The organism is Flavobacterium jejuense (genome assembly GCF_006491595.2).
GTDB classification, from domain to species: Bacteria; Bacteroidota; Bacteroidia; order Flavobacteriales; family Flavobacteriaceae; genus Flavobacterium; species Flavobacterium jejuense.
The window spans coordinates 288356-346026 of sequence record NZ_VEVQ02000001.1 but is presented as its reverse complement, the minus strand read 5'-3'; the positions used below and the strand labels follow the sequence as shown (position 1 = coordinate 346026).

The 57671-nt window shown below is 30.0% G+C and carries 61 protein-coding genes and 1 tRNA gene (2 of these 62 running past the window's edge); 43 read left to right on the top strand and 19 right to left on the bottom strand.

Going from position 1 to position 57671, the window contains the following annotated elements; translation table 11 throughout:
• Positions 1-623 carry the 3' portion of a hypothetical protein gene (locus FIA58_RS01605; RefSeq protein WP_140959336.1) on the top strand. Its footprint begins 70 nt before the window's first position, so the window shows 623 of its 693 coding nt (coding positions 71-693); its start codon lies off the left edge, out of view; it ends in the stop codon at positions 621-623.
• Between the two features lie 77 nt (positions 624-700).
• On the opposite strand, the gene FIA58_RS01600 is transcribed toward FIA58_RS01605, so the two are convergent.
• From FIA58_RS01600 to FIA58_RS01585, 4 genes are all read right to left on the bottom strand, one after another.
• Complete coding sequence (locus FIA58_RS01600; RefSeq protein WP_140959334.1) at positions 701-2167, bottom strand: lipopolysaccharide biosynthesis protein; 1467 nt, start codon at positions 2165-2167, stop codon at positions 701-703.
• Positions 2168-2183: 16 nt separating this feature from the next.
• Positions 2184-3476 (bottom strand): glycosyltransferase family 4 protein, encoded by a 1293-nt coding sequence (locus tag FIA58_RS01595; protein WP_140959332.1) that lies wholly within the window; start codon positions 3474-3476, stop codon positions 2184-2186.
• Positions 3472-5901, bottom strand: coding sequence for a YfhO family protein (locus tag FIA58_RS01590; protein WP_140959330.1), 2430 nt, complete (start codon positions 5899-5901; stop codon positions 3472-3474). Before FIA58_RS01590 ends, FIA58_RS01595 begins: the two co-directional genes overlap by 5 nt.
• Before the next feature lie 95 nt (positions 5902-5996).
• Positions 5997-6275, bottom strand: a complete 279-nt coding sequence (locus FIA58_RS01585; protein WP_140959328.1) for a DUF4834 family protein — start codon at positions 6273-6275, stop codon at positions 5997-5999.
• 107 nt (positions 6276-6382) lie between these two features.
• Here FIA58_RS01585 and FIA58_RS01580 point away from each other — a divergent pair, with 107 nt between their 5' ends.
• Positions 6383-7351, top strand: coding sequence for a transporter (locus FIA58_RS01580; protein WP_140959326.1), 969 nt, complete (start codon positions 6383-6385; stop codon positions 7349-7351).
• A 3-nt stretch (positions 7352-7354) separates the two neighbouring features.
• Complete coding sequence (locus tag FIA58_RS01575; RefSeq protein ID WP_140959324.1) at positions 7355-8473, top strand: GTP cyclohydrolase; 1119 nt, start codon at positions 7355-7357, stop codon at positions 8471-8473.
• A 56-nt stretch (positions 8474-8529) separates the two neighbouring features.
• Here FIA58_RS01575 and FIA58_RS01570 read toward each other — a convergent pair whose 3' ends face one another.
• From FIA58_RS01570 to FIA58_RS01560, 3 genes are read right to left on the bottom strand one after another with little or no spacing between them, the layout of a single operon-like run.
• On the bottom strand, positions 8530-8835 hold the full coding sequence (locus FIA58_RS01570) for a rhodanese-like domain-containing protein (protein ID WP_140959322.1): 306 nt from the start codon (positions 8833-8835) through the stop codon (positions 8530-8532).
• Between the two features lie 24 nt (positions 8836-8859).
• Positions 8860-9474, bottom strand: a complete 615-nt coding sequence (locus FIA58_RS01565; protein ID WP_140959320.1) for a thioredoxin family protein — start codon at positions 9472-9474, stop codon at positions 8860-8862.
• Between the two features lie 9 nt (positions 9475-9483).
• Positions 9484-10002 carry a TlpA disulfide reductase family protein gene (locus tag FIA58_RS01560; protein ID WP_140959318.1) on the bottom strand — a complete coding sequence of 173 codons (519 nt, stop codon included), beginning with the start codon at positions 10000-10002 and terminating at the stop codon, positions 9484-9486.
• A gap of 122 nt (positions 10003-10124) precedes the next feature.
• Here FIA58_RS01560 and FIA58_RS01555 point away from each other — a divergent pair, with 122 nt between their 5' ends.
• The 5 genes from FIA58_RS01555 to FIA58_RS01535 all read left to right on the top strand — a co-directional run bounded on the left by FIA58_RS01555 (position 10125) and on the right by FIA58_RS01535 (position 13394).
• On the top strand, positions 10125-10580 hold the full coding sequence (locus tag FIA58_RS01555; RefSeq protein ID WP_140959316.1) for a MarR family winged helix-turn-helix transcriptional regulator: 456 nt from the start codon (positions 10125-10127) through the stop codon (positions 10578-10580).
• Between the two features lies 1 nt (position 10581).
• Complete coding sequence (locus FIA58_RS01550; protein WP_140959314.1) at positions 10582-11214, top strand: NAD(P)H-dependent oxidoreductase; 633 nt, start codon at positions 10582-10584, stop codon at positions 11212-11214.
• A 23-nt stretch (positions 11215-11237) separates the two neighbouring features.
• A complete protein-coding gene (locus FIA58_RS01545; protein ID WP_140959312.1) occupies positions 11238-11804 on the top strand; it encodes a YceI family protein in 567 nt (188 codons plus the stop codon).
• Positions 11805-11907: 103 nt separating this feature from the next.
• Entirely contained in the window at positions 11908-12771 is an 864-nt protein-coding gene (locus FIA58_RS01540) for a helix-turn-helix domain-containing protein (protein ID WP_165928828.1), read from the top strand.
• Positions 12772-12854: 83 nt separating this feature from the next.
• Entirely contained in the window at positions 12855-13394 is a 540-nt protein-coding gene (locus FIA58_RS01535) for a YbhB/YbcL family Raf kinase inhibitor-like protein (RefSeq protein ID WP_140959308.1), read from the top strand.
• A gap of 3 nt (positions 13395-13397) precedes the next feature.
• Here FIA58_RS01535 and FIA58_RS21860 read toward each other — a convergent pair whose 3' ends face one another.
• Positions 13398-13583, bottom strand: a complete 186-nt coding sequence (locus FIA58_RS21860; RefSeq protein ID WP_208022735.1) for a hypothetical protein — start codon at positions 13581-13583, stop codon at positions 13398-13400.
• Between the two features lie 362 nt (positions 13584-13945).
• Here FIA58_RS21860 and FIA58_RS01525 point away from each other — a divergent pair, with 362 nt between their 5' ends.
• The 14 genes from FIA58_RS01525 to FIA58_RS01460 all read left to right on the top strand — a co-directional run bounded on the left by FIA58_RS01525 (position 13946) and on the right by FIA58_RS01460 (position 27465).
• Complete coding sequence (locus FIA58_RS01525; protein WP_140959306.1) at positions 13946-15346, top strand: anthranilate synthase component I family protein; 1401 nt, start codon at positions 13946-13948, stop codon at positions 15344-15346.
• A gap of 37 nt (positions 15347-15383) precedes the next feature.
• Positions 15384-15947, top strand: a complete 564-nt coding sequence (locus FIA58_RS01520; protein ID WP_140959304.1) for an anthranilate synthase component II — start codon at positions 15384-15386, stop codon at positions 15945-15947.
• Between the two features lie 49 nt (positions 15948-15996).
• Positions 15997-16989 (top strand): anthranilate phosphoribosyltransferase, encoded by a 993-nt coding sequence (gene trpD / locus FIA58_RS01515; RefSeq protein ID WP_140959302.1) that lies wholly within the window; start codon positions 15997-15999, stop codon positions 16987-16989.
• Between the two features lie 24 nt (positions 16990-17013).
• Entirely contained in the window at positions 17014-17802 is a 789-nt protein-coding gene (trpC, locus tag FIA58_RS01510; RefSeq protein WP_140959300.1) for an indole-3-glycerol phosphate synthase TrpC, read from the top strand.
• Complete coding sequence (locus FIA58_RS01505) at positions 17799-18434, top strand: phosphoribosylanthranilate isomerase (RefSeq protein ID WP_165928827.1); 636 nt, start codon at positions 17799-17801, stop codon at positions 18432-18434. The genes trpC and FIA58_RS01505 overlap by 4 nt, the downstream gene beginning before the upstream one ends.
• On the top strand, positions 18424-19617 hold the full coding sequence (gene trpB, locus FIA58_RS01500) for a tryptophan synthase subunit beta (protein WP_140959298.1): 1194 nt from the start codon (positions 18424-18426) through the stop codon (positions 19615-19617). The genes FIA58_RS01505 and trpB overlap by 11 nt, the downstream gene beginning before the upstream one ends.
• A gap of 34 nt (positions 19618-19651) precedes the next feature.
• Positions 19652-20416, top strand: coding sequence for a tryptophan synthase subunit alpha (trpA, locus tag FIA58_RS01495; RefSeq protein ID WP_140959296.1), 765 nt, complete (start codon positions 19652-19654; stop codon positions 20414-20416).
• 109 nt (positions 20417-20525) lie between these two features.
• On the top strand, positions 20526-21473 hold the full coding sequence (locus FIA58_RS01490; protein ID WP_140959294.1) for a tRNA dihydrouridine synthase: 948 nt from the start codon (positions 20526-20528) through the stop codon (positions 21471-21473).
• 219 nt (positions 21474-21692) lie between these two features.
• Positions 21693-22310: a TetR/AcrR family transcriptional regulator gene (locus tag FIA58_RS01485; RefSeq protein ID WP_140959292.1), complete on the top strand. Its 618-nt coding sequence runs from the start codon at positions 21693-21695 to the stop codon at positions 22308-22310.
• Between the two features lie 4 nt (positions 22311-22314).
• Entirely contained in the window at positions 22315-23598 is a 1284-nt protein-coding gene (locus FIA58_RS01480; RefSeq protein WP_140959290.1) for a TolC family protein, read from the top strand.
• Positions 23599-23612: 14 nt separating this feature from the next.
• Positions 23613-24692: an HlyD family secretion protein gene (locus FIA58_RS01475; protein WP_140959288.1), complete on the top strand. Its 1080-nt coding sequence runs from the start codon at positions 23613-23615 to the stop codon at positions 24690-24692.
• 2 nt (positions 24693-24694) lie between these two features.
• A complete protein-coding gene (locus FIA58_RS01470) occupies positions 24695-26290 on the top strand; it encodes an MDR family MFS transporter (protein ID WP_140959286.1) in 1596 nt (531 codons plus the stop codon).
• Between the two features lie 104 nt (positions 26291-26394).
• Positions 26395-26763 carry a ribosomal maturation YjgA family protein gene (locus FIA58_RS01465; RefSeq protein WP_140959284.1) on the top strand — a complete coding sequence of 123 codons (369 nt, stop codon included), beginning with the start codon at positions 26395-26397 and terminating at the stop codon, positions 26761-26763.
• Between the two features lie 120 nt (positions 26764-26883).
• Complete coding sequence (locus FIA58_RS01460; protein WP_140959282.1) at positions 26884-27465, top strand: WG repeat-containing protein; 582 nt, start codon at positions 26884-26886, stop codon at positions 27463-27465.
• A 36-nt stretch (positions 27466-27501) separates the two neighbouring features.
• Here FIA58_RS01460 and yaaA read toward each other — a convergent pair whose 3' ends face one another.
• Positions 27502-28260 carry a peroxide stress protein YaaA gene (yaaA, locus tag FIA58_RS01455; RefSeq protein WP_140959280.1) on the bottom strand — a complete coding sequence of 253 codons (759 nt, stop codon included), beginning with the start codon at positions 28258-28260 and terminating at the stop codon, positions 27502-27504.
• Positions 28261-28413: 153 nt separating this feature from the next.
• Between yaaA and FIA58_RS01450 the strand changes: the two genes are divergently transcribed.
• The 3 genes from FIA58_RS01450 to FIA58_RS01440 all read left to right on the top strand — a co-directional run bounded on the left by FIA58_RS01450 (position 28414) and on the right by FIA58_RS01440 (position 29888).
• Positions 28414-28986, top strand: coding sequence for a hypothetical protein (locus FIA58_RS01450; protein ID WP_140959277.1), 573 nt, complete (start codon positions 28414-28416; stop codon positions 28984-28986).
• Between the two features lie 133 nt (positions 28987-29119).
• The gene (locus tag FIA58_RS01445) at positions 29120-29494 is read left to right on the top strand and encodes a hypothetical protein (RefSeq protein WP_140959275.1); all 375 of its coding nucleotides are present in this window, start codon (positions 29120-29122) and stop codon (positions 29492-29494) included.
• 22 nt (positions 29495-29516) lie between these two features.
• Positions 29517-29888: a VOC family protein gene (locus FIA58_RS01440; RefSeq protein WP_140959273.1), complete on the top strand. Its 372-nt coding sequence runs from the start codon at positions 29517-29519 to the stop codon at positions 29886-29888.
• A 13-nt stretch (positions 29889-29901) separates the two neighbouring features.
• On the opposite strand, the gene FIA58_RS01435 is transcribed toward FIA58_RS01440, so the two are convergent.
• Together FIA58_RS01435 and FIA58_RS01430 are read right to left on the bottom strand one after the other, a co-directional pair.
• A complete protein-coding gene (locus FIA58_RS01435) occupies positions 29902-30945 on the bottom strand; it encodes an RluA family pseudouridine synthase (RefSeq protein WP_140959271.1) in 1044 nt (347 codons plus the stop codon).
• A gap of 8 nt (positions 30946-30953) precedes the next feature.
• Positions 30954-31568, bottom strand: a complete 615-nt coding sequence (locus FIA58_RS01430) for a PASTA domain-containing protein (RefSeq protein ID WP_140959269.1) — start codon at positions 31566-31568, stop codon at positions 30954-30956.
• 90 nt (positions 31569-31658) lie between these two features.
• Here FIA58_RS01430 and FIA58_RS01425 point away from each other — a divergent pair, with 90 nt between their 5' ends.
• From FIA58_RS01425 to FIA58_RS01395, 7 genes are all read left to right on the top strand, one after another.
• Entirely contained in the window at positions 31659-32630 is a 972-nt protein-coding gene (locus FIA58_RS01425) for a D-alanine--D-alanine ligase (protein WP_140959267.1), read from the top strand.
• 24 nt (positions 32631-32654) lie between these two features.
• The gene (locus FIA58_RS01420; RefSeq protein ID WP_140959265.1) at positions 32655-33272 is read left to right on the top strand and encodes a zinc ribbon domain-containing protein; all 618 of its coding nucleotides are present in this window, start codon (positions 32655-32657) and stop codon (positions 33270-33272) included.
• Positions 33272-33742, top strand: coding sequence for a hypothetical protein (locus FIA58_RS01415; protein ID WP_140959263.1), 471 nt, complete (start codon positions 33272-33274; stop codon positions 33740-33742). Before FIA58_RS01420 ends, FIA58_RS01415 begins: the two co-directional genes overlap by 1 nt.
• Positions 33743-33830: 88 nt before the next feature.
• On the top strand, positions 33831-34289 hold the full coding sequence (gene coaD / locus FIA58_RS01410; RefSeq protein WP_140959261.1) for a pantetheine-phosphate adenylyltransferase: 459 nt from the start codon (positions 33831-33833) through the stop codon (positions 34287-34289).
• Between the two features lie 203 nt (positions 34290-34492).
• A complete protein-coding gene (locus tag FIA58_RS01405; RefSeq protein WP_140959259.1) occupies positions 34493-36028 on the top strand; it encodes a SulP family inorganic anion transporter in 1536 nt (511 codons plus the stop codon).
• Between the two features lie 161 nt (positions 36029-36189).
• Positions 36190-36795, top strand: coding sequence for a transglycosylase domain-containing protein (locus tag FIA58_RS01400; RefSeq protein ID WP_140959257.1), 606 nt, complete (start codon positions 36190-36192; stop codon positions 36793-36795).
• Positions 36796-37563: 768 nt separating this feature from the next.
• A complete protein-coding gene (locus FIA58_RS01395; RefSeq protein ID WP_140959255.1) occupies positions 37564-38478 on the top strand; it encodes a hypothetical protein in 915 nt (304 codons plus the stop codon).
• A 134-nt stretch (positions 38479-38612) separates the two neighbouring features.
• On the opposite strand, the gene FIA58_RS01390 is transcribed toward FIA58_RS01395, so the two are convergent.
• Together FIA58_RS01390 and FIA58_RS01385 are read right to left on the bottom strand one after the other, a co-directional pair.
• A complete protein-coding gene (locus FIA58_RS01390) occupies positions 38613-39248 on the bottom strand; it encodes a class I SAM-dependent methyltransferase (RefSeq protein WP_140959253.1) in 636 nt (211 codons plus the stop codon).
• Between the two features lie 157 nt (positions 39249-39405).
• Positions 39406-40803 (bottom strand): DEAD/DEAH box helicase, encoded by a 1398-nt coding sequence (locus FIA58_RS01385; RefSeq protein ID WP_140959251.1) that lies wholly within the window; start codon positions 40801-40803, stop codon positions 39406-39408.
• 98 nt (positions 40804-40901) lie between these two features.
• Between FIA58_RS01385 and FIA58_RS01380 the strand changes: the two genes are divergently transcribed.
• The 4 genes from FIA58_RS01380 to FIA58_RS01365 all read left to right on the top strand — a co-directional run bounded on the left by FIA58_RS01380 (position 40902) and on the right by FIA58_RS01365 (position 44421).
• Positions 40902-41339, top strand: coding sequence for a GldL-related protein (locus FIA58_RS01380; protein ID WP_140959249.1), 438 nt, complete (start codon positions 40902-40904; stop codon positions 41337-41339).
• A gap of 64 nt (positions 41340-41403) precedes the next feature.
• Positions 41404-42159 (top strand): hypothetical protein, encoded by a 756-nt coding sequence (locus FIA58_RS01375; protein ID WP_140959247.1) that lies wholly within the window; start codon positions 41404-41406, stop codon positions 42157-42159.
• A gap of 6 nt (positions 42160-42165) precedes the next feature.
• Positions 42166-43872 (top strand): M14 family zinc carboxypeptidase, encoded by a 1707-nt coding sequence (locus FIA58_RS01370; protein WP_140959245.1) that lies wholly within the window; start codon positions 42166-42168, stop codon positions 43870-43872.
• Between the two features lie 6 nt (positions 43873-43878).
• The gene (locus tag FIA58_RS01365; protein WP_140959243.1) at positions 43879-44421 is read left to right on the top strand and encodes an HD domain-containing protein; all 543 of its coding nucleotides are present in this window, start codon (positions 43879-43881) and stop codon (positions 44419-44421) included.
• 56 nt (positions 44422-44477) lie between these two features.
• On the opposite strand, the gene FIA58_RS01360 is transcribed toward FIA58_RS01365, so the two are convergent.
• Together FIA58_RS01360 and FIA58_RS01355 are read right to left on the bottom strand one after the other, a co-directional pair.
• The gene (locus tag FIA58_RS01360) at positions 44478-44924 is read right to left on the bottom strand and encodes a ferritin-like domain-containing protein (protein WP_140959241.1); all 447 of its coding nucleotides are present in this window, start codon (positions 44922-44924) and stop codon (positions 44478-44480) included.
• 93 nt (positions 44925-45017) lie between these two features.
• Positions 45018-45602 carry an NUDIX hydrolase gene (locus FIA58_RS01355; protein WP_140959239.1) on the bottom strand — a complete coding sequence of 195 codons (585 nt, stop codon included), beginning with the start codon at positions 45600-45602 and terminating at the stop codon, positions 45018-45020.
• 7 nt (positions 45603-45609) lie between these two features.
• Between FIA58_RS01355 and pyrE the strand changes: the two genes are divergently transcribed.
• Together pyrE and FIA58_RS01345 are read left to right on the top strand one after the other, a co-directional pair.
• Positions 45610-46257 carry an orotate phosphoribosyltransferase gene (gene pyrE, locus FIA58_RS01350; RefSeq protein ID WP_140959237.1) on the top strand — a complete coding sequence of 216 codons (648 nt, stop codon included), beginning with the start codon at positions 45610-45612 and terminating at the stop codon, positions 46255-46257.
• A gap of 18 nt (positions 46258-46275) precedes the next feature.
• Positions 46276-46668 carry an SRPBCC family protein gene (locus FIA58_RS01345; RefSeq protein WP_140959235.1) on the top strand — a complete coding sequence of 131 codons (393 nt, stop codon included), beginning with the start codon at positions 46276-46278 and terminating at the stop codon, positions 46666-46668.
• A gap of 114 nt (positions 46669-46782) precedes the next feature.
• Here FIA58_RS01345 and FIA58_RS01340 read toward each other — a convergent pair.
• From FIA58_RS01340 to FIA58_RS01325, 4 genes are all read right to left on the bottom strand, one after another.
• A tRNA-His gene (locus FIA58_RS01340) sits at positions 46783-46858 on the bottom strand.
• A 76-nt stretch (positions 46859-46934) separates the two neighbouring features.
• Complete coding sequence (gene bshB1, locus FIA58_RS01335; protein WP_140959233.1) at positions 46935-47651, bottom strand: bacillithiol biosynthesis deacetylase BshB1; 717 nt, start codon at positions 47649-47651, stop codon at positions 46935-46937.
• Positions 47648-48679, bottom strand: coding sequence for an isochorismate synthase (locus FIA58_RS01330; protein WP_140959231.1), 1032 nt, complete (start codon positions 48677-48679; stop codon positions 47648-47650). Before FIA58_RS01330 ends, bshB1 begins: the two co-directional genes overlap by 4 nt.
• Positions 48679-49104 carry a PaaI family thioesterase gene (locus tag FIA58_RS01325; protein ID WP_140959229.1) on the bottom strand — a complete coding sequence of 142 codons (426 nt, stop codon included), beginning with the start codon at positions 49102-49104 and terminating at the stop codon, positions 48679-48681. The genes FIA58_RS01330 and FIA58_RS01325 overlap by 1 nt, the downstream gene beginning before the upstream one ends.
• 127 nt (positions 49105-49231) lie before the next feature.
• Here FIA58_RS01325 and FIA58_RS01320 point away from each other — a divergent pair, with 127 nt between their 5' ends.
• The 5 genes from FIA58_RS01320 to FIA58_RS01300 all read left to right on the top strand — a co-directional run.
• Entirely contained in the window at positions 49232-50791 is a 1560-nt protein-coding gene (locus FIA58_RS01320; RefSeq protein ID WP_140959227.1) for a hypothetical protein, read from the top strand.
• A 23-nt stretch (positions 50792-50814) separates the two neighbouring features.
• Positions 50815-51456 carry a DUF1579 domain-containing protein gene (locus FIA58_RS01315; RefSeq protein WP_140959225.1) on the top strand — a complete coding sequence of 214 codons (642 nt, stop codon included), beginning with the start codon at positions 50815-50817 and terminating at the stop codon, positions 51454-51456.
• Between the two features lie 127 nt (positions 51457-51583).
• Entirely contained in the window at positions 51584-53164 is a 1581-nt protein-coding gene (locus FIA58_RS01310) for an endonuclease (RefSeq protein ID WP_140959223.1), read from the top strand.
• 138 nt (positions 53165-53302) lie between these two features.
• Complete coding sequence (gene purL / locus FIA58_RS01305) at positions 53303-56959, top strand: phosphoribosylformylglycinamidine synthase (RefSeq protein ID WP_140959221.1); 3657 nt, start codon at positions 53303-53305, stop codon at positions 56957-56959.
• A gap of 152 nt (positions 56960-57111) precedes the next feature.
• Positions 57112-57671, top strand: the 5' portion of a protein-coding gene (locus FIA58_RS01300) for a hypothetical protein (protein WP_140959219.1). Its footprint extends 484 nt past the window's final position; 560 of the gene's 1044 nt are visible here — the first part of the coding sequence; it begins with the start codon at positions 57112-57114; its stop codon lies beyond the right edge, outside the window.

The following is a 57671-nucleotide window of genomic DNA, read 5'->3' as shown; positions in this document are numbered from 1 at the left end:
ACAAAAAGGTTTTTGATGATGTTAGTAATCGAAATTATCCACCTGTAGATTATAGATATGCAGATCCGATAGTTTTTATGGAAAGAGGAATCGAGTTTTATGTTTTCCCAAATGGTGAATTTGATTTTAATACTGTTACAACAACTGCTCCAAACAGAAGAAATAGCAATGTAAATAGAACATATGGTGCACCTAGTGGAAGAGGAAATTCTAGATCATATTATGGACCAAGTAATGGTGGTACAAAAATTGAACATGATTATATGGGTAGAGTTAGAAGAGTTGGAAATGTTTTCATTAACTATGATGCTACAGGAAGAGTAAAAAGAGTAGGTTCTGTTTATATGAATTACAACAGTTTTGCACTAACTCAAGTTGGTGGTTTAAGAATAATTTATGATAGAAGAGGTAGAATAGTAAACATCATAGGAACTGTTAATAGTTATAATGGAAATTATACTTACACTACAAACAACAATCATTATCAAGCTGATAACCAATACAATTATAACTCTGGTTACGATAACAATGATAGTGATGAAGATTACTACTACTATCGCCAGGATGGAACAAAAGCAAAAATGTTAAATGAAGACATTAAAGAATTAGATAAAAAAAATTAAAAATTTCATAAATAGTTTTGGTTGGTTTAGTTTGTTTGTTAAAAATCCTGTGAAACAGAAATGTGAAGCAGGATTCTTTATTTCAAGCCAATTCTTTTAAATACTTTATTTAAAATCAAATTAATATCTTCCGAAAGTGAAAAATAATAAGATAAGCCTGTATAAAAAAATGTAATCAAAATAGATTTTAATGCTATATTCAGTATGGGATGAAACCCAAAATCCCAAAAATAAAAAACTAAAAAAGTAGTTATTAAAACTCCAAAAGATTTTATTGTATTTATTGAAAATGGAAACAGCTTCATTTTAAAAACTACAAATACTAATTTTGATAAACTATATAAGGTAATTGATAATAATGTAGCAAAAGCAGTCCCCTTTAATCCATATAAAGGAATAAAAATCATATTTAATCCAACAGTCACTAAAATCAATAAAATACCTAGAAAAAGTACAATTCTATAATATTGTGAATTAAAAATAATAGCATTATTATTACCTAATGTCAAATCAAAATATTTAGATAAACCAATTGTAAACACTACAAAAATACCACCAGAATATTCTTTTGGTAACAACACATATAATTCATTAATATTTGTTAAAATACCTACAAAAATTAAGCCTCCTATGATTTGTAAAGTAATAGATGTTTTTTTATAAAGCTCATTCAACTCAACCAGTTTATTTTCAGTCATTAACTTTGCTGTAATTGGATAAGTTATCTGATGCATCGCACGGCTTGGAACTGCAATAACAGTAGCAATAAATATTGCTACAGAATAATAGGCTATATTTTCAATTTGAACATACCAATTTAGCATAAACTTATCAATTTCTAAAAATAAATTAGCTATTCCACCTGTTAAGATAATAAACAAACTATACGTAATTATTGCTTTACTATTTGAAGGTCGCTTAAAAGTAAAAGAAGGAAACCGTACTCTAAAAGCAAACCATTTCATCAATAACATGACAAATAAATAAATTCCCATTAAAGTATAGACAAACTGAATAGGTGTTATCCAATTAAAATAAACAGCAAATAAGCTAATACTAATTAAAATTCGCAATAAAACTTCTTTAATAAAACTTCCTAAAACAGATTGTAAATGAACTTTTACCCAAGCATAAAAAATCTCAAAATAGCCCATCGACAAACCAATCACTGGTATTTGCCATACATAATCATAAACAATTAGATTTTCTTGAGCTAATAAACCTGCTATTTGATGATATCCAAAATAAGCTATCAATGAAAAAGGAATTACTAATAATAGAGGTAAAAACAAAATGAAAGTTAAAAATTCTGATTTCTCTCTTTCTGTTTTATATTCATTAAAATATTTTACCAAGGTATTATGGACTCCAAAAGCCATTAAAGGCATTAATATATTTGCTGATGAAAGTATATAACCAACCAAACCATAATAAGTATCACCTAAAAACTTAACATACATATACAATGTATTCACCGCTCCAATGGCAAAACCAATGTAGGTAATAATTGTATTTCTTATAGATTGGTTGATAACAATTCCCATTTTATACAAATAGTGATTAGTGATTTATAACCAGTGAAGCCAAATTTTCTGTTAAACGCTTCCTACTATATTGTTGCAAACCTATTGGATGTGACTTTAAATCATTTTCTAAATACAAGTTAAAATATTTTAAAATTTGATCTTTTAAAGCTTCTTTTTCATAATAATTAAAAAATGAACCCGAATTAGTTTCTTTAATAATTTTTTCAAAATCAGTTGCATTTGGTCCAATGGCAATAATAGGTCGTTCTGAAACCATATATTCAAATAGTTTTCCAGGAATAATGCATTTCGTTTCTTCTGAATCAATTTCAACCAACAATAGTACTTGTGAACTTTTTTGTTGTTGCAAGGCTTCTTCGTGAGAAACATACCCCAAATGATGTACAAAAGTTTGCAAATTATATTTTTCTATGCTTTCTAAAACTTCATTACTAACCGCTCCAATTAATTTCAACTGAAAATTTTCTGCAAAAGATCTATTCTCTAAAATTAATTCTGATAAAGACTGCCATAGAATTTTTGGATTTCGTTCTGACAAAAATGAACCAATATGTGCCAATGTAAATTGGGTATCCATTGGTTTTTTAGCCACTTTCTCAAAATCATATCCATTCGTAATCACTTCAATTCGTTGATTTGAGAGTGCTTTAAATTCTTTTTTAGTGTTTTCTGAAGTCACAATGATAGTATCACAACTATTTAATACTTCTTTTTCTAATGCTTCATGTTTTTTAGCTGCCCAATTACTCAATTTTAATTGTTTGTGATAACCAATAGTTGTCCAAGGATCTCGAAAATCGGTTATCCACTTGATATTTAGCTCCTTTTTTAATTGTAAACCAATAAGGTGCAAACTATGTGGTGGTCCAGTTGTAATTACAGTATTAATCTCGTTCTCTTGAAGATACTTTTTTAAAAATTTCACAGATGGTTTCACCCAAAAAACCCTTGCATCTGGAATAAATAAATTCCCTCTAATCCAAAGCATTAGTTTTTCTAAAAACGTCTGCTTCTTTTGATTCGGAATAATACCTGAACTGATTTTTTTGGTTTTATTTTTCGAAAAAACAGCGGCCAATCCATAAGGTTCAAAAATTTTCTTTTTTACAACAATCGTTGATTCTGAAACTTCACGAATTAATTTTTCATCTGTAAGTGGGTAATTTGGATTTTCTGGGATGTAAACATGTGGTTCAATACCAAAATCAGGTAAGTATTTTACAAACTTCAACCAACGCTGCACTCCTGGTCCTCCAGCTGGTGGCCAATAATAAGAAATGATTAGTATTTTTTTTGAAGGTTTAATTTTTTACTTTTTTAGTTTCAAAATAAACACCTCCAATAATCAGTAACAACATTCCTATCGAACTCATTAAAGCAATTAAACTTCCTGTTTTTACAACTTGTGGTGCAAATGTAAACTCAATAGTATGTTTGCCTGCTGGAATTTTCAGACCCCTTAGGACATAATCAACTCTATAAATCATACTTTCATTTCCATCAATAGTAGCTTTCCATCCATCTCTATAATACATTTCTGAAAAAACTGCAAAACCATCATTTTCATTATTAGAAGAATATTTAAGATAATTAGGTTTATATACATCTAGTTTTATACTAGCTAGTGAATCTCTTTTGAAATCTTTAAAGTTATAATTTGTTTTTGCCTTTAAAGAAATAGGGTTTAAAATAGCCACATTTTTAGTATCTAAACTATCCAAAGCTTTCATTTCTTCATCCGCAGAATTCACTTTTTTAACTTCTTTTACAAACCAAGCATTCCCATTTGTAGCTGGGTTAGCTAAAGCAACAGGTCTTCCATCTTCTCCATTTTGAATAATGTACTTCACATTCAACATGTTCAAAATATTCACATTGTTTTTTGCTATTTGGTAATCAAATAATTGTTGCATTCTTCTTGGTTTAGCTGCATGATAACCACCTATCGACTTATGAAAATACGAGCTTCTAGCACTACTCATTTGTCCAGCTACTTCAAACACTCTAAAATGTGTGGTGTCTTGTAATATTTTTAAATCGGCTTCCGTTGCTTGAAAAGGTTCTTCCATTTCCCTTGCTGAGACAAAATCCTCTTTACTAACGTAATTTTTGTCGATAGTAACTAAATCTGTACACATCAATAAACCAACTAAAATAACTGCCCTTGTAGTTTTAAGACTTCCTTTATTGTAGAAAAATAAAATTCCAAAAACAGCCAAAACATAACCCATAGCACGTAAAATATCTTTGGTATACAAGGACATTCTATCTTTTTTTAAAGCACTCATGAATTCTGGACCATAATTTTGAGCATAAAACCCATCATTTCCTCCTGAAAAATCAAAAGCTCCTTTAAAAACAAATAAAATCGCTAGAAATCCAAAAACAATAGCTCCTGTTTTCCAAAGGTAATTCCATTGTATTTTTTTATCTTCCAGTTTGAAAAATTGGTAAAAACCTAAAACTGCTAAAGTAGGAATACACAATTCCAAAATAACTTGAATAGAAGAAACGGCTCTAAATTTATTGTACATGGGTACAAAATCAATAAAGAAATCAGTTAAAAAAGATAAGTTTTTTCCCCAAGAAAGAAATAGAGAAACAACTGCACCTGTTAACAAAGCGTATTTTATTTTCTTATTATCTGAAACAAATAATGCTAATATAAAAAAGAAAAAAACAACTATTCCTATATAAGCTGGTGCAGCAACAATTGGCTGATCTCCCCAATAGGTTGGCATTTGTTTTACTATATCAACTGCCTCGTTTGGTGGAACACCTTGTTGCGTAATAAAACTATACATTTCTGATTCCACTCCTAAATCTTCATGATTAGAACCTCCAAATAACCTTGGTGCAATTAGATTTAAACTCTCAGCTTTTCCATAACTATATTCTGTTATGTATTCATAACTCATTGCATTTGCATTCGTTTTTGGAGTACCATTTTCATCAATGGTTAACTCACTTTTATTACGAGTTGAAAATGTAGCATATTCAGATGTAGCCAATAAATTAGTCGCATTGGCACCAATCGCTAATAATCCTGCAATTGCAAAAATTCCAATTACTTTCCCAAAATCTTTATAAGCTTTTTCTTTTAAAAATTGGTACGTATAAAAACTACTTACTATCAATAATAAAATCAGTAAATAGTAAGTCATTTGAAAGTGATTCGCTTGTATTTCCAATGCAGCAGCAATCATTGTCAAAATTCCTCCTACAATATATTTTCTTTGGAAAACCAATAATACTCCAGCTAAAACGATAGGCATATAAGCAATTGCATGAGCTTTTGCATTATGACCAACTCCTAAAATAATAATTAAATAGGTAGAAAAACCGAAAGCTAAAGCACCAAAAAAGGCTTTTAATGGATCAATTTTTAAAACCATTAAAAGAATATAAAAACCAAGAAAGTATAAAAACAAATAATCTGCTGGTCGAGGTAAAAAACGTAAAACTAAGTCCAATTTCTTCACATAATTATGTGGGTAATGTGCTCCTAATTGATATGTTGGCATTCCTCCAAAAGCACTATTTGTCCAATAAGGTTCAGTATCATTTTCTTTTCTAAAATCATTTTGCTCTTTTGCCATTCCTGTATATTGAGCAATATCAGATTGGTATATTTTTTTCCCTTCTAATACTGGATAAAAATAAATTATAGCTACTAAAACAAAACCTAATATGGCAAGTAAATGAGGTAAGAAAGATTGTATTTTTTTCATTGGTAAAATAGATATCTAAATAAAACGCTAAGGTAAATAAAAAAAGGATATTGCAATAATATCCTTTAGAACAACTTGAAGTATTGTTTATCGTTTTAATCTATCTCTTCAAAATCAACATACTCTCCTACTTTCTTCTTTTCTGTAGGCATTTCTTTAGTGCTTGTTTTTTGAGAATTTGTATTTTGGTTACCATAAGTATTTTGTTGCCCAAACTGACCATTCATTTGGTCTTGCATTTTTTGTTGCATTTTATTCATGGCTCCTCTCATTAAAACTGGTGCAAAAATTCGGAACAAAAATTTAAACAAATAATAAAATAATATTATAATAGCTAGCGTTCTAAGTAAACTTGGGAATGATGCTGTTTCCATTCTAATTAAATTTAAAATTCAAAATTACGTTTATTAGTAGATAAAAGCATACTAATGTTTCTTAAAATTATTATAAAAATACTACTTTTGACCTAAATATTAGCAAGATGAAATACACTAAATGTTTATTCTTATTATTTTTCTTTGTTTATCAAGCTCATTATGCTCAATTTACAGATGAAATCAACTCTAATCGTCCGGGAAAATCTATGATGGCTTTTTCTGTTGGTAAATCTATTATTCAAGTTGAAACTGGTTTAAATTTTCAAAATGAGGATCATGCAGCATTAAAATATGACGCAAACGGAGTTATTGCAGAACTTGACTTTCGTTGGGGTTTATTTTTTGAAGAATTAGAATTCATTGCTGAACTCCAATATCAAAACGATAAATATAATTCCAGTTTTGAAAGTAAAAATCGTTCTGCTTTAAAGAAAACATTAATAGGTGTTAAGTATTTAATCTACGACCCTTTTAAAAATTATGAAGTAAAAGAGAATTTATACAGTTGGAAAGCCAATCATAAATTCAATTGGAGACAATTTGTTCCTGCTGTAGCTGCTTATGCAGGTGTTAATCTTAGTTTTTCAGATAACCCATTTATTTATGCACCTACTTTTGTTAAAGAGCCTACTGTAAGTCCAAAAGTAATGTTAATTGCTCAAAATCATTTTGGTTCTCGCTGGGTTTTTGTGACTAATATAATGTATGACAAGATAGCTTCTGATTTTAATTCTATTAACTATGTAATAACATTAACAAGAGGTTTTAATGAAAAATGGTCTGGTTTTATTGAAAACCAAGGTTATAATGGTGATTATTATTCAGATGGCGTTTTTAGATTAGGAGCGGCTTATTTAATAAACAGCAGAATGCAAGTAGATGCTTCTATAGGAAAAAATATTAAAGATAGTCCTTCTTTATTTACTGCTGGAGCTGGTTTCTCATGGCGTTTTGATGCGAATTATAAGGAAGTAAAAATAGAAAAAGATAAAGGCAGCAAAATGGATAAAAAAATGAAGAAAAAAGCCGAAAAAGAAAAGAAAAAACGTAAAGACGAAGTAGAAATAGAATAAAAAATGATAACAATAAAAAAAGCGGAGACCAAAAAGGATCTTAAAGATTATATTTTATTCTCATTTGATTTATACAAAGGAAACCCTTATTGGGTTCCACCCATAATTGCAGAGGAATTAGAAACTTTTGACAAGTCTAAAAACCCTGCATTTGAAACAGCAGAAGCCCATTTTTATTTGGCTTATAAAGACAATACAATTGTAGGAAAAGTTGCTGCTATAATTAATTGGGATGAAGTGAATATCCTAAATAAAAGCAAAGTTCGTTTTGGTTGGTTTGATGCTATTGATGATATTGAAGTAACCAAAGCTTTATTAGATAAAGTTTACGAATTAGGTAACAAACATAGTTTAGAAATGGTGGAAGGACCAATAGGTTTTTCAAATTTAGATAAAGTAGGAGTCCTTGTTGAAGGCTTTAAAGAAATAGGCAATATGGTTACTTGGTATAGCATGCCTTATTATAAAGATCATTTTGAAAAATTAGGGTTACTAAAAGAAAAAGAATACATTGAAAGTTCCTTTTCATTTGCTAATATTGACCCTGCTCCTTTTACTAAAATTAGTAAATTAGTTCAACAACGTTATCAGTTAAGATGTCTAAACTTTACTAAAACAAAAGATATCATGCCTTATGTAGATGATATGTTTGAATTGTTTAACGAAACTTACTCAAAACTACAATCTTTTGTTGCTATTAATAAAGTTCAAAAAGAATATTTTAAGAAAAAATACATCAGCTTTATAAATCCAGAATTTATCAAATTCATAGTTGATAAAGACAATAAAATGGTTGCATTTGCAATAGTTATGCCTGGTTTTAGTGAAGCACTTCAAAAAGCAAAAGGAAAACTTTTTCCATTTGGTTTTTATCATTTATTACAAGCTAGAAAGCATTCTAAAGAAGCTGTTTTTTATTTAATTGGTGTAGCTCCAGAATATCAAAGCAAAGGTGTTACAGGTATTATTTTTGAAGAATATTACAAAGTATGTGAAGCGAAAGGAATAAAAACTTGCGTAAGAACTCCTGAATTAGAAGAAAACAATGCGATTCACAATTTATGGAAACATTTTGATACAAAAATCACTAAAAGAAGAAGAACTTATAGTAAAAAACTATAAAACACAAAAACCGAGTTATTTCAACTCGGTTTTTGTTTATTAATATATATTAGACGTTATTCCACTGGACCTTCCCATTGAGAAATACCTCCAACTAAATTATAAGCATTTGTAAAACCTAATTCTCTCATAATATTACATGCATTTGCACTTCTAGAACCAGCTGCACAATACACATAGTAATTTTTAGTTTTATCTAATTCTTCTAAAGCATAAATAAAACCTTGTCCTTTAAATATATCAATATTAAGTGCATCAGGAATTTTTCCGTTATTGAACTCGTCTTCAGTTCTAACATCTAAAATTACTCCTTTTTCATCAGTTAAAAACTGACTCCACCACTGTTGTTGCTCTAAATTCATATTCATTAATTTGCACCAAAAATACTATGCTTTAATGGAACATCCAATAGCTTTTGTCATTTTTACAGAAACTTCCTTATTTTTTAATAAAGCATCCACTGCATTTTCTACATATTTTACTTTAACAGCAGTTTCATCTGTATGATTGTCATCTATTGCTCCAATATATTTTACAATATTACCTTCTTTAGTTTTTTTCAATACATAAACATGAGGCGTTTTTGTAGCTCCATACTGTGGATAAATTTTTTGACCTTCATCAAATAAATAAGGAAAAGTAAATCCTTTCTCTTTGGCTCTTACTTTCATTAATTCAAAACTATCTTTCTCTTGAACTTCAGGATTATTTGGATTAATTGCAATAACAGGATACCCTAATTTCTTATATTTTTTATCCAATGCAATTATTCGATCTTCATAAGCAATAGCAAATGGACAATGATTACAAGTAAAAATAACAATATATCCTTTTACATCTTTATAATCGCTTAAGGATACCATTTTATCATCAATATTTTTCAATTTAAAATCAGTAGCCTTATCTCCTACTTCATAACCAGAAGTTACTACTCTATTAAAAGTAAATGCACTTACAAGTCCAAATACCAATACACTTAATACAATTTTTAAAGCTTTCATTCTTTTTATTTATTTGTTTAACATTTTTAAAAGTTCTTTTTCTAATTCTTCATAAGTAAAGGATTGTTCATAAAAAGCCGCATCATCATTCTTGTATATAATTGTAGCTGGTATAGCTCCACTCCAACCTTTATTAACTTTCTCTATCCAAGAATTAGCATCAGGATCATTTAAATGAATAACATCTGACACTAACTTTTTTCTTTTTATAAATGGAAGTAAACTTGTTTCAACTTTTTTAGGAAAATCTAGACTTACTAAAATAATTTTCACATTTTTTTCTTTGTATTTTTTACCAATTCCCTCAAAATAAGGCAATTCTTTTATACAAGGTGCACACCATGTAGCCCAAAAATTGATAATATAAATAGTATCATCTTTTTGTTTAAAAAAAGTTTCTAATCCTTCAAAATCATATGAAGATACAGTTATCCCCTCTAATTCATACACTTTGATAGGTTGTACATTCTTTTGACTATAAATGACTGTTGCCACTAATAGGCATACAATGAATATTAATTTTTTCATAACAGGTTAAAAATAACTATTCTAGTCTCAGCTAATAAAAAATTAATAAAAATTTAACAAACATTTGTATATACAAATAAATAAATACATTACATTTGTACATACAAATTTTGTAAATACAAATGAAAATAGAAGATGAAATAAAAAGTACCATTGAATTAAGTATTGCTAAAAAAGTAACTCTTAATTTGAAATTCACTACAAATTTTCTTGGTGACAAATTTAATGACGTATTAAAACCATATGAAATTTCCAGTGAACAATATAATGTATTAAGGATTTTAAGAGGACAAAAGGGAAAACTTATAAATATGCAAGATATCCAAGAACGAATGGTTACTAAAAACAGTAACACTACTCGTTTAATTGATAAATTGTTATTTAAGGAAATGGTAGAACGAAATATTTGTCCTAACAATAGAAGAAAAATTGAAATTAATATTACAAAAAAAGGATTAGATATTCTTTTAGAGTTAGATCCTTTAATTGAAAGGTACGAAAGTGAATTAACAAAAAAATTAACAGCAGAAGAATTAGAAAAATTAAATTATTTATTAGAGAAAATTAGAGAAAATTAATATGAACACTTTTATTGAAAATCAAAATTGGAGATATGCAACAAAAAAATTTGATGCCACAAGAAAAATCTCAAACAGCGATCTTGAAATTTTAAAAGACGCTATACGCTTAAGTACTTCGTCTTATGGTTTACAGCCATATCAGGTTTTTATAATTGAAAATCCTGAGTTAAGAACAAAATTACAACCTGCTTCTTGGGGACAAACTCAAATTGTAGATGCTTCACATTTATTTGTATTTGCAAATATTGTAAATGTAAATGAAAGCCAAATAGATGACTATATAACTAACATGGCTCAAACTAGAGGATTAAATACGGAAAGTTTAAAACCATATAGTGATTTTATGAAATCAAAAATAATAACCCTTCCTTCAGATTCTAAATCTGTTTGGGCTTCAAAACAAACCTATTTAGCTTTAGGGAATCTATTAAACGTAGCCGCTGAGTTAAAAATAGACGTTACTCCAATGGAAGGTTTTGAACCAGAAAAATATAACGAAATCTTAGGATTAAATGCATTAGGATTAAATGCATCTCTAGTAGCTGCAATTGGATATCGTCATGAAGAAGATGCTACCCAACATTATACTAAAGTTCGTAAACCAAACGAAGAATTATTTATTACTCTATAATTATTAAAATTAAAAACAAAACGATGAAAAATTTAAAAACAATTGCAGTAGCATTAATTACATTAGTTTCATTCTCAGCGAATGCACAAACTACTAAAAAGGTAAATGTTGAAAAAAGTAAGATTGAATGGCTTGGTAAAAAAGTAACTGGTCAACACAATGGAACAATCAATTTAAAAGAAGGTGCTTTAGTATTTAAAGGAAAAGCTTTAGCTGGTGGAAATTTCACAGTAGATATGACTTCAATAAACACTACAGATTTAGAAGGTGGAATGAAAGATAAACTAGACGGACATTTAAAATCAGAAGATTTTTTTGGTGTAGAAAGTCACCCAACAGCAAAATTAGTTTTCAAAACTTTAGCAGATAAAGGTAATAATGTGTATACTATTACTGCAGATTTAGAAATCAAAGGAAAAACAAATCCTATTGTTTTTGATATGACAGTAAATAAAGATACAGCAACTTCAAAATTAATTGTAGATAGAGCTAAATATGATATTAAATATGGTTCTGGTTCCTTCTTTGACAACTTAGGAGACAAAACAATCTATGACGAATTCGAATTAGATGTTACTTTAAACTTCTAATAAAAAAAATGCTATGAATAAGAAAATGCCCATTAATTTGGGCATTTTTTTTGACCTTTTAGAAACATTTTATTTTAGTACTTTTATGTTTCAAAATAAACTCATGACTAAATTAGAATTACCAAACTTCTTTCTTACTACTAAAACATTACCAGAAGTCTACGCCCATTACTTTGTAAGTGATGCCTATTCTACTAAAACTAAAATTCAATTAAACACCAATTTAATTAGTTTTTTATTTGAAGGTTCCAAAGAATTGTATCATGAAAATTACTCCAAAACTATTACAGAAAATCAATTTGTATTAGCAAAACACGGCAATTGTATGATGTCTGAAAAATTATCGGATAATAAAAAATATGCTAGTTTACTTTTCTTTTTTAATGATAACTTTATCACAGATTTTAAAAGAAAATATAAACTTATCTCTAATGCCGAAAATAAAAAACAGAAAAAGCAGAAAAAATTTAAAGTCCTAGAATACGATAGCTTTATCAAAAATTTTGTTATCTCTATGAGACAATTATTGGATTCCAATACCAAAATGAATGAATTTTTTTTCAAACTGAAACTAGAAGAAATTCTTTATTATTTAGTTCAAAAAAAAGAGGTTGAAATTCTAAACTTTTTTTCCACTACTCCTATTCAAAAACATCATATTCGTTTAAAAAATACAGTTGAAAATAATATTTTTTCAAAGTTAACCCTAGAAGAATTAGCTTTTTTATCTCATATGAGTTTGTCTACTTTTAAAAGAGAATTCAATAAAATTTATGGAATGTCACCAAGTAAATGGATCCAAGAAAAAAGACTAGAAAAATCAGCTCAAATGTTACTAATTGAAAAAGAAAGACCAATAGATGTTTATGCAACAATAGGATATGAAAGTCTCTCTAGTTTTACGCAATCTTTCAAACATAAATTTGGCATTACACCTAAACAATATCAAATTCAGGAATTGAGCTAATAGCAACATTTTTTGACCATTTAGAACAATTAATTAACATGGATATAATTTACTTTTGAACTATCAAATTAAATTTAAATATCATGAAAAAATTTGCTTTCGTATTATTTTTATTGGCTACAACATTCAGTCAAGCACAAACATTTACTTTAAAAAGTAAAGACGTAGGTGGTCAATCAACAAAAAAACAAGAATTTAATGGTTTTGGTTGCTCTGGTGAAAACATTTCACCACAATTGTTTTGGGAAAACGCACCAAAAGGAACCAAAAGTTTTGCTATTACTATGTATGATCCAGATGCTCCTACAGGAAGTGGTTTTTGGCATTGGGTCATTTTTGATATTCCATCAAATGTAAATGAATTGGTTTCCAATACAGGAAATGTAAGTCTAGATTTAACACCAAAAGGTGCCATTCAAAGTAAAACAAGTTACGGTGCAAACGGTTACGGTGGTCCATGTCCTCCTAAAGGTCACGGAATTCATAGTTATATCCTAACGATACATGCCCTTAAAATAGACAAATTAGGTTTAACCGAAAGTACAAACGCAGAAATTGTAGGATATTATTTATGGCAAAATACTATTGAAAAAGCATCAATTGTTATGTACTATAACAGATAAAAATCAGAAAAAATAAACAAATATCATAGAAAAATTTGCATTATTAGCTCGTTTAGAAGCTAAACCTGGAAAAGAAAAAGAAGTAGCCGACTTTCTAAAAAGTGCTTTACCACTAGTTTTAGAAGAACCAGATACTGTAAATTGGTACGGTTGGCAAATAGGTGAATCTACTTTCGGTATTTTCGACACATTTGAAACGGAAACTGGAAGAAAAGCACATTTAGAAGGAAAAGTTGCAGCTGCACTTATGGCTCATGCTGGTGAATTATTATCAAAAGAACCAAGTATAGAATTCGTAGAATTATTAGCTGTTAAATAATTTTAATTTTTCTAAAATAATTTGGATTTAAAAAAAATATTTTAATACATTTGTATCAATATTAAGATTATGAACACATTTTTAAATACTACTTGGTGGTGGAGTAACTTACGTCAGTCGTCGTGAGCAAATCCTGCTATAGTATAATTTAATTCAAATACATAGAAAAGGCTTGTCAATCACGACAAGCCTTTTTTTATTTTAAGAATTTAGTAAAATTGAAAATACAACAATGAAAACTTACAAACTGAAAACAAATTTCAAACAAATACTGGCAGACACTATTACTCCAGTTAGTGTTTACCTAAAAATAAGAGATAAATTTCCGAATAGTATTTTACTAGAAAGTAGTGACTATCATGGTAATGACAATAGTTTTTCTTATGTATGTTTTAATCCAATTGCGTCTATAAAAGTAGAAAATCAAAAAATTGAAACCCAATTTCCAGATGGTTATTCAGAAATTATTCCTATCGATGAATCCGTTAATGTTGCCAATGAAATAGAGCAGTTTTCTAAGCAATTTAAAACAGATGAAAATAATTTCAAGTTCATCACTCAAGGGCTTTTTGGTTACATTTCTTACGATGCTATACAATATTTCGAAAGTATTAAAATCGCTAATAAATCAACTGAAAATAAAATTCCAGAAATTTATTATGCAGTTTACCAAAATATCATTGCCATCAATCACTTTAAAAATGAGGCTTATATCTTTTGTCACGCTTACGATGATAAGAACAATACTGCAGAAATTGAGCAATTATTACAAGCTAAGAACTTCGCTTCTTTTTCGTTTACCAAATCTGGTGAAGTCGTTTCTAATTTAACAGATAAAGATTTTAGTAATTATGTAACCTTAGCCAAAAAACATTGCCAACGTGGAGATGTGTTCCAATTGGTTTTATCCAGACGCTTTTCACAAGCCTTTAAAGGTGATGAATTCAACGTATATAGAGCTTTACGAAGTATAAATCCTTCTCCTTATCTCTTCTATTTTGATTATGGAAACTTTAAAATATTTGGGTCTTCGCCCGAAGCACAATTAGTCATCAAAAACAATTATGCAGAAATTCATCCAATTGCAGGAACCTTTAGACGAACAGGAGATGACGAAAAAGATACAGAATTAGCTAAAAAATTGACTGAAGACACCAAAGAAAATAGCGAACATGTAATGCTTGTTGATCTAGCAAGAAACGATTTAAGTAGAAGTTGTAACGAAGTAAAAGTTGAAAAATATAAAGAAGTACAATTCTTCTCTCATGTCATTCATTTGGTTTCCAAAGTCACAGGAAAATTAAAAGCCAATCATCTTTTTATGGAATTGGTTACTAAAACGTTTCCAGCTGGAACTTTAAGTGGTGCACCAAAATACAAAGCCATGGAATTAATTGAATCTATTGAAAAGACAAACAGAAGTTTCTATGGTGGAGCAATTGGTTTTATGGATTTTAAAGGCAATTTCAATCACGCAATTATGATTAGAAGTTTCTTAAGTAAAAACCACACCTTACATTTTCAAGCAGGAGCAGGAATTGTAGCCAGTTCATCAGAAGAAAACGAAACTCAAGAAGTTTATAACAAATTAAGTGCGCTACAAAAAGCATTAGATTTAGCAGAAACGATTTAACTCATTATAAAATATACAATTTACAACATACATAAAAATGAAAATAGTAGTCATCGATAATTACGACAGTTTTACATACAATTTGGTGCATTATCTAGAAGATTTAAATGCAGAGGTTACCGTTTTCCGTAACGACGAATTCGAATTAGAGGAACTAGAAAAATTTGACAAAATTCTATTATCTCCTGGACCAGGTGTTCCAGATGAAGCTGGATTATTAAAAGCTGTAATTAAAAAATATGCTTCAACTAAAAGTATTTTTGGAGTTTGTTTGGGTTTACAAGCAATAGGAGAAGTTTTTGGTGGTAAACTAACCAATTTAGAGAAAGTCTACCATGGTGTGACTACCAAAGTCACTCAAGTAGAAGACGATTTTATTTTTAACGATTTACCAAAAGAAACAGAAGTTGGAAGATACCATTCTTGGGTTGTTGCCAATGAAAATCTACCAGAAGAATTAATAATAACATCAATTGATGAAAACGGACAAATCATGTCAATGAAACATAGCATTTATGATGTAAGAGGTGTCCAATATCATCCAGAAAGTGTCTTAACACCAAATGGCAAAAAAATACTAGAAAATTGGATTAAGAATTAGGTTTTCAAACACTAATTACTAATCACTTTTCACTAATTACTTAACAATAATGAAAACCATATTAAATAGATTAATCAATCACGAAATACTTTCAAAAGCGGAAGCCAAAGAAGTATTAGTCAACATATCAGCAGGAAATTACAACCAAAGCCAGATCGCGTCATTTTTGACAGTTTACATGATGCGAAGTATCACTATTGAAGAACTTTCGGGTTTTAGAGAAGCTTTATTAGAATTATGTATTCCAGTTGATTTTTCAGCTTATAACACCATCGATTTATGTGGAACAGGTGGTGATGGAAAAGATACCTTCAATATTTCAACTTTAGCTTCTTTCATAGTAGCTGGTACTGGAATAAAAGTTGCTAAACATGGTAATTACGGAGTTTCTTCTATTTCTGGATCAAGCAATGTAATGGAAAAGATGGGTGTTAAGTTTACCAATGATATTGATTTCTTAACCCAATCAATTGAAGAGACTAATATTGCTATTCTTCACGCTCCATTATTTCATCCAGCAATGAAAAATGTAGGACCGATTCGCAAAGAATTAGGTGTTAAAACTTTCTTTAATATGTTGGGACCTATGGTAAACCCATCTTTTCCAAAAAACCAAATGGTGGGTGTTTTTAGCTTAGAGTTAGCTCGAATGTATGCCTATTTGTACCAAAATACAACAACTAATTACAGTATTCTTCACGGATTAAGTGGTTTTGACGAAATTTCATTAACTGATGAAGTAAAAATCATTACCAATACATCAGAAAACATCTTAAAACCAAAAGAATTTCATTTGCCACAAATTCAATTAGAGAAAATAAAAGGAGGAAATACCATTGAAGAAGCTGCAAAAATATTCTATGATGTAATTTCTGGCAACGGTTCAGAAGAACAAAACAATGTTGTTTGTGTGAACGCAGCCATTGCTATCCAAACCATTGAAAAACAAGGTTTCGAAAATGCCTTAGCCAAAGCACAAGAAAGTTTAGCTAGCGGAAAAGCATTTGAAAAATTGAATCATTTAATCAAAATCAGTCGCTAATTACTTTTCACTAATTACTAACAAATGAACATCCTAGATAAAATCATAATTGATAAAAAAAGAGAAGTCACTTTAAAGAAAGGCATCATTCCAGTTTCTCAATTAGAAGCTTCTGTTTTATTTAATGGAAGAACCAATTCCATGTCTAAATTATTAAAAAATAGTAGGTCAGGAATTATTTCCGAACACAAACGTCGTTCTCCATCTAAATCAGTTATTAACAATAATCACACTGTTGAGGATGTGGTTTTAGGGTATCAAAATGCAGGTGTTTGCGGTATTTCTGTATTAACTGATGGTAAATACTTTGGAGGCTCTTTAGATGATTTATTATTGGCAAAAGCATCCGTAAATATTCCATTATTACGAAAAGAATTTATCGTTGACGAATACCAAATACTAGAAGCTAAAGCACACGGAGCAGATACAATTCTATTAATAGCTGCTGTTTTAACTCGTGAAGAAATAAAACAGTTATCTATATTTGCTCAAAGTCTGGCATTAGAAGTTTTATTAGAAGTTCATAATTTAGAAGAATTAGAAAAATCAATCATGCCTAGTTTAGACATGATTGGTGTTAATAACCGTAGTCTAAAAACTTTTGAAGTAAGTTTGAATTACAGCAAAGAATTAGCTAATCAAATCCCTGATGACTTTGTAAAAGTTTCTGAAAGTGGTATTAGTACAGTTGAAGTTGTAAAAGAATTACAACAATTTGGTTACCAAGGTTTTTTAATGGGAGAACACTTCATGAAAACCAATAATCCTGGTAAAGAAGCAAGCGAATTTATTAGAAAAATAATAGGACAATGAAAAAAGTGAAATTAAAAATATGTGGCATGAAGTATCCAGAAAATGTTCAGGATATTACTACACTAGAACCTGATTATTTAGGATTTATTTTTTGGGATAAATCTAAAAGATATTTTGATTTAACGGAACTTCCAAAATTAAATTCAAATATCAAAAAAGTAGGTGTTTTTGTTAATCCAACTTTAGAAGAAATTCAAGAAAAAGTAACTAATTTCCAACTAGATATCATCCAATTACACGGTCAAGAATCACCCGATTTTTGCAAAACTGTTCAAGAATTAAAAGTGGAAGTAATTAAGGCTTTTTCAATAAGCGTAAATTTCAACTTTGATCAATTAATAGAATATGAAAATACAATAGATTATTTTCTCTTTGATACTAAAGGAAAAAAACCAGGAGGAAATGGAATATCATTCGATTGGGAGTTATTAGAAAACTATTCATTAACCAAACCTTTTTTCTTAAGTGGTGGAATTGGAATAACAAGTATAGATGCGATAAAAACATTTTTGAGAAAAACAGTAGCACAATATTGTTATGGTGTGGATGTAAATAGTCGATTTGAAAAAAAACCAGGTTATAAAAACTATTCTAAACTTAAGAGATTTAAAAAATCATTATATGAAAACTAAATATGCAGTAGATGAATACGGATTCTACGGAAAATTTGGAGGAGCTTTCATTCCAGAAATGTTGTACCCAAATGTAGAAGAATTAAAAGAAAACTACTTGAAAATAATGGCTGAACCTAGTTTTCAAGAAGAGTTCAATGAATTATTAAAACAATATGTAGGACGACCTACTCCACTCTATTTTGCGAAACGTTTATCAGAGAAGTATAATACAAAAGTGTATTTAAAACGGGAAGACTTATGTCATACAGGTGCACACAAAGTAAACAATACGATTGGACAAATTTTAATGGCAAAACGTTTGGGTAAAACTAGAATTATTGCAGAAACTGGTGCTGGTCAACACGGTGTCGCAACGGCAACAGTTTGTGCTTTAATGGGTTTGGAGTGTATCGTTTATATGGGAGAAGTAGATATTAAGCGACAAGCTCCAAATGTGGCTCGAATGAAAATGCTTGGTGCAACTGTTCGTCCTGCAACATCTGGATCAAGAACCTTAAAAGATGCTACTAATGAAGCCATTCGTGATTGGATTAACAATCCTGTGGATACATTTTATATTATTGGTTCAGTGGTTGGACCGCATCCTTATCCAGATATGGTAGCTCGTTTTCAAAGTGTGATTTCCAAAGAAATTAAAACTCAATTATTAGAGCAAGAAGGTAAAGAAAATCCGGATTATGTAATTGCATGTGTTGGTGGTGGAAGTAATGCTGCTGGTGCTTTTTACGAATTTTTAGAAGACGAATCTGTAAAATTAATAGCAGTTGAGGCTGCAGGTCTTGGTGTAGATTCAGGTGAGAGTGCTGCTACTTCAGTTTTAGGAAAAATAGGTATTATTCACGGAAGTAAAACCTTATTAATGCAAACAGAAGACGGACAAATTACTGAACCCTATTCTATTTCTGCTGGTTTGGATTACCCTGGTGTGGGGCCATTACACGCTCATTTACATGATTCCAATCGTGCAGAATTCATAGCTGTTACGGATAAAGAAGCCATGCAATCAGGTTTAGAAATTTCAAAAATGGAAGGTATCATTCCAGCTATTGAAACCGCTCACGCATTCTCTGTCTTGGATAAAAAACAATTTAAACCTACAGACATTGTAGTTATCAATTTATCGGGAAGAGGTGATAAAGATTTGAATACATATATTGAATATTTTAATTTAAGTGATTAGTGAAAATAGCTTAAATTTTAAACCAAGAAAAGCAATGAACAGAATAAATAATAAATTACAAGAAGATAAAAAAATACTTTCTATCTATTTTACAGCTGGCTATCCAAAATTAGACGATACGGTTTCGATTATTAAGGAATTAGAACAAAACGGTGTAGACATGATTGAAATTGGCCTCCCTTTTTCTGATCCTTTGGCTGATGGACCAACCATTCAAGAAAGTTCCACTCAAGCTATTGAAAATGGTATGACTACTTCTCTCCTATTTGAGCAACTGGCTAACATTCGCGAAAGCGTAAAAATTCCTTTGCTAATTATGGGGTATTTTAATCCTATGATGCAATTTGGAATGGAAGAATTTTGCCAAAAATGTGCTGCAATTGGTATTGATGGTTTAATTATTCCAGATTTACCATTATATGTTTATGAAAATGAATATAAAACGTTATTTGAAAAATATGGTTTAAAAAATATCTTCTTAATTACACCACAAACTTCAAACGAACGTATTACTGAAATTGATACTATTTCTAATAGTTTCATTTACATGGTAAGCTCGGCAGCTGTAACTGGAAGTCAGTCAGGTTTTGGAAATGAACAAATAGATTATTTCAAACGAATTGCAGATTTGAATTTAAAAAACCAGCAAATAGTAGGTTTTGGAATTAAAGATGAAGAAACTTTCAACCAAGCGACAAAATATCAAAAAGGAGCGATAATTGGTAGCGCTTTTATTAAGTATTTGGCAAAAAATCCAGTTAATATGATTAAGGAGTTTATTTCTTTAATTAAAAAATAAAAAACTAAATATTCTAAATCCCAAATTCCAAACTATATGGTTTTTGGGATTTTATCTTTTTAATACAAACCAACATCTTTTCTCCTATCTTTGCTTTTCAAAATACTATATGATTCCAACGCTACTTTCATCTCCTTTACAAGGCTTTACCGATTTTCGATTTAGAAATGCATTACATAAATATTTTGGTGGCATTGATACTTTTTATGCTCCTTACATTCGCTTAGACGGGAAATTAATCATTAAAAATTCGTACCAACGCGATTTAAATTTGGAAAATAATACTACATTAGAATTGATTCCACAAGTAATGACTAATGATGCTGATGAATTTCTTTTTGTGGTAAAATACATTCAGGAATTGGGTTACAAAGAATTAAACTGGAATTTAGGTTGTCCTTATCCAATGGTAACCAAAAGAGGAATGGGTTCTGGATTAATTTGCCAACCTACAAAAATTGATCATATTTTAGAAAGAACGCATAGTGAAACAGATGTAGTGGTATCAATGAAAATGCGTATGGGTTATGAAAATCCAGAAGAAATTTTGGCTGTTTTTCCTATTTTGGATAAATATCCTTTAAAAAATATTGCCATTCATGCAAGAATTGGAAAACAACTCTATAATGGTGGTGTTAATTTAGAAGCTTTTCAACGTTGTACCGAAAATACCAAACATAAGCTATATTATAATGGTGATATCACTTCTGTTGCTAAATATAGAGAAATGCAAGAACGTTTTCCAAATATCGATCATTTCATGATTGGTCGTGGTTTAATTTCAGATCCATTTTTGCCGAGTATGATTAAAAATAATACTACTGATTATCCAAAAGACAGATGGCAAATTTTTAGCGATTTTCACGACACTATTTATCAAGAATATGACGCTGCACTTTCTGGACCAACACCCATTCGAATGAAAATGCTAGGTTTTTGGGGTTATTTTTCAAACTCCTTCTCTGATCCTCAAAAAACGTTTAAAAAAATTAAGAAAGCACAAAGTCCAAGAGCCTATCAAGAAGCGGTTAAGGAAATTTTTAATAAAGAAAAATAAACATAAAAATACATTGTTTATTTATAAAATTTAATTTCTCCTTTTTGAATTTTTAAAATTATCTATATTTAAAACATCTTTCTTTAAAAGCTCCTTTAACTTGGAATTTCTTCCATTATACCTATTTGAATGTTGTTAAAAAAAAGTTAAACAAAAATTAAACAATCGTTTAATTTAAACAAATGTTTAATTTTGTATCGTGATTAAAACGAATAGAAAATGACAGAGTTTAATTCAAAACAAATTGAGATTATCAACATAACTGAAAAACTCTTTGCAGAAAAGGGTTTTGATGGAACTTCAATCAGAGAAATAGCTAAAGCTGCTGAGATAAATGTAGCGATGGTCTCTTATTATTTTGGTTCAAAAGAAAAGTTACTAGAAGCTATAATTTTATATCGTGTTTCTGCTTTTGGAGTAATGTTAGAAAACCTTCAAAATGAACCCATTTCTCCAATAGAAAAAGTAAAAAAATATATTTGTTTCTACATCAAAAGAATTTATGAAAATAAGGATATCTATCAAATTCTTCATTTTGAAATTGTCAACCAAAAAAGAACGAGTGATTTTCCATTTTTTTCAGAAATAAAACGAAAAAACTTACAACTTCTAGAAAATATAATCGCTGAAGGAAAAAACAGTGCTATTTTCAAACCAAAATGCAATACTGTTCTGATTCCAACTTTAATCATTGGTACGTTTTCTCAATTCTATAACAATAAAAAATTCTATCAAGAGATGTTGAATTTGAATGATGAAGCTTCATTTGAACATTACATTTTAAATGACTTCATTGAAGAAATAACAAACGTAATATTAGGAATGTTAATTAAATAAAATAATGAATATCAACAAATTTATAATCATTGCTTTTTTTTCATTTGGATATATCCATTCCCAAGAAAATAAGCAATTATCATTGCAAGAAGCTATTACTTTAGCCACTACAAAAAGTAACCAAGCTATTTTAGCAGATACCAAAATAAAAACCTCAGAATGGGAATTGAAAACCGTTAAAAACAATCAATTACCAAATGTATCTTTATCAGGACAGTTTTTCAAATTGACGCAAGCCAATGTAAAAGGAAATTTAATTCCTGATTCTGGTGGAAATTTAGATATTAGTCAATTAGCAATAGGTCAAGCAACTGCTTCAGTTCCTGTTTTTAATGGTTTTAAAATTCATAACAGTATCAAAGCTTCTTCCAGTCTTAATCAAGCAGAAGTGAGTAATGCGCAACATACGAAAGAGCAAATTGCTATGTATGTAACGCAATTATACTTTGGTTTATACAAAACCCAACAAATGATTGCTTTAACAGAAGATTACCTAAAAAGTGCTCACCAACGGGTTGTCGATTTTCAAGCTATGGAAGATAATGGTTTATTGGCACACAATGATTTACTGAAAGCCAAATTACAAGAATCTGACATTGAGTTATCATTGGCTACAGCCAAAAAAAATAATTCGGTTTTAAACTTTCAATTGGCAAACTTTTTACAATTATCAGAAGGAACAAAAATTACAATTTCTGATGAAGCATTTCAAAGCTTAAAAACACTTTCTGGCAATTCAATTGAAAGAAAAGATTTAGAAGCTTTAACTTTTCAGGAAGAAGCTGCAAAAACCAATATTAAAATTGCTAAAGGGAATTATTACCCTTCCTTAAATTTAATTGGTGGATATATTGCTTTAGATGTAAAAAATGCATTAACAGTAACTAATGCCATGAATTTTGGAGCTGGAATTTCGTATGATGTTTCTTCTATTTTTAAGAATAAGAAAAATGTTGAAAAAGCAAAAAGTAAAGCACTTGAAACCGAAAATCAAGTTGCCATTTTAAGTGATAAGATAAAAGAGGAAGTACAAGAAGCTAATGAAAACTACCTTTTAGCTATTAAACAAAAAGAAGTGTATGAAAAAGCACAGCAACAAGCGGAAGAAAATTATAGAATTGTAAAAGACAAATATGACAACGGATTATCGAATACCAATGATTTATTAGAAGCTAATGTAGATCAGTTGCAAGCCAAAATAAATTACACGATTTCAAATTCTGATATCTTACAGAAATACTACGAATTACAATTCCAACAAGGAAAATTAACCCAATCAATAAATTAAAAAATAGCTTAAAAATGGAAAAAAAGCAAACCAATAAAAAATTCACCTTTATACTAATCGGATTAGTAACTTTAGGTGTAGTTTATGGTGGATACAAATACATTCACTCTCTTTCACATGAAACTACAGATGATGCTCAAATTGAACAAAATATGACTCCAATTATTCCTAGAGTCACTGGTTTTATTGCGAAAGTAAATGTAAAAGACAATCAATTCGTTAAAAAAGGAGATACACTATTTGTAATTGATAATAGTGATTATAAAGTGAGAGTTGAAGAAGCAAAAGCTGCATTATTAGCTGCAGAAAGTACCTTTGAAGTTTCAAAAGCAGATGTTGGAACTGCTCAAGTAGGTGTTTCCGTGAGTGATGCCAATACCAAATCTGCAACTACAAGTATAGAGTCTGCTGAAACGAGATTATGGAGAGCTACAAATGATTTTGAACGTTTTCAAAATTTGTACAACAACAAATCAATAACTAAACAACAATATGAGCAAGCTTTAGCAACTAAACAAGAAGCAGAGAGTCAATTGAAAATGATGAAGCAACAAAAAAGCGCTAGTGATTTTCAGAAAAACATTGCGGTTACAAGAACAAATGTTTCTCAAAAACAAACTGCTGTAGCTTCAGCTAATATTGCAAGAGCACAAGCTGCTTTAGATGCTGCTCTTTTAAACCTAAATTACACAGTAGTTACTGCAGCAACAAACGGACAAGTTTCAACTATTGACTTACAACCAGGGCAATTAGTACAACCAGGACAATCTTTGTTTTATATCATTAATACGGAAGACGTTTGGGTAGTAGCAAATTTCAAAGAAACGCAATTAAACAAAATGAAATTGGGTCAAAAAGTAGAAATTAAAGCAGATGCTTTTCCTGATGCCGATTTTGAAGGAACCATTACTTCATTCTCACCAGCAACAGGTTCTCGTTTTTCTTTACTACCTCCAGATAATGCTACCGGGAACTTTGTAAAAACAGTACAACGTTTACCTGTAAAAATTTCGTTAACTACTAATAACGATAAAGAGAAAATAAAATCCTTACGTTCAGGAATGAATGTTGAAGTGGATGTACATCTTAAATAACTATGAGCACTAATACAACAAACATACAAGAAGATAGTTTAGTTGAATATGGCTTTAATCGAGTAATTATAACCATTACAGCAGTCTTATGTGCCCTTTTAGAAATTGTGGATACCACGATTGTAAATGTGGCCTTAAACGACATGCGTGGAAGTCTTGGTGCAACATTAACAGACGTAGCATGGGTAATTACTGCTTATGCTATTGCCAATGTAATTGTGATACCAATGACTAGTTGGTTATCGCAACAATTTGGTCGTAGAAACTATTTTGCAGCTTCCATTATCATATTTACCTCAGCTTCTTTTTTGTGTGGAAATGCTACGGGAATTTGGGAACTAATTATATTTAGATTTATTCAAGGTTTAGGTGGTGGTGCTTTATTAGTTACATCGCAAACCATTATTACTGAAAGTTATCCTGTTGCCAAAAGAGGAATGGCGCAAGCTATTTATGGAATGGGTGTTATTGTAGGTCCAACACTTGGTCCTCCATTAGGAGGGTATTTGGTAGATACTTATTCTTGGCCTTATATCTTTTACATTAATATTCCCATTGGAATTATTGCAACTCTGTTAACACTACGTTATGTAAAAAGTCCAAAATATGGAGAAAAACTAAGTAGTAAACAAGTAGACTGGTATGGAATACTAACGTTAGCTGGATTTATTGGTTCGCTTCAATACGTTTTAGAACATGGTCAACAAGACGATTGGTTCAATGATACTAGTATTGTTACTCTCAGTTTAGTAAGCTTTTTTAGTTTGTTTTTCTTTATTTGGAGAGAACTCACTTACGAATATCCTATTGTTAACCTCAGAGTTTTAAAAGACATCAATTTAAAAGTGGGAACAATTTTAAGTTTCATCATGGGCTTTGGATTATATGGTTCTACTTTTATTATTCCCATTTACACGCAATCCATTTTAGGTTGGACAGCAACAGATGCTGGATTACTTTTAATTCCAAGTTCGTTAATGACTGCCTTTATGATGCCAATTATTGGTCAATTATTACAAAAAGGAGTCCCACAAAAATACCTAGTAGCTTTAGGATTTTTAATGTTTTTCTTTTTTACCTTTTGGATGTATAGCATCATGACACCTGATACAGGAGATGAATATATGTATTGGCCTTTAATTATTAGAGGGTTAGGTTTAGGATTACTTTTTGTACCTATCACCACCCTATCGCTATCCACTTTAAAAGGAAAAAGTATTGGAGAAGGTGCAGCTTTTACAGGAATGTTACGTCAATTAGGAGGTTCATTTGGTATTGCCATAATTACTACATTTATTGCAAGATTTAGTCAAGAACATCGTGTCAACTTAATTGCTAACATTGATGTTACTAAAGTTCAAGTACAAGATAGAATTCATCAATTGCAAATGGGTTTTATGTCTAAAGGATTTAGTACCAATGAAGCTTTAGCAAAAGCGCACCAAGTACTAAATATGGGTGTTGTAAAGCAAAGTACGGTTTTAGCGTATATGGACATCTTTTTATACTTAGGCATTTTATTTTTAATATGTGTACCTGCTATACTTTTAATTAAAAACAACAAGAATAAAGTAAACATTAGTGAAGCCATGCATTAATAAAACATTTATAGTAAGAAGAATCCAAGTTAACGCTTGGATTTTTTTGTGCCTTACTATAGTCTTTTTAATTATATTTGAAAAATTTCGTCAAATAATACCAAATGCTAACCTTCAATAAAAAGTATTTTCTACTTACCCTTATCATTTTCTTTATCGAAGTTATAATTGCTTTGTACATAAATGATAATTTTATAAGACCTTACTTAGGTGATGTTTTAGTAGTAATTCTTATTTATTGCTTTGTAAAAACTTTTATAAAAATACCAGTGGTTACTGCAGCCCTATTTGTACTACTTTTCTCTTTTACAGTTGAGTTGTTGCAATTTTTAAATATCGTAAAAATACTAGGTTTAGAAGAGTATAAAATAGCTCGCATAGTTATTGGTACTTCTTTCTCTTGGGCTGATTTAGTATGCTATACGGTAGGAATAGGAATTGTAGTGTGGGTTGAAAAGAAATCGTATTTCTAATTGGCAACAAAAAGAACAAATCCTTTCAACAAGTTTTAGATCAAATTGAATTGGAATAGCTTTTCATTTATTTTTGGAAAACAAAATGATAAATCAAACAAATTATAATGCAGCACTAAAATGAAACAAATTAGTACCATTGTATTACTATTACTCTTTGTAAGTTGTAATTCAAAACCGGATAACCCAAAAGTAGCATCAACTAAATCTTATGCTACTGTTACAACCGATAAGGATACTTTGTTTTCTATAAATAAAGGTCAGTTTGAGTATGGTTCATCTTGCGGATTTGTGAATAAAAAAGGAGACACAATTATACCCATTGGAACAATTGGCATGTGCTTTACGGATACATTCACAACATTTGCTTATGTTTTCGACAAGGAACGTTATGGTGATGGAATGGTTGCTATCAATCGAAACAAAGAAGTGATTTTTGATGCCTATTTATTTGACAATGGTCCAGATTATTTATCCGATGGATTATTTAGAATAATGCGCAATGGAAAAATAGGATTTGCAAATGAAATTGGTGAAGTAATAATTGAACCTAAATTTGAATGTGCATATCCTTTTGAGGATGGAAAGTCAAAAGTGGCTTATGATTGTGAAACCATTTCAGATGATTTAGAACATAAATCTTGGGAAAGTTCCCATTGGTTTTACATTGATAAGAATGGAAATAAAATAAGCGCACTATAACAATAAATAAACAAAAACATATTTAAAATAAACATTCTACCTCGTAAAAATCAATTTATTTCCTTTACTCAAATTACTATCAAAAACATAACCTTCATAATTGAATTTTTTCAAATCTTCAATGGTTTTAGCATCTGTATCAATAATATAACGTACCATTAAACCTCTAGCTTTTTTTGCGAAGAAACTAATCATTTTTAATTTCCCGTCTTTATAATCTTTAAATTCTGGAGTAATTACTGGTACTTTTAAAGCTTTTGTATCTACTGCACTGAAATATTCATTACTGGCTAGGTTTAAGAATAATTCGTCTTTAGTCAATTCTTTATTTAAAGCATCAGTAATTGTTTTTTTCCAAAACTCGTATAAATTCTTTTTGGTACCAATTTTTAAAGAAGTTCCCATTTCCAATCGATACGGTTGCATTAAATCCAAAGGTTTTAAAACACCATACAAACCTGATAAAATACGTAATTTATCTTGTAACTCATCCAATTTTTCAGTTGGAATGGTGTACGCATCCAAACCTGTATACACATCACCATTAAAAGCATACACAGCTGGTCGTGCATTTTCAGCAGTAAAAGGCGTTTGCCAATCTTGATTACGTTGCCAATTCAAATCAGCCAACTTTTCAGAAATGGACATTAAATCCATCAATTGTTTTGGCTTTTGTTTTTTTAAGATTTTATGTATGGTTTCTGATTTTGTAATAAAATCAGATTGTGTGAACTTTTCTGTTGGTAATTTGGTTTCAAAATCCAATGATTTTGCTGGTGAAATAACAATTTTCATATCTCTTTTTTATCGTTTTCCAAATGTACGAAAAAGAGTAAATTTTGGATTACAATTTTTATCAAAAATAATTATAGTTGGATTGGTATTATGGATGAGATTGTTTTTATTAATTTTGAAATATTTACAATACATCACTATTTTAAATAATTTATGGGAGAATATATACCACTAATTAAAGGTGAAATGGAAGGTTTTAAGATTGGGCTAACTTCTGATTTAATTTTATGGGAGCATACTAAAAGTTTAGACTATTCGAAGTATCATGGAGAATGGCTTGTGGGTTATGGTTTTGGATTTCAAATAGGTAAAAATATCAGAATACAAGTTAAAAATAATTCAGGGCCAAAAAACTTTGAAACTAACATAAAGTCAATTTTATTTTTACAAAATAGAATTTATAATTATGGTAAATTTCATGATAAGCTACAAATATATTTACAAAATATATCAAACTGGAATCAAATATTACTACAAAAAGAAACCATAGAAAATACTAAAAAACTTTTAAGTGAAAAGAAACTTCAAAGAAGTTTGAACAATGTATATAACTACTACAAAGAAAATTATGCTTTAGTTGCTCAAATGCACTTTTATGTATTACTAAAAAAATTATCTGATGCAAGGCATTCCAAACAACAGAAAAAAATAACTTCAGAAGCATATTTAAACAAAAAGTTTGAAATACAAAATAAATTAGAAGATTGGCTAACAAATAAATCTTAAAAATTATTTCATCCCAAAAGACTTTTATTATTTTTCCTATATTTGGTACAATAAGTTATAGTTCTTTATGATTTTATTCGAACTCATATTAGATTTCCTAATAAATCTCCTTGATTTTCAATTCCTAAAAGATTTGAAAAAGAAAAAAGCCACAGCAAAAGAAAATAAGCTGCTTCCAAGCACAAAAATTTTTATTACTATTTTATGCATAACGTTCCTATTTTCTTTTGGGTTTGCTACCTACAAAAACTATTTTGGTGATGATAAAAAAGTCCAAGAGGAATTATCTAAAGTAATAGCATTATTGGATAAAGAAAAAGAAAGTATGGGTTTTTATCCCAAAGAATTAACTGAAATCATTAGAAATAATCCTTTGCATAAAAACATTACAATTGATCTTTGGGGCAATGCATATCATTATAAATCTATTAATAATGGTAGCACTTATATTCTTTTATCTAAAGGAAGAGATGGAATTTTAAATACGGATGATGATATTATAAAATAGAAAAATCAAAAAAATAGAAAATATGAAATTAGGAGCCTTTTCAGTAAGTTTAAGTGTTAAAGATATTAAAGTTTCAAAACAATTTTATGAAAATTTAGGTTTTTCAGTATTTGCTGGTGACTTGGAAAAAAATTACCTCATCATGAAAAATGATAAAACAATAATTGGTCTTTTTCAAGGGATGTTTTCCAATAATATTTTAACATTCAATCCTGGTTGGGATGAAAATGCAACTGCTTTAGAAAACTTTAATTACATTAGAACCATCCAGAAAGACCTTGTAGCTAAAGGCATCACCATTGAAAAACCGATTGATGAAAATACAACAGGACCAGCAAATATAGTTATTACTGATCCTGATGGTAATGTGATTTTGCTAGACCAACATATATAGTCTATCTAAATTTTTATTCGTCTTCACTATACGATTGTGCTTTGCTATAGACTCTCCATTTTTCAATACAATCTACCATATCTTGAGGAATTTCTGTATCAAAACGCATGAATTCTTTAGTAATAGGATGTTCAAAACCTAAAGTTTTTGCATGAAGAGCTTGTCTAGGTAACACTTTAAAACAGTTGTCTACAAATTGCTTGTATTTGGTAAAAGTTGTTCCTTTTAAAATGGCATTTCCACCATAACGTTCGTCATTAAATAAAGTATGCCCAATGTATTTCATGTGAACGCGAATTTGGTGCGTTCTTCCAGTTTCTAATCGGCATGAAATTAAAGTTACATAACCTAATCGTTCTAGAACTTTATAATGGGTTACAGCTGGTTTCCCTTTTTCTCCTTCAGGATAAACAGCCATTTGCATTCTATTGGAAACATGTCTATCGATATTGCCTTCAATGGTTCCTTCATCTTCTTTTACATCACCCCAAACGATAGCAACATATTCTCTTTCAGAAGTTTTTGCTGCAAATTGTTTGGTTAAATAATCCATAGCCAATTCTGTTTTAGCAACCACCAATAATCCTGAAGTATCTTTATCAATACGATGTACTAATCCTGGTCGCTCTGAGCTATTCATGGGTAAATTATCAAAATGATAAGCCAAAGCATTCACTAAAGTGCCTGAATAATTACCATGTCCAGGATGAACCACCATACCTACTGGCTTATTAATCACAATGACTTGATCATCTTCATACACAATATCCAAAGGAATATTTTCTCCTTTTAATAAATGTTCATAAGGAGGGTGTTCTAGCATAACCCTAACCACATCATCAGGCTTTACCTTATAATTGGATTTTACAGCTATATCATTGACAAAAATCGAACCTGAATCGGCTGCTTTTTGAATTTTGCTTCTTGTAGTATTTTCTATAGCATTCATCAAGAATTTATCTATTCTCAACGCTTGTTGACCTTTGGCTATAACAAATCGATGATGTTCATGTAAATCATCCTCTAAATCGTCATTGGGTACTGTGTACGCTGTCATTTTATTTTCTATCTAAATTCATCTGGAAGTTGTTCTTCTTCTGACTCTAAAATCATATCAGATTGGTCAAAAACTTCTTTTCCATCTCCTAAAACAAAATCCACTACAGAATTTTTCTTTACTTTATCTCCTTCTTTCAATGTTTTACCATTCTGAGTTAAACTCAAAACAACATCTTTAGCCATATTCTTTTTATATGTTATCCTACCTTCTTTTAAACCCATCGATTTTAAATTGGCACTTATTTGACGGTATGTTTTTTCTTTAAAATCTGGTAAGATTACATCTGTATATCCTCCAGAATTTACTTTTACATATATTTTTCTACCATTTTTAACAGTAGTTCCAAACTTTGGACTTTGTTCTACAATGGAATAAGGAGGCATGTCTTTTCGAAAATCTACTGTATCTAATAACAATAATTCTAAACCTAACTCTTTTAATTTTTCATCGGCAATAACCACTTGCATTTTAGATAAATCTGGAACAGGAATTTCTTCTCCATGATTTGTCTTAACGTCTAAAAATTTTAATAATGCGAAACCTAAAACTACAATGATACCAAAAGCAATAGCTAATTGTATAAGAAATGTTTTACTGGTTAAGAATTTTCGTATGCTCATAAATATTCAATTTTGACAAAGATATAAAATAGAAAAGATTTAGAGTTATAAATAAATAATGTAATTTTGTTTACTTATTAACGGAATTATATGAAAAATGTTGCCATCATCATGGGTGGATATTCTAGCGAATACAAAATCTCTCTTTCTAGTGGAAATGTAGTTTACCAAAATTTGGAAGCTTCTAACTACAATATATATAAAATTCACATCTTAAAAGACAAATGGGTTTATGTCTCAACTGACAATACGGAATATCCTATTGATAAAAGTGATTTTTCTGTTGTTATTGAAGATAAAAAAACAACTTTTGATGTAGTCTTCAATGCCATACATGGAACTCCTGGAGAAGATGGCTTGCTACAAGCTTACTTTGAACTTTTAGGCATTCCACAAACTTCGTGTGATTATTATCAGGCTGCTTTGACTTTTAACAAACGAGATACACTTTCTGTTTTAAAGCCTTATGGTATTAAAACTGCAACTTCACATTATTTGAATTTTGGAGATGAAATTAAGGCTGACGAAATTTTAAAAAATATTGGGTTACCTTGTTTTGTTAAGCCAAATAAATCAGGTTCTAGTTTTGGAATATCCAAAGTAAAAACAGCCGAGGAATTCCTTCCTGCTATAGAAATGGCCTATAAAGAAGACAATGAAATTATTATTGAAAGTTTTCTAGACGGAACAGAAGTGTCTGTAGGAGTGATTAGTTTTAAAGGGAAAACGAAAGTTTTACCTATTACAGAAATTGTATCTGAAAATGATTTCTTTGATTATGAAGCTAAATATTTAGGAAAATCTAAAGAAATTACTCCGGCAAGAATTTCGGATGGAATGAAACAAAAAATAGAATCGGTTGCTAAAAAAGCATACGAGGTATTAAAGATGAAAGGATTTTCTCGTAGCGAATTTATAATTGTAAATGGAGAGCCATATATGTTAGAAATAAATACGGTTCCTGGTTTAACCAATGAAAGTATTTTACCGCAACAAGCTCGTGAAGCAGGAATTTCTTTACCCGAACTTTTTGAAAATGCTATTGAAGAAGCTTTAAAATAAAAAAATAACTTTACCTTTATACCTATGATTTTTTACGGAACCAATTCTTCGAAAATTAAAACAGGCCAACTTAGGAATGTAAAATGTCCAAATTGCGATAATGATGCCACAATGACTTATAGCGTTTTTGGTAAATATTTTTATATTTATTGGATTCCATTTTTCCCAATTGGAAAAGTAAATATTGTTGAATGCAATACTTGTAAAGCAACTTATGATATTAAAAATCTAGACCAAAAAATTAAAGCTAAATTTAAAATTGAGCAAGATAGAAATCCAATAAAGACTCCACTTAAACACTTTAGCGGAATTGGTATTGTAGCTGCCATAATAATTGGTGGAATCTTTTATGATAAAATGGAAGAAGATAAGACACTAGATTATGCTAAAAAACCAAAAATAGGTGATGTTTATTATTTTGAATTACCTGAGCTAAGAGGACATTATTCTACTTTAAAAATTACAAAAATCACAAAGGATAGTGTTTTTGTAGTAGAAAACAATATGGAAATAGATTCTAAATCTGAAATCGATCAAATTTTAAAAGAAAAGAATTATACTTACCCCTTTTCCTATTCAAAAGAAGAATTAAAAAATTTAACTCAAGACTTAAGTGTATTCTATAAAATAACAAGAGACTGATGAAAAAATATATTCCAATACTATTTCTAATTTTTCAAGTGAGTTTTGCTCAAGAAAAAAACATTCCTAAAGACCAAATGAAGTCGATTCGTTATGAATATAATTGGAAGGAAGAAGAAGAATTCCTAATCATCAATTATCGCTTTCCGCAAGACTATTGTCCGTACGAGAATTATACCGAATTAGAAAGGACTTATAATTGGTTAAACAATAAAGTATACAGTAAGGTGGATATGACCAATATTAGAAATATATTTATCTATGATGATAAGTTAGCAGCCAAACCTATACTAGATAATACAACCCATTATGATGATATAGGTCGCTATTTCTTGAAAAATTTCTTTGACAAAAAAGGGAGCTGCATTGGCTTACTGATTATCAATAAAAAAGGAGCCTATAAATCTATCATAGGAGAATATTCCAGTAAAGATATTAATAATCTTACGGAAGCATTAAAAATAAAATAATGAAATCGCCATTAACAAAAAGTTTGCTTAAGCAAATAACAAAAAAAGCGATACCATATATGACCGTTAAAAAATAAAATATACATATATGAGAAGAGCGATATTCCCTGGTTCATTTGATCCCATTACTAATGGTCATTCCGATATTATAAAAAGAGGTATTTCATTATTTGATGAAGTCATTGTAGCCATTGGTATAAATGCCGAAAAAAAATACATGTTTTCTTTAGAAGAACGTAAAAGATTCATTGAAGAAACATTCAAAGACGAACCTAAAGTACGCGTTATTACCTATCAAGGACTAACCATAGATTTGTGTAAAAAAGAAAAAGCAGATTTTATTCTAAGAGGACTTCGTAATCCTGCAGATTTTGAATTTGAAAAAGCCATTGCACATACCAATAGAAGCTTATCCCAAATTGAAACGGTATTCTTACTAACTGCAGCTCGAACTTCTTATATTTCATCTAGCATTGTGAGGGATGTGTTAAGAAATGGTGGTGACATTACCAGATTAGTTCCTGAAGCTGTCATGGGTCTAAAGTAATTATAATTTATAACTACTTATCAATCTTAATCATTTCGAGATTAAAGTATTAAATTTATAGAACTAGTAACTTAATACACAGAACTAGTCATCAAATTTTGCTTAATAGTAATTGAGTTTGGTTTAAACTTCATTTAAGCGTTAGGTTTCTTCAATTTGAAATGCTTACTTTTGCATTTTTATTTTAAAAGCCAAAAAATAGCATGAGACAAGTACTCAATCTTTTCGATTTTAAACAAAAAGTAGATTATAAAACAGAAATATTAGCGGGCTTAACCGTTGCTATGACAATGATTCCTGAATCATTATCGTTTGCTATTTTAGCAGACTTCCCTCCTCTTGTAGGCCTATATGGGGCTTTAATCATGGGAATTATAACAGCTATTTTTGGAGGAAGACCAGGTTTAATTTCTGGTGGTGCTGGTGCAACAGTAATCGTTTTGATTGCTTTAATGAAGTCACACGGATTAGAATATGTGTTTGGTGCCGTAGCTATTGCAGGAGTAATACAAATTGTTGTGGGGTTACTAAAACTGGGTAAATTCATCCGATTAGTACCACAGCCTGTTATGTTTGGTTTTGTGAATGGTTTAGCAGTTATCATTTTCATGTCTCAATTAGAACAATTTAAAACTGTTATTAACGGACAAAAAGAATGGTTAACAGGTTCACCCTTTTTAATCATGGCAGGTTTAGTAGCTTTAACCATTGCTATTATTCTTATTTTACCTAAAATTACAAAAGCTGTTCCAGCATCTTTAGTTTCCATCATTGTAGTATTCGGAATCGTGCTTATTTTTAATATAGATACCAAACAAGTAGTAGACATTGCTTCTGTTAGTGGTGACTTACCTCCTTTTCATATTCCACAAATTCCATTTACGTTAGAAACCTTAAAAATCATTTTACCTTATGGTTTAATAATGGCAGCAGTTGGTTTGACAGAAGGTTTACTAACCTTAAACTTGGTAGATGAAATTACTGGAACAAAAGGTAATAGTAACCGAGAATGTTTAGCACAAGGAACAGCCAATATTGCCAACGGCTTTTTCTACGGAATGGGTGGATGTCCTATGATTGCACAAACCTTGGTCAACTTATCCTCTGGTTCAAGAGCTAGGCTATCTGGAATTGTAGCTGCTTTAACGATTTTAGTCATTATTTTAGTGGGTGCTCCTGTAATCGAATTATTACCTATGGCTGCTTTAACTGGAGTTATGATTATGGTAGCCATTGGAACTTTTGAATGGGCTAGTTTTAAAGCTTTTACTAAAATGCCTAAGCACGATATCTTCGTCATGCTTGTAGTAACCTTGATTACCATCTTTTTACATAACTTAGCTTTAGCGGTTTTAATTGGAGTCATCATTTCTGCCTTAGTATTTGCATGGGAAAGTGCAAAACGCATTCGTGCTAGAAAATATATTGATGAAAACGGAGTAAAACACTATGAACTATTTGGACCTTTATTCTTTGGTTCAACCACCGCTTTTGCAGAAAAATTTGATGTACAAAACGATCCCAAAGAAATCATCATTGATTTTGCAGAAAGCAGAATCAACGATATGAGTGCCATTGATGCCGTAAACAAAATTACAGAACGTTATGCTGCTGTTGGCAAAAAAGTACACTTAAAACACTTGAGTAATGACTGTGTGGAACTACTTAAAAACGCAGAAGCCATTATTGATGTAAATATTATGGAAGATCCTACTTATAAGGTAGTTCCTGGGAAATAATTTTTAAAGGTATCTTTTTATACATTAACTTTTTGAATAAATAAAAGAACTTTAAATAAAAATTTAAAACCCATTATAGAAAGCATTAAAAAATGCAACAACAAATAAAATAGGAATAAAATTACTACTAATGGAGCTTGTAATCCTAGTTAAAATAAATTATGAAATTAAAAAAAATAGCGAAAGGGCTATTAAAAACAGGTATTATCTGCCTTGTACTTTTAGTAGTTATCTACAATTTACTTTTAAGTGATTTCAATCCTATTTTTGATACTCAGAATTACAAACAACTAACAACTGCATTAGACCAAGCAAAAGAAGAATCATTTGAAGAAATTATTGAAACCTATGATTCTATTTATACAAGTCCTAGTTTCAAAGAATTAGCAGTATCTAATTTATTTTCTTATTCTAATAAACAATGTCCATGTCTTAACATTACAAGAATGTATCATTCCTATTATAATAATCGATTTGAATCGATATATGAAGGTATTTTTTTTACTTTAAAACTAGAACGTAAGTATACACAAAGAGAATGTTTAAAATTGCTTTTAAAAGATTCTGATTATTTATATCAAAATAGAGGGATAAAAAAAGCAGCACACTACTATTACAATAAAGAATTAAAAGATTTAAATCAAAAAGAACGTATTACTTTGATTCTTATGTTAGAAAATCCAACTTTATATAATCCTGAAAGAAATAGAAAAATGCTACAACGAAAAGTACTTCATATTCAAAAAATGCTAAAGAATAAGTTCTAATATAATGACTCAAAAGAAACAACTATTTGCCATAATCGGAAGTGCAAGTTCAAATTCAGCCAACCAAAAACTTGTTGAAACATTGGCCCTTTAAAAAATCAGAAGGATTGTTAATTGAAGGAGATAATTATTATCGATTATTGTACGATGGTACAAAGGAAAAAATCTAATTAAAATTGGGAATACACTTTTAGATATGGGAATTCCGATTTTGAATTAATTGGTCATGACTTTAATAATAATTATGGACCAATAGTCAATAACTCAACAACTATTAATTTTTTAACTAAAAAAAAATTAGAAAAGGGAAACATTAATGAAGAAGCTGAAGGCAATGATGAAGTTTTTAAAGAAACTTGGGAAGATATAAAATTACAGAAATTAATTAAACTATCAGAAATTAAAGATTTTGACGAACTATCTTTTTACTAAAAGGATAGTTTTTTTTATCTAATGTAAAACTCATTCTAACTAAAAAAAGTTTGTGGCAATTTTTTTAAAAAAATTCTATTTACCACAGTTTTGTGGCAATTTATTTTTTTTTATTTTTTTTACCACAAAACTGTGGCAAACTGGAAGGGAAAATAAAATTGTCACAAACTTTATTTTTCAAAGACAAGAACTCTTATCCATCTCTTGCATTTTTTTTAATTGTAATTCCTCATATGCTTTTATCAGTTCAAAATGTCATAATTGAGTTACGTTAGATATCTAACAAAATAAAAAAAACTAATAGTATACATTTGAAGTAAACAAATTAATTCAATTATGAAAAAGTCTATTATTACATTTAGTTTACTCATTGGATATTTATTCACAGCCTGTTCCAATGACGATTCAACCAACCAAGGAATCACTTCAAAAGACATTAACACAGCTGAAAAAGTTAGTGTAGATCGTTTTAGTAGTAGTGCAGGAAATTTATTTGTAAGAACTTCAACTAATGGATTACCTGGTCCTAATGTTGCTATAAATTTTGATGAAGAACCATTCATCACTACAGGATTAAAAAGAACAGGTAGTTCCGCACAATATTACAATTTTGATGTACAATCATCAACTCCTGCTCCAATTTATGTATTCTTTAAAGAAGGCTCTGATACTCCTCTATCTGGTCAAAACAACATCATTGCTTCCCTTCCTGGAGAAATAGGTTATAATGATTTTTGGATCGTAAATAAAGTGATTGTCCCAAGCACTTATGTTCCAAATAGCATTACAAGTTTAGAAGAAATTCTTGCTTCAAATTATACCATAAGTCAAACAAATGCTATTGTAAATTGTCCCGTAGTACCTTTTGGCTCTACAGCATCAAAAAGTAAAACACAAGGTGTAGCTAGTGAACTAACTTTGGGTTGGTATAAAGGAAAAGCAGTTGCCTATTTTAGTTTTGAAGAAGCAACATTAACAGCAAATGGTTCAGGAGCTGTACCAATATCTCCAATATATGTTATGTTTAATGATAACAATATCGGACCAGCTTCAGGCTTTAAAACTGAAACAGGAACAATGCAAACTCATAATGTATTAGGTACTATTCCTAGTGATTCTGGATATTCTCCATTGTGGGCCGTTTTGGTAATTGATAATACCAATTTTGATGTGATTTCAGATTTAGATTCTGCCTCAAATGTAATGAATATGTATGCTGGAGTAAATGTTAATTGCCCAGTAGTAAATTAATTTAAAATAAAATTTTTAATATCTAATAAAACCTTGTCATGTAGACAAGGTTTTTAGTTTAAAAAACAAATGATACAAAAAATAAGTTAATGAATTACTTAATAAACTTTTATCTTAACTAAAAGATGTTAGAATCATTTCTCAAAAAGAATAATCTTATCCCTCACTTCCACTTTTTTAAAATTCAATAACTTATGAATCCAATGTAAAGTGGTTTCTTGATAAATAAAAACATGTGTTAAATCGTTTTTATAATACCAATTTTCAAATGGAATTTGGTTTTGGAATAGTTCAGTTTTACAATATAGTTTCCCATTAGGTAACAACATTGAATGCAATAATTTAAATTCTTTTAATGGTTCGTGAAAATGTTCCATCACTTCACAACAGGAAATATAGTTGTATTTTTGGGTTAACTTTTCAGGTACATTTTCAAAAAAAATATCATAGTTTTCAACTTGATAGCCTTTTTCATGAAGCATTTTTGATATAACTGGTCCAGTTCCTGAGCCAAAGTCTAAACCTTTATCATTAGGAGAAAAATCTTTTAGAATAGCATTTACAAGTGGTTCAACAAATTTTTGATAACCCAAATCATTTACATTATTGTTATGTTGTTCATAATGTTTTTTTTCGGATGAAGTATCAAAAAAAGTATGTTTGGGTCTAAAAATGCCTTGACAGTTGTCACATTTGTAAAATAAATGATTGGGCTTTTCGCAAAAAACCGTTGCACTTTCGTTACATAATAGACAAAATTCTTGTTTCATTTTTTTGTATAAGTTTCCGTAAGTTCAAGGATTTTGAAGATTTTGGGAATAGATCGGAGTAAAATGTATCGAGAAAACTTCTTTAAAAAGCAAAAACTTCTCGATACGCTTCGCACTCGAAGTGACGGTAAACTGATAAATTGTATTATTAAAAAACTTACCTCCTATTATTCTCTTTTCGAGAAGTAAATTTTGGATGCGTTTCCACATCTTCTTCTTCCTTCTTCATCACTTGTCTCGCTACTTCAATTTTATATTTCTTCCCTTTCATTTTCTCGTCCTTAATTTTGGAAAGTAAGGCTTTCACTTTGGTAAACCGAACGGCAACAAACGAAATAAAATCTTTTACTTCAATTAAACCGATGTCGTCCTTTTCAAGTTCGCCTTTTTGAGAAAGGAAACCTACAATGTCAAATTTATTCAGCTTATTTTTCTTTCCTCCACTAATATAAAGCGTTTGAAAAACTGGTGCTTTCGGTAATGACTTTGCATTGGACACATCCAATCTTCGCTTTCCATAATCGAAATAATCAGTTTTTTTCTCCGTTTCATGAATTAACACGTAAGCAGTTCCTGTAGCCAACATACGAGCCGTACGACCATTTCTATGGGTAAATTCATCTTCTTTTGAAGGCAAATGATAATGAATTACGTGTTTCATTTCTGGAATATCTAAACCACGAGCCCCTAAATCGGTTGTGATTAAGAATAGAACACTTCCATTTCTAAATTGAATTAAAGCACGTTCACGTTCATCTTGGTCTAAACCACCATGATAAAAAGTGGAAAGCACTCCTTTTGAAAGTAACATATCATAAATACGCTCAACAGCTTCTCTATGATTACAAAAAATAATAGCAGATTCTGAATTTAACGAACAAATCAATTGAAAAAGCGATTCCAATTTGTCTTTCGATTTCGAAAAAACGATACGCGTATCTAAATTGGTATTTTGTTTTTTCTCATCAATAAAATCAACAAATGTTGGATCAATAATTTTAGTATATTTAGGAATTTCCACTCCAGAAGTAGCCGAAACTAAAATCCGTTTATTCAACTTCGTCAGTTGTCCTACAATAAAAGACATTTCTTCGTGATAGCCTAATTGCAACGATTTATCAAATTCGTCTAAAACTAAGGTTTTTACATTTTCAGTAGTAAAACTTCTTCTGTTTAAGTGATCTACAATTCGACCAGGTGTTCCAATTAGTAAAGCTGGTGGATTGCTTAAATTATTAATCTCAACATCAATAGAGTGACCCCCATAACACATATTCACTTTGTAATGTGTTCCCATTTTTTTCCAAACTTGTTCAATTTGCAAGCCTAATTCACGAGAAGGAACTAAAATTACAGCTTGTACTCCTTTTACATCTTCCTCTAACAATTGAAAAATTGGCAATAAGAAAGCAAGTGTTTTCCCAGAACCTGTTGGAGAAAGTAATAAGACATTAGCATCATTCAAAATAGCATTTTGAGCTACTTCTTGCATTTTATTTAGTCTTTGAATATCAAGATTCAAAAGGACATTATTGGAAAGCGGATTTCTATTCATTTGGCAAAGATAAGCTTTGCTTTACGAATTCCGAATTTTGGTCTCCAAATAATTAAATGATTTGTTTTTTTAGTACATTTGGGTAAACCAAAACTTAGATGAAGTCAATATTCATTGTTAGATTAATTCGATTATCGTTTCCAATTATAATAATAGGGATATTGTTCAAAATAATGCATTGGCCTTATTCACGAATTTTAATGACCATAGGTTTTGGATTAATCGTTCTTCTTTATCCTATTCGTTATTATTTTAAAAAAAACAAGCGATTAATCGATCATGTCAAATTGGTTTTAGTAATTTGTTTGCCAATACACTATTATGTAAACGTTTTTCATTCGCCATCATTTTTTCTTTTACCAATCATAAGTTTTGGTGCGTTCATTTTTTGGCTTATTCTAGAACTTTATGACATATATCTAAACAATAATAACAAAAGTCTAAAAGTATTTCCTTTTGGAATTTTATCTGTAATTATAATATTTATTTTAGTTGATGCTTTTTCAAACTATCACATTATCCAAATGCTAAACTAATTTTAATACTGGGTTTTGTTGTATTGTTTGCCTATTTTATTATTGATACTTTTAAATCAAAAGAATGAAGTTATTTTTAAGTTTTTTTCTGTTTTCATCTTTTCTCTTTTCTCAAAATAAAGAGTTGAAACTTTATGAGTCTAAAGAAGAATGTCAAGAGCCAATAGGAAGTACTGATGGAATTAATCAACGAATTATTTCTTCAAAAATAGTAAATGATACATTGTCTATGGAGATTCAATATATAGAAAATTGTGGAAATGGAGCCATTATAAGTTATTCAATACTACAAGATACTATCCTTTTTAACTTTAATCGTGATTTTAAAAATAATGAATTAGCTGATTGCAACTGTGTATTTATTAATAAATTAAAATTTTTAAACCCAAAAATCAAAAAACCAATCATAAAAATTAATCCTTTTGTAGGTAAAAGTGAATTAAAACCATCTGACAGCTATTATTTACCTGAAAAATATAGTATAAGAGAAAATGATTCTTTAGTAATTTATGACGGTAAAGGCTATAATTATTCTAGAACCTATTATGATTCTGGAAAAATACATGTTTTATGGATAAGAAAATTCAATTTTCAACAAAGAATTATATATTATGAAAATGGAATGATTAAATCTATACGCCAACTTATATCTGATTTTGATCATTACATTTTACAAGAATTTGATATTACTGGAAAATTAATTAAGTATGAAAACACTTTGGATTTACATTCTCTAAATCCTACAGAAGAACAAAGAAATAAAGGTGCATCAGCTGTCATTACAACAGATAGCGGCATAAAATATAAAAAAACAAAATAAACCTCTATGAAAAAACTACTATTCTTTTTCTTGACTTCAACTTTGATTGTAGCGCAAGATTTAAAAACACCTTTCGAAAAGGGAAATGGTAATCAATCTACCACTTATGAAGAATGTATTGAATATTATAAAATGTTGGCTAATCAATTTCAAACCATTCAAATGGACGCAATGGGTTTAACCGATTCCGGTGAACCACTACATATTGTTACTTTTTCAGAAAATAAAAATTTTGATTATAGCCAAAATAAAGCTGTCATTTTAATCAATAATGGTATTCATCCTGGTGAACCTGATGGTATTGATGCCAGTATGATGTTCCTTCGCGATTTGGCAACTGCCAAAATAAGAGTTCCTAAAAACACTATTATTGTTGCTATACCTATTTATAATATTGGTGGAAGTTTAAACCGAAATTCACATTCAAGAGCCAATCAAAACGGTCCAGAGGCCTATGGTTTTAGAGGAAATGCTCGAAATTTCGATTTGAACAGAGATTTTATAAAGTCGGATTCTAGAAATTCAAGAAGTTTTCAAGAAATTTTTCATGAAGTTAATCCAGATATGTTTATCGATAATCATGTTTCTAACGGTGCCGATTATCAATATACTTTTACATGTATTGCTACGCAACATCAAAGATTAGGAGGGAAATTAGGAGAATTTTATAAAAATGAAATGCATCCTGAAATTATGAAAGAGTTAAAAAAGAAAAAAATTGAAAGTACACCCTATGTAAATATACATGGAGACAAACCTGATGCTGGTTTTGCTCAATTTATGGATTCACCTCGTTATGCTACGGGTTATACTACACTTTTCAATTCATTAGGTTCTGTTCCTGAAACACACATGCTAAAACCTTACAAAGACAGAGTAAATGTTACCTACGAATACATGTTGGCAACCATGAATTATGTAGAGAAGAACTATCAAAAAATTAAAAAGTTAAAAGCTGAAAACCTTAAAAATTATATAGTTGGAATGAAATATCCTTTACAATGGGAATTAGATTCGTCTAAAGTTACCAAAATGGAATTTAAAGGATACAAAGGAGATTATAAACCCAGTGAAATAACAGGCAAAAACCGTTTGTATTACGACCAAAAACAACCCTTTACCAAAAAAATTAATTTTTACAGTGATTATAAAGCCACAAAAGAAATAATAATTCCCTCATATTATGTCATTCCAAAATCGCAATGGTCAATACTTGATTTACTACAATTGAATAACATAGCACTAAAAACCATTACTAATGATACTATAATTGAAGTTGAAAGCTATAAAATTGATTCTTACGAAACTTCCAAAAGACCTTACGAAGGTCATTATGGTCATTATAATACAAGGGTTACCACTAAAACTGAAAAAATAGCTTTCAAAAAAGGAGATTTTCTAATTAAAACCCAACAAGCAGGAGTAAAATATTTATTAGAAACGTTGGAACCAGAAGCCGTAGATAGCTATTTTAATTGGAATTTCTTTGATCCTATCTTACAACAAAAAGAATATTTTTCAGCTTATGTATTTGAAGATTTGGCAAAAGAATTAATAACCAAAAGCGCTAAACTAAAAGCTGAATTTGATGCTAAAAAAATGACAGACAAAGAGTTTGCGGAAAGTCCAGAGGCACAACTAGACTGGATTTATAGAAATTCGGAATATTATGAAAAAGAGCATTTGCAATATCCTATTTATAGAATAAAGTAATCATTTATGACACAAGAATTATATCAAAAAGCTATGCTATTTGCTGGGGAAAAACATAGCGATCAAAAAGTTCCTGGTACAAATTCAAACTATTTATTACATATTTCAAATGTGGCAATGGAGATTATGATAGCTTATTCCAACGATAAAAATTTTGATTTAAATTTTGCTATTCAAACAGCTATTTTACATGATACTATTGAAGATACTTCAACTAATTATAATGAAATTAAAGATTTATTTGGTGAACCAATTGCAAAAGCTGTAAAGGCTTTAACTAAAGACTCAAGTATTGAATATAAAGAAGATAGAATGAAGGATAGTTTGAACAGAATAAATGAATTACAAAAAGAAGTAGGAATAGTTAAAATAGCTGATAGAATTACAAATTTACAAACTCCACCAGCACATTGGGAAAAAGAAAAAATTATAAAATATTGTGAAGAGGCTAAGTTAATTTTAAAAAATCTTTCAGACAAAAATGATTATCTTATCAAAAGATTACAACTTAAAATACAAGAATATGAAATAAAAATTAATTATTCTTAAACTTATATAAGAAAGGGACTTTCAAATGAAAGTCCCTTTCTTATAAATTAGTTTGCTTAAACTGTAATATCTTTATATGCCTTAACTTTTCCAATAGATTTCTCAATCATCATTAATTGTGAAGAAATTACTGAAAACAAATGAGGGGTTAATGATTCATTCTTAATTGCTTCTTTAAATGTACTTAAAGCAGCTTCTTCTCCTGTTAAACAGGCTTCAATAATAGCATCACTTTTATGACCCGTTACAATGGATTTAAAATCAATCCAAGCTCTATGAATAGCTCCTAAAGGACCATCAGTTGCACTAGTAGATTTACCTAAATTATTAATTTCATCTTGTAATTGGATGACCATTAAAGCTCTTTCTCTTGCAATTCCAAAAAATTCAGTCTTTAGATTAGCATCTTCACAATTCTCAGCAGCATTTGTATACCCTACTCTACCATCTTCTAGAATTGAAATTAGTCCGTTTAAAATTTCTATGTTTTTCTTAGTTTCCATATCTAATATTTTTTAGTTTATACAAAGGTCAAAAAAACACAATAGAAACTTCTTACACAATATTTAGAAATGATTACAGAATCTTTAGTTTAACTAATTAAACAATAATTTAATATTTTCATAGGAATTTTCAAGTAATTTTGGAATATCATTTGGATGAACCCATTCCACTTTTTCTATTCCTTCTTCTGCTTGACCTAAAGGAGTACCTTTGAAAGTAGACTTCATTTCATACCAATAGGTCTGTTTTAATTTATACCTTCCATTACGTTTAAAAACATGATATGTCTTTTGGAGCTTACTTACAATGGATAAACCAGAAACTCCTGTTTCTTCCTCAACTTCTCTCATGGCTGTTTCTTCCATAGTTTCATTTTTTTCAGTTCCACCTTTTGGTAAATCCCATTTTCCATTCCTGTAAATGAATAAAACTTTCCCTTCATCATTATAAACTAGTCCTCCACCTGCTTTCACAACTGGCATTTTCGCTTTTAATGTCTTCATAATTAGCTTCTCATCTGGATGATACAAAAAAGCATTTTCAATCTTATTTTGAAATAATTTTATGATGAGCTTTTTAATATCAATACTTTCTAAGAGAAAAATTTTAAAATTAGTCTCCTTTTGTACTTCATTTGTTAAAAAAAGTGCCTTATCGTTTACAAAAACTTTATACATTTGCAATATGATTTTTAATACAAACACAGCCGAAAAAACAGCCGAATTGCTTTTACAAATAAACGCAATTAAATTAAATTCTAAAAATCCTTTTACATGGGCTTCTGGCTGGAAGTCTCCTATTTATTGTGACAATAGAATAATCCTCTCATTTCCAGCAATTAGAAATTTCATAAAGGATGAATTTGCTAAAAATATTGAAGAAAAATTTGGAAAACCTGACGTCATAGCAGGTGTTGCAACTGGTGCAATAGGCATTGGCATACTTGTTGCGGAAGTAATGGGATTGCCTTTTGTATATGTAAGACCAGAAGCAAAAAAACATGGAAGACAAAATCAAGTGGAAGGTTTTCTTGAAAAAGGACAAAATGTGGTTGTAGTTGAAGATTTAATTAGTACTGGAGGAAGTAGTCTTTTAGCCATAGAAGCACTTAGAAATGAAGGAGCAAATGTAAAAGGAATGGCAGCTATTTTTACTTACGGATTTGATCTTTCTGTAGAACGTTTTAAAGAAGCGAATATTACATTGTTTACTTTAAGTGATTATGAAAACCTTCTAAAAGAAGCTGTTAATAGAAGATATATTGACCAAGAAGAGATGACAACTTTACAAGAATGGAGAAAAAGTCCAGCTACATGGAATATAGAAATTTAAAAAAATAAATCCCTGAAAATGAATTTAGAAAGCACAAAAGTAGTTGTTGAGAAATCAGACGAATACATTTTTAATGCCTTAACGGATGTTAAAAATTTTGAAAAATTAATGCCAGAAAATATTGCTAAGTTTGAAGTAATTGATGAAAATTGCTTTGAATTTGGATTAAAAGGAATGCCAGAAATTAAATTATTAAAAAAAGAAGCTACTGCCAACTCTAAGATTGTCTTAGGAGCAGCTTCAAGTAAATTACCTTTTAATTTAACAGGAAATATTGTTGCTCTTGATGCTAACAAAACTGAAATACAATTATTATTTGATGGTGACTTTAATCCTATGATGGCAATGATGATAAAAGGACCAATTGGAAAGTTTATTGAAACTTTAGCACAAAATATGCATAAATTATAATCAACATAACATATTTAGAAAAAACTCCTGAAGTTTCAGGAGTTTTTTTGTTTTTAATATTTTACACGTGATTATAAAAAAAAGCATTGAATTTCTTCAATGCTTCTAAAATTAGGGTGAATGACCGGGTTCGAACCGGCGACCCTCGGTACCACAAACCGATGCTCTAACCAACTGAGCTACAATCACCATTTGTTTTTAACGAGTGCAAATATAGTACATTTGATTAATCCTGCAAAGGTTTTTAAAATATTTTTTACACTTTTTTATACCAAATCTCCTAAACTATTGACTGCCAAATATCTTTCAACAGTAAAACCTTCTGCATATTCGACTCCAATTAACCTTCCAAGGTCTTGTGCTCTATATTTTATAGAATCTAGAAAGTTTTTAGAAGTAATAGGTGTAACAGGTTCTTTTGAATCGGGATCATAAAATTGTGTTCCATAAGCTAAAACACTTTCCATTTTTATATCCATAAATCCAGAGATATCAACTGCAAAATCTGGTTCTATATTTTTCCATTGTATATAATGATAAACTACTTTTGGACGCCAAGCCTTTTGAAAAACACCTTCAATTTCTGTTTCTACCTTAATTAATCCTGATAGAAAACAAGCATCACTCACAAGGCTACTCCCTTTTCCGTGGTCTATGTGACGATCTTCAATAGCATTACATAAAACAATTTCTGGCTGGTATTTTCTAATCATTTTAATAACCTCTAATTGGTGTTTTTCATCATTTATAAAAAATCCATCTCTCAAGTTTAAATTTTCTCTTACAGTTACTCCTAATATCTTTGCTGCAGCCTGAGCTTCCAAGTCCCTTGTTTCAGCAGTTCCTCTTGTTCCTAGTTCTCCTCTTGTTAAATCTATTATTCCAACTTTTTTCCCAAGTGAAATTTCTTTTGCAATTGTTCCTGCGCAGCCTAATTCAACATCATCTGGATGTGCTCCGAAGGCTAATATATCTAATTTCATATCTTAATTATTTTTACTATGGTAGCTAATTTATTTTCAGTTTCAAAAAATTCTTTCTCTGGATTGCTATCTTTTGTAATTCCGCATCCTACATATAAGCGAACAGCTTCTTTCTCAACTTCCATACATCTTAAATTTACAAATAGATTCTTTTTAACATCACTCCATTCTCCTAAAAAGCCAGAATAAAACTTGCGATCATATTTTTCATTAGCTAAAATAAAATCTAAAGTTGGTTCTTTGGGTAAACCACAAATAGCAGGTGTAGGATGTAAAGCATTTACTATTTCTAATGCTGAATTTGAAGCAACTAATTTAGCACTTATATTAGTTTTTATATGAGCTAAATTTCCTGCTTTTTCTGTATAAGGATTTGAAATATCCATTTCCTCAGTAAAAGAAGTAATTTGGTTTGTAATAAAATCAGTTACAAATTGCTGTTCTTCTTTTTCTTTGGTTTCCCAAATTATATTTTCACTATACAATTGAGTTCCTGCTAATGCAACCGTTTTAATGTTATTGTTTTCAATATGAAGCAACTGCTCAGGTGATGCTCCCATCCACATTCCTACTTTAGGATGATAAAACAAATAACGAAATGCTTTTTTATAATTTGAAAGTAATTTTAAAAATGAAACTTCAAAATCAATAGAAATTGGCAGTAAAACTTTTCTAGAAACAACTACCTTTTGAAATTGCTGTTCTAAAATAGCTTGAATACTATCAGCGACTAAAGCTTCAAAGTTCTTTTTTTCAATTATGTTAATTTCTGGTTTCTCAAAATCAGGAGAATCATCACTTTTATTAGTAATCTTTTCTTCATAAAAATCACTATTAGATTGTTCTATGCTATAACTTTGTTCTTTATTAAAAGAGGTAAAGACAAAGCCATTTTGCCCTTTAAAAAGCGTTAATGAATTATCTCTTTGAAACCAAGCTTGTAATTTATCCTCTTCTGGATTGGCAAAAAGTACAAAAGGTAGATCTTTTCGGTAATGTAATCTTGCTTTCTCTATTACTTTTTTCATTACATTTTTCTTCTTGGTAAAACCATATTGGTTAATTTACAAAGTGAAATTAAATTTTCATTTTCATCCACAATCCTAATTTCCCATAAATGTATACTTCTCCCTTTGTGGATAATTTTTGCAGTTGCATAAACCACTCCTTCTCTTTTACTTTTCAAATGATTGGCACTAATCTCAATACCTCTAACTTCAAATTTTTCAGGATCTAAAAACATTAGAGAAGCTGCACTACCAACACTCTCTGCTAACGCTACTGATGCTCCTCCATGTAACAATCCCATAGGTTGGTGAACCCTTGGGTTTACTGGCATTTTAGCAGTTAAAAAACCTTCTCCTGCATCAATATATTCGATTTCTAAAGTTTGCATCAAAGTATTTTGGGACAATCTTGTGCAAACTGATAACATTTCTTCCTTATTGAACATTTCTTACATATTTTATACAAAAATACAAATTAATCACCTTTTTATCTCTATAAGAAAATGATATATATTTCGTTATTATTTTAAAAATACTACATTTACACTTAAAAAATCGCTAATTAAAAATTCAATGAAAATTTATTCTTATATCATAATCGCATTATTTGCTATTCTATTTTCTTGTAGAAATGATTTTGATTTTGAACCAAGTGTTGGAAATCTTTCATTCTCAAAAGACACCGTTTATTTAGATACTGTGTTTACCAATATAGGTTCTAGTACTTACACTTTAAAAGTTTATAATATAAGTGATAAGAATATAGCTATTCCAAAACTACAATTAGGAAATGGAATAAATTCAAAATATAGACTAATGGTTGATGGCATGCCAGGCCAAGTATTTGAAAATATTGAAATGCTAGCTAATGATAGTTTATTTATTTTTATAGAAGTAACAGCAGACGTTGCTGATGCAAATCCAACTGATTTTTTATATACTGATCAAATTCTTTTTGGTACCGATGGTAATTTTCAAAAAGTGGAATTGGTTACTTTAATTCAGGATGCTTATTTTATATATCCAGAACGTGTTCAAAATCCAGATAATACCTACACTTATGAAAATGTAAGCCTTGGTACAGATGAAAACGGTAATCCTGTTACAATTAAAGCAAGTGTCCTTTCAGAAACAGACCCAATAAATGGAGATGAATTACATTGGAATAACACCAAACCTTATGTTATATATGGTTATGCTGTAATTCCTAACACAAAGACACTAACTGTTGACGCAGGAGCAAGAATTCACTTTCATTCAGAATCTGGTTTAATCGTTTCTGATGAAGCTTCTCTTCAAGTAAATGGAACAATTTCAACAACTGAAGCATTAGAAAATGAAGTTATTTTCGAAGGAGACCGTTTAGAACCTAATTTTTCTGAAGTTCCTGGACAATGGGGAACAATTTGGTTTACACTTGGAAGCACTAACAACAATTTAACTAATTTAACTATTAAAAATGCTACAGTAGGAATGTTAGTTACTGGCAATGATGGTACAACAAATCCAACACTAAACTTAAATAATATTCAAGTTTACAACTGTAGTAATGTGGGTATTTTAGCAAGAACAGGCTCAATATATGGTTTAAATGTGGTTACAAATAATTGTGGTGAAGCTGGTTTGGCTTGTACTTTTGGTGGAAGTTATGAATTTACTCATTCTACTATTGGAAATTATTGGCCATCCCAAAATCAAACTTCATTATTTGTTGATAATTATGATGGGACAATTGAATATGCTTTAACTAAAGCTAATTTTAATAACTGTATTTTTTATAGTTCTACCAATTATTCCATTTCATTTGAAAAAGAAGGTCCAGATACCAATTTTAATTACCAATTTAATAATTGTTTGATTAAATTTAATGACTTTAGTAATCAATTCTCTAATGACCCTCTTTACCAATTTTCAGGTTCTAAATTTGCAAACTGCTTAGTCGCTACAAACACTGCAACCAATAATCCAGACTTCAAAAACCCTACTAAAAATCAATTACTTATAGGAGAAAACTCTGCTGGTAAAGGTACCGCTGACATTAGTTATTCTTTTGGAACAACTGATATTTTAGGAAATCAAAGAAATAATCCGACAACTGACATTGGTGCTTATAATTTTAGTATATTTGATTAAACAAAACTAAAAATTTTAACATTATGAAAAAATTATTACTACCCTTGTTCAGTATTATTTTCATTAATTTTATTTCTTGTAAAGATATTGATCCAAAAGTTGATAACGAATATAATTTAGAAATTCCAGAAGTAATTGTTCAAAATGAACTTCCACCAGATTCAGCAACTATAAATAGAGCCTGGGAAAAACATATGACTCCAAGTAAAACACATGAAATAATGGCACAAGACAATGGAGTCTGGGAAGAAGAAATTACAATGTGGGCTAGTAGGAAAAGTGATCCAGTTAAATCTACTTTCAAAGTCATAAATAAAATGATTTTAGGAGGTAGATATCAAGAATCTACCCATAAAGGAGATATGATGGGTATGCCATTTGAAGGAATAAGTACCTTAGCTTATGATAATACAGCACAGGAATACGTATCAACATGGATTGATAATATGGGTACAGGTATAATGGTTATGAAAGGACAATTCAATAGTGATACAAAATCGATTAACTTTGAAGGTAAAACAATCGATCCTTTAACAAGAAAAGAGAAAAAATTAAAAGAAATATTTACATATATTGACAGTAATACCCAAAAAATAGAAATGTTTGACATCGATTATGATGGCAAACAATTTAAAAGTATGGAAGCTATCTTAAAAAGAAAATAATTCCCAACAAAAGCCTTTTTAATTTTTTAACAAATTATTAATAAGTATGTTAATAAGTTAACAATACGTTAATTTTAGATTTGAAAAATGTGGTTAGATTTGCTAAGTAACTAACAGACAACAAACAATGAAAAAAATTAACGTATTTTTTGCAATATTTTTTGCAATCTACTCTCATGCCCAAGCACCAAATGGCTATTATTCTTCTGCAACTGGAAACGGTTATTCTTTAAAAACACAGTTATATAATATTATCAAAAATCATAACGACAGAGGTTATAGTGGTCTTTGGACAACTTACGGTACTTCTGATCGAGATCATCAAAATGAAAATGATAATACTATATTTGATTTATATTCTGAAGTTCAAAATGGTAAAGATCCTTATAATTACTCCTACAGCACAAATCAATGCGGAAGTTATTCAGGTGAAGGAAGTTGCTATAATAGAGAACACATGATTCCTCAATCTGTTTTTAATTCTTCTTCTCCCATGGTTTCCGATGCACATTTTATTACACCAACAGATGGTTATGTAAATGGTATACGCTCTAATTACCCGCATGGAGATGTTGCTTCTGCGTCAAAAACCACTAGAAACGGTAGTAAATTAGGAACAAGTGCTGTTTCTGGTTATTCAGGAACAGTTTTTGAACCTGTGGATGCATTTAAAGGTGACATTGCAAGAATGTATTTTTATTTTGCAACTCGTTATCAAAATACTGTAGCCAATTATTCGTATCCAATGTTTAATAATACAAGTAATCAAGTTTTTACCACTTCATTCTTAAATATGTTATTGGCTTGGCACGCACAAGATCCAGTTAGCGCTAGAGAAATAGAACGTAATAATGCCATTTACGCTCGTCAAGGAAATAGAAATCCTTTTATTGACAACCCTAATTATGTGAACGTAATTTGGGGAGGAACTTCTTCGGGTGGAGGAAATACAGGAGGTGGAACCACTAGTGGTTCAAAAAGTGATTTATTTTTATCTGAATATGTTGAAGGCTCATCAAACAACAAGGCTTTAGAAATCAAAAATGAAACAGGATCTTCTGTAAGTTTATCCGGTTATTCTATAAAAAAACAAACAAACGGAAGTGGCTCATGGAGTTCTGGATTAACATTATCTGGCACCTTAGCAAATAATGGAAAATATGTAATCGTAAACAACTCGATATCATCAGCTTGTTACAATAAAACAAGTGCTAACATTTCCACTTCAGCATCAGAATTAACTTTTAATGGTAATGACCCTGTTGGCTTGTTTAAAAATGGAACTTTGATAGATATCATAGGTAATTTAAATGGTGGTTCTTCTAATTTTGCAGCTGATGTAACATTAAGAAGAAAATCTTCTGTAACAGCTCCTAAAACAAGTTATAGCAGTTCTGATTGGGACACTTATTCAACAAATACATGTGGAGGTTTAGGCAATAAAATTTCTCAAGAAGTAAGTAATACAAGTAATGATGTTGAAATCAAAGCCTATCCAAACCCTAATAAAGGAACTTTTATAATAGATTTCAATAAAAATGAAAAAGGGTTTCTAGTAGAAATCTATTCTACTATTGGTCAAAAAGTATATGAAAAAGTTGTAGAAAAAGAAAATCAATTGCAAATAAATAATCTCACAACTGGTGTTTATTATGTAACAATATCAAATACTAGCTTTAACAAAATGTTACGCATAATCGTGGAATAAACAATTTTTAAAAATATCAAAAACCTATCATTAACAAATGATAGGTTTTTTTGTTATTAAGTTGGGCAAATTATACTTTGAACTTCAAACTTTTTAAGATAAATTTGCACTTTAAACAACAACTAACAACACAACACAATGATTCATTTCTTCGGAAACGAAAGTACTACTGTTTTTGCAATTCAAACGCAAAACGAGCTTTCGGCAGAAACTATATCAAAATTGAATTGGCTTTTTGGCAACGTAAATAAAATAGAAGAATCCGTATTAGCGGATTTTTTTGTTGGCCCTAGAGCAACTATGATAACGCCTTGGAGTACCAATGCCGTTGAGATTACTCAAAACATGGGAATCGAAGGAATTATCCGAATTGAAGAATTCCAAAAAGTAGCCGAAGATTTTTCTGATTTTGACCCCATGCTTTCACAAAAGTATAACGGATTAAATCAAGACATTTATACCATCAATATTCAACCAGAAGGTATTTTAGAAATTGATGATATTGCCCTATACAATCAAACAGAAGGATTAGCCTTAAACGGTGAAGAAATTGAATACTTAAATAACTTATCTACTAAAATTGGCAGAAAACTCACCGATTCAGAAGTTTTTGCTTTTTCACAAGCCAATTCGGAACACTGTCGTCATAAAATCTTCAACGGTACTTTTGTGATTGATGGTAAAGAAAAAGAAACATCTTTATTTAAATTAATAAAGAAAACATCTTCAGAAAATCCAAATGATATTGTTTCGGCTTATAAAGATAATGTAGCATTTGTAAAAGGACCAGTTGTAGAACAATTTGCTCCAAAATCGGCAGATAAACCTGATTTCTATGAGAAAAAAGATTTCGAATCCGTACTTTCTTTAAAAGCAGAAACCCATAATTTCCCAACAACTGTCGAGCCATTCAATGGAGCAGCAACTGGTTCCGGAGGAGAAATTCGCGACCGTTTAGCAGGTGGACAAGGTTCATTACCTTTAGCAGGAACTGCTGTTTACATGACATCCTATTCACGTTTAACGAATAACAGATCTTATGAAAACGGAATGCCAGAAAGAAAATGGCTGTACCAAACACCAATGGATATTTTAATCAAAGCTTCAAACGGAGCTTCCGATTTTGGAAATAAATTTGGACAACCACTTATTACTGGTTCTATTTTAACTTTCGAACATGAAGAAGAAGCTCGCAAATTAGGTTACGATAAAGTAATCATGCAAGCAGGTGGAATTGGTTATGGGAAATTAGATCAAGCAATAAAAAAGAAACCACAAACAGGAGACAAAATTGTCATTCTTGGTGGTGAAAATTATAGAATTGGAATGGGTGGAGCTGCTGTTTCTTCAGCAGATACAGGTGCTTTTAGTTCAGGAATTGAATTAAATGCTATTCAGCGTTCCAATCCAGAGATGCAAAAACGTGCTGCTAATGCTATTCGGGGTTTAGTAGAAAGTGATGAAAACCCTATTGTTTCCATTCACGATCATGGAGCTGGTGGCCATTTAAATTGTTTATCTGAGCTTGTTGAAGAAACTGGTGGATTAATCGATTTAGACAAATTGCCTGTTGGTGATCCAACTTTATCTGCTAAAGAAATTATTGGTAACGAATCACAAGAAAGAATGGGATTAGTTATTGGTAAAAAAGATATTGACATTTTACAACGTATTTCTGACAGAGAACGTGCTCCAATGTATCAAGTTGGAGATGTTACTGGTGATCATCGTTTTACATTTGAATCAAAAACTACTGGAGCAAAACCGATGGATTATGCTTTGGAAGATTTCTTTGGAAGTTCACCTAAAACTATAATGACTGACAAAACTATCGATAGAAATTATGCAACAGTAACTTATTCGCAAGAAAATATACCAACCTATTTAGAAGAAATTCTAAAATTAGAAGCTGTTGCTTGTAAAGATTGGTTAACCAATAAAGTAGACCGTTGTGTAGGTGGTAAAGTAGCCAAACAACAATGTGCAGGACCATTACAATTGCCTTTAAACAATGTGGGTGTAATGGCTTTAGATTATAACGGAAAAGAAGGAATTGCAACCTCAATTGGTCACGCTCCTATTGCTGCTTTAATTGATCCAAAAGCGGGAAGTAGAAATGCGATTGCTGAAGCGTTATCGAATATCATTTTTGCCCCTTTAAAAGACAATTTGAAATCGGTTTCTTTATCTGCTAATTGGATGTGGCCTTGTAAAAATGAAGGAGAAGATGCTCGTTTATATGAAGCTGTGGAAGCATGTTCGGAATTTGCAATTGAATTAGGAATCAATATTCCAACTGGAAAAGATTCGCTTTCTATGAAGCAAAAATATCCTAATGAAGAAGTAATTTCTCCTGGAACGGTTATTATTTCTGCTGCTGGAAATTGTAATGATATTACTAAAGTTGTGGAACCTGTTTTCCAAAAAGACAAAGGTTCAGTGTACTACATTAATTTATCTCAAGATACTTTTAAATTGGGCGGCAGTTCATTCGCTCAAACCCAAAATAAAATTGGTACTGAAACTCCAACGATAAAAGATAGTACTTTCTTTAAAAAAGCTTTTAACACAATACAAGAAGCTATTAAAGCCAATTTAATTGTTGCTGGACACGATATTGGAAGTGGTGGTTTAATCACAACTTTACTAGAAATGTGTTTCGCAGATATAAATGTTGGAGCCACTTTAGATTTTAGTTCGTTTACCGAAAAAGATTTAGTAAAAATTCTTTTCGCTGAAAATATTGGAATTGTTTTACAAGCAAATGATGATACAACTTTCGAAAAAGCATTTGAAGGCATTGAACTATTCAAATTAGGAAAAGTTGTTGCAAGCAACGAATTAAACATTACGCACAACTTACAACTTACAACCTACAACATTTCACAATTACGAGAAATGTGGTTTGAAACCTCTTTCTTACTCGACCAAAAACAAACCAAAAACGGAAAATCGTTAGAGCGTTTTGAAAACTTCGCAAACCAACCGTTAAACTATACTTTCCCAACACAATTTACAGGTGAAATTACTTCGTTTCCAAAAGAAAACCGACCAAAAGCTGCCATTATTCGTGAAAAAGGAAGTAATTCGGAGCGTGAAATGGCAAATGCGATGTATTTAGCTGGTTTTGATGTAAAAGATGTTCACATGACCGATTTAATTTCAGGTCGTGAAACTCTAGAAGACATACAGTTTATTGGAGCTGTTGGAGGATTCTCTAATTCGGATGTATTAGGAAGTGCTAAAGGTTGGGCTGGAGCTTTTTTATATAACGAAAAAGCGAATACCGCTTTGAAAAACTTCTTCAAAAGAGAAGACACTTTATCCGTTGGAATTTGTAACGGTTGCCAATTGATGATGGAATTGGAATTAATCAATCCAGATCACGAAGTACATGGAAAGATGCAACATAACGAATCTCATAAACACGAAAGTGGTTTTACTTCAGTAACGATACAAGAAAACAATTCGGTAATGTTGAAAACATTAGCTGGAAGCACATTAGGCGTTTGGATTTCACATGGAGAAGGAAAATTCAACTTACCTTACAGTGAAGACAAATACAATATTGTTGCTAAATATGGTTACGAAAATTACCCAGCTAATCCAAATGGTTCAGATTTTAACACAGCTATGATGTGTGATGCTACTGGAAGACATTTAGTAATGATGCCACACATTGAACGTTCTACTTTCCCTTGGAATTGGGCTCATTATCCAAAAGACAGAAACGACAAAGTTTCTCCTTGGATTGAAGCTTTTGTAAACGCAAGAGAGTGGATTGAGAAGAAATAATATATTTTCAAAATACATATAAAAAACAGCCTCAATTGTAGAAACTGGGGCTGTTTTTTTTGAAGCTCATATATGTAAAAGTAAATTTTTAATAACTAAATACTAATAATCAAAATATGTATATTTGTTTTATATACTAATAAATATAAAATATGAAAGAAGAATATTCTGATTATATAAATAAAATTATACATGAAAAATCTGAAATTGAAGATCTAATAGAAGAAAGAAAAAAAAAGATAGAAAAATTTGAGAAAAGAAATATAAGAAAAAAAAGATTATCTTTTTTTGCAGGTCTATTTTTGTCTTTAAGCATAAGTCTCTCTATATTTTTTTATTTTAAAGAAAATATCATATTTGATAAAACTAAAAGCACAACATTCTTACTTGCTTTATTATCAATAACCATAGCACTAGGTTTTTATTTAATGAAGTATTTACAACCTAATATGATAAAGAAAAATTCACATAATAATTTTGAAAAAAACTATTTAGAAGAACTATCAGAAATAAAATACAATATTGAATTACTTAAAAAAAAATCTGGAAAAACTGAAGATACAGAAATTAATATCAATGACATAGTAGAAAAAGCAATAGAGAATAAATTTAACGACAACTATATTGAAGAAAAAATCAATTCAAATTTCAAAGAGGAAGCTCAAAAAAATAAAAAAAATAATTCTCTTCTTTATTACATCGAAAGTAAATC

Bases quoted from the DNA above. Each gene is read 5' to 3' on its own strand.
- FIA58_RS01600 (WP_140959334.1), bottom strand. From the start codon at position 2,167: ATGGGAATTGTTATCAACCAATCTATAAGAAATACAATTATTACCTAC.
- FIA58_RS01590 (WP_140959330.1), bottom strand. From the start codon at position 5,901: ATGAAAAAAATACAATCTTTCTTACCTCATTTACTTGCCATATTAGGT.
- FIA58_RS01585 (WP_140959328.1), bottom strand. From the start codon at position 6,275: ATGGAAACAGCATCATTCCCAAGTTTACTTAGAACGCTAGCTATTATA.
- FIA58_RS01580 (WP_140959326.1), top strand. From the start codon at position 6,383: ATGAAATACACTAAATGTTTATTCTTATTATTTTTCTTTGTTTATCAA.
- FIA58_RS01575 (WP_140959324.1), top strand. From the start codon at position 7,355: ATGATAACAATAAAAAAAGCGGAGACCAAAAAGGATCTTAAAGATTAT.
- FIA58_RS01570 (WP_140959322.1), bottom strand. From the start codon at position 8,835: ATGAATTTAGAGCAACAACAGTGGTGGAGTCAGTTTTTAACTGATGAA.
- FIA58_RS01565 (WP_140959320.1), bottom strand. From the start codon at position 9,474: ATGAAAGCTTTAAAAATTGTATTAAGTGTATTGGTATTTGGACTTGTA.
- FIA58_RS01560 (WP_140959318.1), bottom strand. From the start codon at position 10,002: ATGAAAAAATTAATATTCATTGTATGCCTATTAGTGGCAACAGTCATT.
- FIA58_RS01555 (WP_140959316.1), top strand. From the start codon at position 10,125: ATGAAAATAGAAGATGAAATAAAAAGTACCATTGAATTAAGTATTGCT.
- FIA58_RS01550 (WP_140959314.1), top strand. From the start codon at position 10,582: ATGAACACTTTTATTGAAAATCAAAATTGGAGATATGCAACAAAAAAA.
- FIA58_RS01545 (WP_140959312.1), top strand. From the start codon at position 11,238: ATGAAAAATTTAAAAACAATTGCAGTAGCATTAATTACATTAGTTTCA.
- FIA58_RS01540 (WP_165928828.1), top strand. From the start codon at position 11,908: ATGACTAAATTAGAATTACCAAACTTCTTTCTTACTACTAAAACATTA.
- FIA58_RS01535 (WP_140959308.1), top strand. From the start codon at position 12,855: ATGAAAAAATTTGCTTTCGTATTATTTTTATTGGCTACAACATTCAGT.
- FIA58_RS01525 (WP_140959306.1), top strand. From the start codon at position 13,946: ATGAAAACTTACAAACTGAAAACAAATTTCAAACAAATACTGGCAGAC.
- FIA58_RS01520 (WP_140959304.1), top strand. From the start codon at position 15,384: ATGAAAATAGTAGTCATCGATAATTACGACAGTTTTACATACAATTTG.
- trpD (WP_140959302.1), top strand. From the start codon at position 15,997: ATGAAAACCATATTAAATAGATTAATCAATCACGAAATACTTTCAAAA.
- trpC (WP_140959300.1), top strand. From the start codon at position 17,014: ATGAACATCCTAGATAAAATCATAATTGATAAAAAAAGAGAAGTCACT.
- FIA58_RS01505 (WP_165928827.1), top strand. From the start codon at position 17,799: ATGAAAAAAGTGAAATTAAAAATATGTGGCATGAAGTATCCAGAAAAT.
- trpB (WP_140959298.1), top strand. From the start codon at position 18,424: ATGAAAACTAAATATGCAGTAGATGAATACGGATTCTACGGAAAATTT.
- trpA (WP_140959296.1), top strand. From the start codon at position 19,652: ATGAACAGAATAAATAATAAATTACAAGAAGATAAAAAAATACTTTCT.
- FIA58_RS01490 (WP_140959294.1), top strand. From the start codon at position 20,526: ATGATTCCAACGCTACTTTCATCTCCTTTACAAGGCTTTACCGATTTT.
- FIA58_RS01485 (WP_140959292.1), top strand. From the start codon at position 21,693: ATGACAGAGTTTAATTCAAAACAAATTGAGATTATCAACATAACTGAA.
- FIA58_RS01480 (WP_140959290.1), top strand. From the start codon at position 22,315: ATGAATATCAACAAATTTATAATCATTGCTTTTTTTTCATTTGGATAT.
- FIA58_RS01475 (WP_140959288.1), top strand. From the start codon at position 23,613: ATGGAAAAAAAGCAAACCAATAAAAAATTCACCTTTATACTAATCGGA.
- FIA58_RS01470 (WP_140959286.1), top strand. From the start codon at position 24,695: ATGAGCACTAATACAACAAACATACAAGAAGATAGTTTAGTTGAATAT.
- FIA58_RS01465 (WP_140959284.1), top strand. From the start codon at position 26,395: ATGCTAACCTTCAATAAAAAGTATTTTCTACTTACCCTTATCATTTTC.
- FIA58_RS01460 (WP_140959282.1), top strand. From the start codon at position 26,884: ATGAAACAAATTAGTACCATTGTATTACTATTACTCTTTGTAAGTTGT.
- yaaA (WP_140959280.1), bottom strand. From the start codon at position 28,260: ATGAAAATTGTTATTTCACCAGCAAAATCATTGGATTTTGAAACCAAA.
- FIA58_RS01450 (WP_140959277.1), top strand. From the start codon at position 28,414: ATGGGAGAATATATACCACTAATTAAAGGTGAAATGGAAGGTTTTAAG.
- FIA58_RS01440 (WP_140959273.1), top strand. From the start codon at position 29,517: ATGAAATTAGGAGCCTTTTCAGTAAGTTTAAGTGTTAAAGATATTAAA.
- FIA58_RS01435 (WP_140959271.1), bottom strand. From the start codon at position 30,945: ATGACAGCGTACACAGTACCCAATGACGATTTAGAGGATGATTTACAT.
- FIA58_RS01430 (WP_140959269.1), bottom strand. From the start codon at position 31,568: ATGAGCATACGAAAATTCTTAACCAGTAAAACATTTCTTATACAATTA.
- FIA58_RS01425 (WP_140959267.1), top strand. From the start codon at position 31,659: ATGAAAAATGTTGCCATCATCATGGGTGGATATTCTAGCGAATACAAA.
- FIA58_RS01420 (WP_140959265.1), top strand. From the start codon at position 32,655: ATGATTTTTTACGGAACCAATTCTTCGAAAATTAAAACAGGCCAACTT.
- FIA58_RS01415 (WP_140959263.1), top strand. From the start codon at position 33,272: ATGAAAAAATATATTCCAATACTATTTCTAATTTTTCAAGTGAGTTTT.
- coaD (WP_140959261.1), top strand. From the start codon at position 33,831: ATGAGAAGAGCGATATTCCCTGGTTCATTTGATCCCATTACTAATGGT.
- FIA58_RS01405 (WP_140959259.1), top strand. From the start codon at position 34,493: ATGAGACAAGTACTCAATCTTTTCGATTTTAAACAAAAAGTAGATTAT.
- FIA58_RS01400 (WP_140959257.1), top strand. From the start codon at position 36,190: ATGAAATTAAAAAAAATAGCGAAAGGGCTATTAAAAACAGGTATTATC.
- FIA58_RS01395 (WP_140959255.1), top strand. From the start codon at position 37,564: ATGAAAAAGTCTATTATTACATTTAGTTTACTCATTGGATATTTATTC.
- FIA58_RS01390 (WP_140959253.1), bottom strand. From the start codon at position 39,248: ATGAAACAAGAATTTTGTCTATTATGTAACGAAAGTGCAACGGTTTTT.
- FIA58_RS01385 (WP_140959251.1), bottom strand. From the start codon at position 40,803: ATGAATAGAAATCCGCTTTCCAATAATGTCCTTTTGAATCTTGATATT.
- FIA58_RS01380 (WP_140959249.1), top strand. From the start codon at position 40,902: ATGAAGTCAATATTCATTGTTAGATTAATTCGATTATCGTTTCCAATT.
- FIA58_RS01375 (WP_140959247.1), top strand. From the start codon at position 41,404: ATGAAGTTATTTTTAAGTTTTTTTCTGTTTTCATCTTTTCTCTTTTCT.
- FIA58_RS01370 (WP_140959245.1), top strand. From the start codon at position 42,166: ATGAAAAAACTACTATTCTTTTTCTTGACTTCAACTTTGATTGTAGCG.
- FIA58_RS01365 (WP_140959243.1), top strand. From the start codon at position 43,879: ATGACACAAGAATTATATCAAAAAGCTATGCTATTTGCTGGGGAAAAA.
- FIA58_RS01360 (WP_140959241.1), bottom strand. From the start codon at position 44,924: ATGGAAACTAAGAAAAACATAGAAATTTTAAACGGACTAATTTCAATT.
- FIA58_RS01355 (WP_140959239.1), bottom strand. From the start codon at position 45,602: ATGTATAAAGTTTTTGTAAACGATAAGGCACTTTTTTTAACAAATGAA.
- pyrE (WP_140959237.1), top strand. From the start codon at position 45,610: ATGATTTTTAATACAAACACAGCCGAAAAAACAGCCGAATTGCTTTTA.
- FIA58_RS01345 (WP_140959235.1), top strand. From the start codon at position 46,276: ATGAATTTAGAAAGCACAAAAGTAGTTGTTGAGAAATCAGACGAATAC.
- bshB1 (WP_140959233.1), bottom strand. From the start codon at position 47,651: ATGAAATTAGATATATTAGCCTTCGGAGCACATCCAGATGATGTTGAA.
- FIA58_RS01330 (WP_140959231.1), bottom strand. From the start codon at position 48,679: ATGAAAAAAGTAATAGAGAAAGCAAGATTACATTACCGAAAAGATCTA.
- FIA58_RS01325 (WP_140959229.1), bottom strand. From the start codon at position 49,104: ATGTTCAATAAGGAAGAAATGTTATCAGTTTGCACAAGATTGTCCCAA.
- FIA58_RS01320 (WP_140959227.1), top strand. From the start codon at position 49,232: ATGAAAATTTATTCTTATATCATAATCGCATTATTTGCTATTCTATTT.
- FIA58_RS01315 (WP_140959225.1), top strand. From the start codon at position 50,815: ATGAAAAAATTATTACTACCCTTGTTCAGTATTATTTTCATTAATTTT.
- FIA58_RS01310 (WP_140959223.1), top strand. From the start codon at position 51,584: ATGAAAAAAATTAACGTATTTTTTGCAATATTTTTTGCAATCTACTCT.
- purL (WP_140959221.1), top strand. From the start codon at position 53,303: ATGATTCATTTCTTCGGAAACGAAAGTACTACTGTTTTTGCAATTCAA.